Here is a 57,671-nt window from a genome sequence, read left to right as displayed (position 1 = left end):
TCACCGTCTAACTTCGTTAATACTACACCGTTGAAGTCTAGACGTTCGTTAAATTCTTTGGCAGTATTCACTGCATCCTGACCGGTCATGGAGTCCACTACGAATAAAATTTCGTTTGGATTAACGGCTTTCTTGATGGCAGCGATTTCGTTCATCATTTCCTCGTCAACAGCCAGACGACCGGCAGTATCGACGATTACCAAATCATAACCTTTAGCTTTGGCTTCCAAAATAGCATTTTGAGCAATAGATACCGGATCTTTACTATCCGGCTCTGAGTACATAGGTACCTCAATCTGTTCTGCCAATACACGTAACTGCTCGATTGCGGCAGGACGGTAGACGTCACAAGCAACCAACAAAGGTTTGCGGTTTTTCTTGCTCTTCAGCATACGCGCCAGTTTTCCGGAGAAAGTGGTTTTACCTGAACCTTGCAAACCGGACATCAAGATAACAGCAGGTTTGGAGTCGATGTTGATTTCAGCAGTTTCGCCGCCCATGAGTTCGGTCAGCTCATCATGCACAATCTTTACCATCAACTGGCTGGGTTTTACGGCTGTAAGCACGTTTTGTCCCAAGGCTTTTTCCTTTACGGTATCGGTGAAGTTTTTGGCAACCTTATAGTTTACGTCGGCGTCTAAAAGGGCCTTACGTACATCTTTCAGGGTTTCTGCAACGTTGATTTCGGTGATTTTACCTTCACCTTTCAGAATTTTAAACGACCTGTCAAGTCTTTCGCTTAAATTATCGAACATAGTATCTAATTACAATTACTAAATTACAAATTACTCTTATTGAGGCGCAAAAGTACAAAAAATCCTTGTAACTGCCTTCTTTTGTAGTCAGAATATTATTGAGTGATTATAGCCGGATAGGTGAAAAGGATGGTAGGCCCTACTGATGCATCGGATATTACCTGATAAGTACCCCCGAAATGCTTCAATAACAAACGGTTGATTTCATGACGTATAGATACTTCCTGACCCAAATTCTTCTTAGCTGCCAACGGACTGTTTACTACTTTAAAGCACAGTATTTCACCATTCTTATCTAAAGAGAAATGAATATTATGCTCTTCTTTTGCAACAGAAAATGGTCCCATGAATGTACTGATAATCATTTGCAACATTCGGTTGCAGTCAGTATGAATATTATAAAACTCCAGACTATTTTGAAAATCTATTTGAAGTTTTGGATTTTGCATACAAGCAGCACTAACAGCATCGTTACAAAGCTGGACAATATCATAATCAGATAACTGGTATTTCATCATATCGGCTTCCAGGCGGGAGAGGTCTAATACATTATTGACCAATAACATTAATTTTTCTGTGTTTTGCTGTATGATATTTGAATATTCAATACGAGCATTTTCACCGATTTCCGCATCAGAAGCCATCAGTTGGGAGAAACCCACAACGCTATTGAGTGGTACCCGAATGGCATGGCTCATATTAGAAAGAAAATGATTTTTAACTTCGTTTGCTTCTTCTGTTTTAAGTACGGCTTCTTTGGTCTCTTTTTCCGACAAGCGCAATGCTTTCCTTATTCGATTGATTCGCAAAGTGTAGGTAATACATAATACTAATATAAGACCTACCATCACTAATATGATGATTTGTATGTAACCCCTTAATTTGCTTTCTTCTAATAGGAGTTGATTCAGATGGTAGGTATCTTTTATCTCTTCAAGTTGTTGATTGGATACGGCGGTACTTAATGAATCTTGTAATTGGGTGACTCTTTCATAAAGTGGCAATGCTTCGGAGTATCTTCCCATTGCTTTCAATACATCGGCTTTGTAGGCTGTTTCTTTTGCAAAGTCCGATTCTCCAAAATCGTAGTTATTTACAAAATGTATGGCGCTGTCGGCTATTGATAAAGCTGTATTATACTCCTTTAATTTCAGGTAATACTCGATACCTACGTTCATATATGCTGCCAGATAGGGTAGGTAAGGTTGGGAGGTTATATAAGTTTCCGCTTTTTCATAATGCTCTTTTGCCTTTTTCAAATCATTGGTACCCATATACAGACGAGTGTAAAATATTTCAAGGAATAAACGTTGATCATAAATAGGCTTTTGAGTTAATGGATTCTTGCTTTCCATTTCGTACAGTACATGGTCTATCTTATCCAAATATGTTTTCAGATTAGTGTAATTCTTCTTTTGTTCGCTATAAGCAACAAGTTGGCATAAAATATTAATTTGGGCGCCGGGGTGGGGAAGTTGGGGCAATAAAGCGTAAAGCTTTTCTAAGATTTCCCCTTCTTCTTTCCAACGATTCGTTTCATGATAAATATTTGCTAAACACTGGTAGACGGCTACTTTTCCGTTTAAATCGTTGGTGCTATTAACCTTCTCAAGCATTTTCATTGCTTCATTGTAGGCGTATTCGTATTGTCGCTTATAGATGTAGATATTAATAAGTAACTTTTTCGAATTGAAATAAACCTTCCAATATTTACTCTTTTGAGCAATAGGATCTATCAGATTGACCCATTTGGCAATACTATCCAAGTCTCCTTCTTCGTTATAATAATAGATAACATGGAAATAAGCGGCATTACAAATATAGTGGCTGTTGTCTTGCAGCTTTGCTTCTTTATATAACTGTTCGGCGTATTCGAGTGGATGCGATGAGTTTTGAGTGTTGATAGCCAGTTCTTCTAATAATTGCAAACGTGTAGTGTCGTGCGGTGTAGCTTTTAGCTTGTTTAATAAACTATCAGTTACAGATGCATTGCCGGCAAATACATATAATACTTGCAGACTGGCGATGATTATATAAAGAACTCTTTTCATTTTTCTACCTCCTTTTCTGGGGTATTGGAATGAATGGGGTGGGTGAATAAAAAGCGACAACCACCTTTGTATTCAGTATCAATCCATATTTCACCTCCGAAATGTTCTACAATCAATTGACAGATGGATAACCCCAACCCGCTGCCTTGAGCATTTTCGTCTAATTTTTCAAAGCGGTTGAATATTTTACTTTGCTTTTCGGGAGCGATGCCACAGCCGGTGTCAGTTACAGAAAATAATGCCATGCCTTCTTTTACTTCCAAAGAAAGGGTGATACTCCCTTCTGAAGTAAATTTAGTTGCGTTGATTAGTAAATTGATCAACAATTGTTGTAAACGGGCTTCATCTGTATAAAGTTCTAATTGTTCGAGTGATGTTTGAAATGCGACGACGGCAGCTGTTTGCTTGATCTTTTCTACGGTATCAATCACATTCCGGCATAACGATACTGCTTCATGGGTACCCAAACTAAATTGCATTTTACCTCTTTCAAGACTGGATAAATCGACGACATCGTCAATCAACTTTAAGAGCAGGTCGGAATTTTGCTGGATAATATCATTGCATTGTTGTCGGATTTCTTTATCTATATTGCTATCAGTCAGTATGGCTGAGAAACCGGATAGAGCATTTAACGGAGTTCGTATTTCATGGCTCATATTTGACAGGAACAAACTTTTGGTTCGTATGGAGCTTTCTGCACTACTTTTTGCATCAATTAATTTAAGTTTGGAGGCGGCAAGCCGTTTGTTTTCTTTTCTTATAAGGATAACGAACAAGACGAATATTATTAAAATGAGGCTACCCCCTATAATCAAGTAGGTTAATATACGGTTCCATTGTTTTTGGTTTGCCATGTCGAGGCGGTCTACCTGATAAATGGTACGCAATAAATTAATTTGGGCGGTATAAGCATGTGCATTGATAGAATCACGACTTGTATTGATGGTCTGATAAATTTCGCATGCTTCTTTGTCACGTCCCAATTCTGTATAGATTTTAGCAATTGAATTTTTGATTCTCAGATTGTCGGTATATATATAGCTATTTCTGTTGGTGTTAGTCAGCTCCTTATATAGTCTAATTGCTAAATCGTAGTTTCCTGTTTCTTTGGCATATTCAGCTTGTATATATTTCAATGTAGAAGTATGAAGGTATGATGGCTTCTCTTTACTGGTGATCTCCGCATCAATAATATACTGGCGTGCTTTGTTAAAATCTCCGGTATAGATATTATAATAGGCCTGATAAGCATAAAGCAAGAAAGGGTTCAATTGGGTGTGTTCATATATACTATTCATCCTTTCCAAGTAAACTTGTGCTTCTTTCATTCGGTTCAACCTGATGAGGGTTGGTACCAACTGGATAAACACTCGTTCCTGTAATTTTTCAGATTCTGGTATTTGATATATGATATTAATTGCTTTCCAGTATTCTTCAGCGGCTTCGGACATCATTTCGGCATTGGTATATGTATCTCCCAATGCGATGTAAGATAGAGCGATTCCTGTTTTATAATCCATTTGCTGGGCTTGTGCCAGCATGGTATTGGCTTTTTTAAGAGCTTCCGTTATTCGTCCGTTAAACGAATTGGCATATATAGCCATTCCTTTCATAAGGAACATACGTTCGTAGTCCTTTTTCTTTTGGTAGTAGGTTACTACTTCATCTTCCCATTGAATAATGTTGCTTATGGATACATCTTGAGAATAGTTGAAATTGTCCTCCATTAGGGTTTCTATGAGACGAAGATGGTCATTGTTCATTGCTTTTTCTGAAGAAAAAGTCGATGAATATATTCCAAACAATAAGAATATCGACAGTATATGCGCTTTACTGATTTTCAATTCCTTTCCTTTTTTGTCTTTTCTGAAGAAACATGATAATTTGCTACAAATATAATCAAAAAGAGCAGAATAATGTTATTTATTCTGCTCTTTTTAGCGCTTTATTTATTTTTCTATGCTTTTAGCTGTTCATGCTCAACAGGAATTCGTCGTTGTCTTTGGTTTTTTCCAAACGGTCTTTTACGAAGTCCATAGCTTCCAATGGATTCATATCGGCAAGATATTTGCGGAGGATCCACATACGATCCAATGTCTGCTTGTCTAGCAGCAAGTCGTCGCGGCGAGTGCTGGAGGCAATGATATTGACGGCAGGGAAGATACGCTTATTGGACAAATTGCGGTCGAGTTGCAATTCCATGTTACCTGTACCCTTGAATTCTTCAAAGATAACCTCGTCCATTTTAGAACCGGTGTCAATTAATGCAGTAGCGAGGATGGTCAATGAACCTCCACCTTCTATATTACGTGCGGCACCGAAGAAGCGTTTGGGTTTGTGCAGTGCATTGGCATCCACACCACCGGAAAGTACTTTACCGGAAGCCGGAGAAACCGTATTGTATGCACGGGCAAGGCGTGTGATAGAATCAAGGAAGATAACAACGTCGTGTCCGCATTCTACCATTCGTTTTGCTTTTTCAAGAACGATACCGGCTATTTTTACATGGCGTTCGGCGGGTTCGTCGAAAGTAGAAGCAATAACTTCTGCATTAACGGTACGAGCCATGTCGGTTACTTCTTCAGGACGTTCGTCGATAAGTAACATAATCATGTAAACTTCCGGATGGTTGGCAGCAATGGCATTGGCAATATCTTTCATCAAGATTGTCTTACCGGTTTTGGGCTGTGCAACGATTAAGGCACGTTGACCTTTACCAATCGGGGCGAAAAGATCGACCACACGAGCAGACAAAGAATCGGAGTATCCGCCTTTGCAAAGCTTGAACTTTTCGTCGGGGAAGAGTGGAGTAAGGTGCTCAAACGGAACACGGTCGCGTACGAAAGCCGGGTCGCGTCCGTTGATTTTAGCTACTTTCACTAGCGGGAAATATTTTTCTCCCTCTTTAGGAGGACGAATGACACCTTCTACTACGTCACCGGTTTTCAGACCGAATAACTTGATCTGAGACTGAGATACATAGATATCGTCCGGAGAAGAAAGATAGTTGTAATCGGAAGAGCGGAGGAAACCATATCCGTCTTGCATGATTTCCAATACGCCGGTACCGGTGAGGATATCGTCGAACTCGTAAACCTTTTCACGTTCTACAGGCTTGCGCTCGGGAGCAGCAGAATAGTTCTCACCATTATTGTATGGCTGCGCAGGACGAGGTTGCTGGGCGGCAGGACGAGGCTGATAACCGGGACGATTATTATTGCTATTATTGTTACTATTATTGCTATTATTGTTACTATTATTGTTGTTGTTATTGCTTCCGTTATTGTTTCCGTTGTTGTTATTACTTCCGTTATTATTGTTGTAGGGAGCATTGTTTTCGCGCGGACGGAGGCGTGGGCGTTGTATCGGTTGTTCGGCAGGTGCAGGCGTTTCTGTTTTAGTTGCTTCGAATTTGCCAATAAGTTCGGAAGGCAATTCTACTTTTTCAGTCGGGAGGTCTTCAATGGGGATGAAGTCATCTTCCGGTTCTGTCAGTATGGGACTTTCGTCCATTACAACATTTTTATCTGCTTTCTTGATTACTGTTTTGGGCGTTGCAACTGATGTCTTAGACTCAAATTCCAATTCTGGCTCTTTTTCTTTACGAACTTCCGGAGTCTTTGGAGTTTCAGCTTCTTCCTTTTCATTTGTTGTTTTACGAGGACGTCCGGGTTTACGTTTGGACGAGGCTGATTTCTTTTCAGCGGGTGCTTCGGCAGCAACAGCGGGAGTTGCGGTGGTTGCAGGAGCGGCAGCGGCAGGAGCAGGAGTAGCGGGAGTTTGTGCCTTGGCAGGTTCTACTGCTTTGGGCTGTTCTTTTGCTACAGAGGTTTCTTCTGCTTTTGCTTTTGTCAGGTCACCGTTCTTGTTGGCGGTAAATACTTTGTCTACGCCTTCCTTCTTGACTGTTACTCGCGAACGTTTTTGTTTATCGACTTTGCGCTCTTCTTTTAGTTTATCGGCTGCTACTTTTTTAGTGGCGCCGGCGATGGCTTGTTCATCAAGTATCTTGTAAACAAGTTCTTCTTTCTTAAGTGAGTCTGTTTTTTTGATACCCAGTTCCTGGGCAATAGTTTGCAATTCCGACAGATTTTTGTCGTTCAATTGAATGATATTATACATACAGTATATGTGTGAATGGTTTAATATGTTTTGAGAAGGCATACATACAACGTTGCACTTATTGTTCGTAGCAACTTTTGCAAGTCTACCTTTTTGATTTATGTTTATTGGGATATTATTTATTGAACCGGAAATCTGTTTAACTGCCTTCGCCTCAGTAAGGAGTTGCAGAATGTTTCAACGGCGCAAAGGTAATAAATATTTTTGGTTTCATAAATAATTCGCCTTTTTTTAAATTTAAAACTTTATCTTTGCTGTATTATCAAGATAAAATTATGGATATACACGAAGTTTGTTTAGTCACTTTTTCGCCTACCCACACTTCTAAACAAGTTGGGGATGCAATTGTTCGCGGCATTGGTTGTTCAAAAGTGACAAATATTGATTTAACATTAAACGCTATTGAAAGATATGAAATTCCTCAGGACGCGTTGACTATTATTTCTGTTCCGGTTTATGGTGGTCATGTGGCTCCGTTGGCATTGGAGCGAATGAAGGATATTCATGCTAGCGGTTCTCCGGTGGTTTTGGTTGTTGTTTATGGAAACCGTGCATACGAAAAGGCGTTGATTGATTTGGATACTTTTGCTTCCGGTCTCGGATTTAAAGTGATTGCCGGCGCTACATTTGTAGGTGAGCATTCCTATAGCAGTGAAAAATACCCTGTTGCCGTAGGACGTCCGGATACAGAGGATTTACAGTTTGCAGAGCAGTTTGGCCAAAAAGTGCTTACTAAGGTTGCGAATGCTGCCGATATGGAGAAGCTGTACGGAGTTGATGTGACACGTATACAGCGCCCCAGTCAACCCTTTTTCCCTTTATTCCGGTTTATGCGCAAGGTTATTAAATTGCGTAAAAGTGGTGTGCCATTACCTCGTACTCCGAAGGCCGATACCGAACTTTGTACACATTGTGGAATATGTGTAAAGCATTGTCCTACGGGTGCTATTCTGAAAGGGGATGAATGTAGTACGGTTACAGAAAAGTGTATCAAGTGTTGCGCATGCGTGAAGAGTTGTCCGCAGAAAGCCCGCACTTACGATACTCCGTTTGCGGTGCTGTTGGCAGATTGCTTCAAAAGACAGAAGGAAGATAGGATTATTATTTAAATAAATGAAGAATTCTTCATTCTTCATTCTTCATTATAATTATTACTTTCTTTGTCTTTTCATCTACTCTGAAGCGATTGTCCGTTCGTTCTCCTACTAGCCAGATGATGTCTTCTCCGCAGCAAAGCACCCATTGTTGTTCTTTGCGGGGAAGGGAGAACTTACGGTCGGTCAGGTAGTCACTTACTTTCTTTTTTCCTTTCATTCCGAAAGGGACGAAGGTATCTCCTTGTTGCCATAGGCGTAAGGAGAGGGGGTGTTGCAGTTTGTCTGCATCGAAACAGGCTTTGTTTTTGTCGCGAGGAATAATGAAATCTTGAGTATACGCCTGTTCTGTTATATCTAAAATAGGTTTTGTTATTTCTTGAACTGGGCTAGTCAGTAATAAATCCCGGTCTTTTATAACGCGAAAGTTGGCACTGGTAAATACTTTTCCCGATTGTCCTTCTAATGCACGATATATATCCTTTACTTGAGCGGCATTGAATCCTAGCGGATATAAAATCTCGAACAAGATGGTTTCTGGTGCTGGTTCTTGTTGTAGAGCATGGATGCTTATTCCTTCTTTTGTTAGTACTCGTAGTTTGGCTTCTTCTATTCCTTTATTATAAATGATAGCTGCATCATTCAGATGTTGTGAGGTTTTCAGTATGCTCTCTTTGACGGAAGGATTGATATCCTGCATCATTGGGAGCAAGTTCAGGCGAATCTTATTACGAGTATATTCATCTTGGAGATTAGTGCTGTCTGTTACATAAACTTGCTTGATATCTTGCAGATAATCAATGATTTCCTTTCGGTCGAGGCAAAGCAAAGGGCGGACGATATTTCCATTTTTAGGTTGAATACCCCGCAATCCGTTGATACCGGTACCTCGGATAAGATTGAGTAATAAAGTTTCTACACTGTCGTCTTGATGATGTGCTACTGCAATTACATTTGCGCCACATTCATTTCGTATGTTCTCAAACCATCCGTATCGTAATTCTCTTGCAGCCATTTCAATCGAAATATGCCGTTCTTCGGCTTCTTTTTCGGTATCAAAGTGGATGATGTGCAGAGGTACCTGGAGGTCTTTGCAAAGTTGACGTACAAAAGATTCGTCTCGATCGGACTCTGCTCCCCGAAGGTGAAAGTTACAATGGGCAGCTTCGCAGGTATAGCCTAATGTCAGGAGTAGACGCAATAATGCAACCGAGTCAGCTCCTCCGCTCAGTGCCACGAGTATTTTATCTTCAGAAGAGAAGAGATTGTATTGATGAATGTATTGCGATATTTTCTGCATATTCATCTTGCAAAGATACAATAAGTTTTGTGATTACTTGTTCTTTACCAGGGCAACCACACCAAAATCTATTCATATTGGGAAAGAAAGGAAGGAAACGAGTTGACAACTGATTCAAATCTCGTCAGAAAAGAACCAATTGTCCGGCACCGGGGAAAGGAATGCTCTTCGGTACCGAACGCTTTGTTCCTAGGTGGCGAAGATCTTGTATCTTACAAGGTACTTATATCCGGAAAGTTACTATGAATGAAATATACCCACTCCGCTACAACTCCGCTATTCCTCCGCTTATGGGTATTCATAAGCGGAGGAATAGCGGAGTTGTAGCGGAGTGGGTATCCCCCTGTCGATATGAATGAACTTTGGTGCGGTTGCTCTGGTTCTTCTCTTGTCGGAAGGTATGCTGTGTTTTGAAATCTCTCTTATTTAAAAACATTCTAAATTATTTGTGGCTTGTGGATAGAAACGTTATCTTTGCACGCAATAACAAAAAAGACAGAAGACTATGCGTTTGTCCGAATTGAAGACCGGTGAGAAAGGTGTAATCGTAAAGGTGTTGGGACACGGCGGTTTCCGTAAGCGTATCGTGGAGATGGGGTTCATTAAAGGGAAGAATGTAGAGGTTTTATTGAATGCTCCGCTGAAAGATCCTATCAAATACAAAGTAATGGGATATGAAATTTCATTACGCAGGCAAGAAGCTGCGATGATAGAGGTCATCAGCGAGGAGGAAATAAAGCAGCAGAGTGCTCAACCCGGATTTCACAAAGGTTTTAGTGAAGACATTCATCTTGGTGAGGAGCATTTGAAGCGTCTTGCCCTAGGCAAACGCCGCACGATCAATGTAGCTTTAGTGGGAAATCCCAATTGTGGTAAAACCTCTCTTTTTAATATTGCTTCCGGTTCGCACGAACATGTTGGCAACTATAGCGGTGTTACGGTAGATGCCAAAGAAGGTTATTTTGACTTTCAAGGATATCACTTCCGCATCGTCGATCTTCCCGGAACGTATTCGCTTTCTGCTTATTCTCCCGAAGAAATCTATGTACGTCGCCATATCATTGATGAAACACCCGATATCGTTATCAATGTAGTTGACTCTTCCAATCTGGAGCGCAACCTGTATCTCACTACCCAATTGATCGACATGAACGTGCGCATGGTAATTGCACTTAATATGTATGACGAATTGGAAGCTAGTGGAAATACGTTGGATTATGTAAAGCTGGGACAACTTTTTGGTGTGCCTATGATGCCTACTGTCAGCAGAACTGGCAAGGGTATTGATGAGCTTTTTCATTTGATTATCAATATTTATGAGGGTGGTGACTTTCTGGATCAAAAAGGGAAAGTGCATGCCGAAGTTCTGAATGATTTGCGTAACTGGCATCAGGAATATGTTCCCGATCATGGTTTTGGCAGTCATAAAGAAGAAGGAGAACGTCCTCGTGGTTTCTATCGCCATATCCACATTAATCATGGACCGGAATTAGAGCGGAGCATCGAAGAAGTAAAACGGGTAATCAGTATTAATGAGAATATTCGTCATAAGTATTCCACTCGTTTCCTGACTATAAAATTACTGGAGAATGACAAAGAACTGGAAACGTTTGCTTTGGAATTACCCAATGGTAACGATATATTGGAAGTGCGTGACCACGAAAAACAACGCCTTCGAAACTCTATCAATGAAGATAGCGAACAAGCAATTACCGATGCAAAATATGGTTTCATAGCCGGTGCTTTGAAAGAGACGTTTGTTGACAACCATCAAGATACAGAGCATACTACACGGGTAATCGACTCCATTGTGACGCATCGTATTTGGGGGTATCCCATATTCTTCCTCTTTATGTATCTTATGTTTCAGGGTACTTTTGTACTCGGGGAATATCCTATGCAAGCCATTGAATGGTTGGTGGATGCAATAGGCAATCTGATACAAAACAATATGTCGGAAGGTCCTCTGAAAGATATGTTGGTAGATGGAATTGTAGGAGGAGTAGGAGGAGTTATTGTTTTCTTACCCAATATTCTCATTCTGTATTTCTGCATATCTTTAATGGAAGATTCGGGTTATATGGCTCGTGCAGCTTTCATAATGGATAAGATTATGCATAAAATGGGTTTGCATGGAAAATCATTTATCCCGTTGATTATGGGTTTTGGTTGTAATGTCCCTGCTATTATGGCTTCGCGTACTATCGAAAATCGTAAGAGCCGCCTTATTACGATGCTTGTTAATCCGTTAATGTCCTGTAGTGCTCGTTTGCCTATTTATTTGCTGCTTGTTGGAACTTTCTTTCCGAACAATGCCAGTTTGATTTTGTTGGCTATTTATGCGATAGGCATTATACTGGCTGTGGTGATGGCTCGGCTTTTCACTCGTTTTCTGGTGAAAGGTGATGATACTCCATTTGTAATGGAATTGCCTCCGTATCGTATGCCGACGGCCAAATCCATATTCCGTCATACATGGGAAAAAGGTGCGCAATATCTTCGCAAGATGGGAGGAATCATTATGCTGGCTTCTATTGTAATATGGGCGCTTGGTTATTATCCCGACCATAACGCTTACGAAACGGTTGCCGAACAACAGGAAAATTCTTATATCGGGCAGATAGGTAAAGCTATTGAACCGGTTATCGAGCCGTTAGGTTTTGATTGGAAGCTGGGTATTGGGCTGCTTTCGGGTGTTGGTGCCAAGGAATTGGTGGTAAGTACATTGGGAGTGCTTTATACTAATGATGCCGATATTGATACGGTTAGTCTTGCTGAGCGTATTCCGATTTCGCCATTAGTGGCATTCTGTTATATGGTATTTGTGCTGATATACTTCCCTTGTATGGCAACGTTGGTAGCTATTAAGCAAGAATCGGGTAGCTGGAAGTGGGCATTGTTTACGGCGGCATATACTACTTTGCTTGCATGGGTAATGTCTTATGGTATTTATCAGATAGGAGGAATGTTTCTATGAGTAATTGGCAAGAATGGGTAGTTGGTCTGCTGCTATTGTTGTGTGCAGTTCGTATTGGCCAGAATGTTTACACTTTTTTTCGCAGAGCAAAAGATAAAAATAACCCCTGTGCAAATTGTGCAACTGGCTGTGAATTAAAACAATTGTACGATAAGAAGCGCGCTGAGTGCAGTGGGACACGAAAAGAAACAAAGAAAAATTGTTGTGGATAGTTGGTAGTTACAAAAAATGTACTACCTTTGCATCCGCAAACGAGAATAAAGCGTTCTTGAAAGAACGGTTCCTTGGATGAGTGGCTTAGTCAGCGGTCTGCAAAACCGTGTACGGCGGTTCGAATCCGCCAGGAACCTCCAAAAGCAAGAAAGGATTAGAAAGTAAATTTCTAATCCTTCTGTTTTTTAAGTACTTACGTCCTCTGTGGTGGAAGGATTGGAAGAAGAAATTTCATAGTTTTCAGCTTTTGTTTTACAATTGTTTTACAGTAAAACAGCCAAAAATTGTAATGAAAGCTACGATTAAGATTGAGTTGCGCAAGGATTACGCAACCAAAGAAGGCAAACAGATGGTTTGTCTGCGTTACACTGCTTACCGTCGTTCTACTTTAATCAGTATGAACATAGCAGTTTATCCCAAACATTGGAACAAAGTATCGAATACGGTACGTGGTTCTGAACCTCGTTGTTACTACTACAACAAAGCCATCAGTGAAGTGTATCAGAAGGCAGACACGATAGTAATGGAAAACTTCTTTACTCCGTTGCCTATTCCTCAATTCTTGGAACGCCTGAAAGATAAACATCACGGCAATACCGATTTCTATGTTTTCATAGAAAACGAGATTGAGCAGCTAAAACAATCCCGTGCAACAGGAACGATTTCCAATTATTATAAGCTAATCAATACCATGAAGGAATGGAAACCTACCCTTTCTTTCAGTGAGATAACTTTGGACTTCATTCAGCAGTTCCATAACCATGAACTTGAAGTAGGCAATATTCTTTCTACCGTCTACAAGAAGCACTCTAACTTGAAATTCCTGATTGGAATTGCTGTCGATAAGGAGAAGTTGGCAAAGAATCCCTATGAGAAGTTTGAAATCAAAAAGAATATCAAGGCACAGAATAACGATGTACTGACGGAAGAAGAGCTTAAAAAGCTACAAGCTGCCTATGATAAGAAGGATTACAGTAAGGGAAAGCAGGAAGTCTTGAGAGAGTTTCTGTTTAGCTGCTATACCAGCCTATCTTTTGCCGAGTTCTCCGTGCTTACTTATTCCGACATCAAACCGATAACGGTCGATACAGGCGAAACCTACCTTATCCTGTGTAATGAACGTACTAAGACTAGTGTAACCTATAAAATTCCTATCGTATCTCCTGTTGTGGTAGCTCTACTTGGGAATGGTGAGCCGTGCCAAAAGATTTTCTTGCCTATCTCCAATCAACCAACTAACCGTTATTTGAAAGATATTATGGCAGATTTGAAGATTGATAAGACAATGACCTTCCATCGAGCACGGCACAGCTTCCGAACGATAGCAGCGAAAAAGGGTATTCGTGATGGAATAGCCGAGAGAATTATGGGACATGCAGAAGGTAACGACATCAAGGATATTTATACCCATCTGCATGATGAGGATATTGTGAAGGAAGTACGAGATAAGTGGATTGTGTAGATGGGCACATTTTCCACACTTTCCGCATTTTGATGGTTAATGTATTGCTCTTGAATTGATTGAAGGTGTAAATAAAATGTCAATAGGATAAAAAAAACTGGCTAAAAGAAAAACAATCTTTCTCTTTTAGCCAGCACATATATTTTATTATTGATTGAAAAATGTTTAATTTGCTTGCTTTACTCTTTCTGTTACATGAGTTTTTATGAAGAAAAATATTTTTATATTAGAAATCCTCACTATGCTCGCATAAAGAGAATTGCAACTTATAACCGACAAAAGTCCCATAGAAATCAATGAAACAATTTGCTTCCTTGCTTTTAGAAATCCATTGTGCCCCAACTCTATTATATTTAGCATTATTTTCATTCAAGCCATATTGGGGCTTGCCATATAATCTAGTCAGACCTGCTTGGATTATATCCAATTCCGTTGCATCAAATACTGTTGCTTTCTCATTTGTAGCTTTGACCAATTTCATTGCTTCTATGGCATGTACCTTTCCATTCAAACCAATGACTCTTACATAATTCATAGTTACATTAAATACACTATGATAATAGGTATCTGTAACTTTGTAAATAGAGTAGCCATTTGAACTGTTTTCAAAACTCAATTTGTTAGATATTTCAGAAATTGGCATTCCAATAGTTATTCCCTTAAAGGAAGGCTTAGCCTCTAACTGTTGAATACCTTGAGCGTAAACAATGAATACACTCATTAAAAACACAAAAAATAGAATTGTTTTTTTCATAACCTATATTTATTTTGCGGTAAATTCCCATCTTTGATAAAGATCATTCCATTTATAATAACCAACCATGTTGCCATAAGAGTCATATATTTCATATTGTTTGTATAAATCATTCCACTTCTTGGTATATTTCATGTTGCCATATGAATCGTATTCCTCATTTTGATTATAGAGATTATTCTTTTTCTCATAACCTTGTTGATTCCCATATTGGTCTTTGATTTCTTTTCTGTTATATAAATCATTGTATTGCTCTGTTTTTAATAGATTACCATTTGCATCGTAATACTCAAGGCGATTATACAAAGAATTATATTTGGCATATCCAGTGAGGTTGCCATAAGAATTATAAAATTCAGTTCTGTCATACAATTCGTTATACTTTTGCGTATAATTCTGTCCCCATGATAAGATAGGTACTAATAGGAAAATAATTGTGATAATTGTTTTCATAATATGTGCATTTTAAAATATAAACCATGAATAAGATAATGTTTCTTTCTCTTTTATAGCGAACAATACATGATTAGCTTGAGGAAAACCACTTTTTGAGGCTTTCTTTAAATATTTTTTTCCTTTACGCTTCTGCCCTGACAAATAATGTGATACTCCCAAATTATAATATAATTGGCTGTTGTAATATCCTGTATTTAAGGCTGCATTTGCATAATTTATAAAATAGCCGATTTGTTTATTTTTTAAATATCCATACGCGGTCTGTGAATACCTCTCAAAGTTCTCTTGGTCTTGTTTTTCTTTCAAGACTTTTGCTGCTGCTCGTAATAACATCTCATCATGTGACATTGGAACATAAGTGTTAATGAATGTAGCAGTGGCAGGCGTGTCATAGCGGTTCTGTGCGACAATAAATGTCGGAAGTACGAATAGTAATAAACATAACTTTTTAATCATACTACTTGCTCTTTAAAACTCTTCCCAGCTCCATGAAGAGAATTATAAAATAAGAAGCGTGGAACTGCAATGCCACGTCTTAACTTGAAGGTCGTAGGAAACCTATAGATGCAGATGTAACAATAGCAGCCCACGCTATAGCGTGAGAACCACTATGCAACCCTTGCATCTAATTTGAAAATTTCCTACGTTTTCAAGTTACAAGATAAGCATAACGCTTCTTTATTTCTCTATATCAGAAAGAGTTTCCTCTATCTAAGTTGCAAACGTAACAAAATAATCTGGAATATTCAAGCTTACTTCTCTTTTTGTTAACAAGAGAAAATACTCTTATATTTTAAAGCCTTTTCGATGAACACATTCATGTAATTTTGTTACAGGTAATTTCAGCTCTTCATACTTTAACTTAAACCACTCCGCAATCGGTATCTTGTCCACGACAAGTCCCACGCGTTTTTTATCTTCGGATATACAGAGATGAATTTTAGAATTTTCTGTTTTGAATTTCTGCTTGTACTCCTCGCTGTGTAGCCATCCAGTAAATGAAAGTACTGTACCCTTGAATAAGATCGCTATTTGTTCAGCAGTCAGCCCAATAGCCCTACACAAACTTTCGGTTTTTAACAACTCTCTTGCCGTAGGAAACCAAGCAAGTACTTTGGAGAGGGTGTTTTTCAAATTGTTATTTTCTTTTTTCAAATTCTGTTCTCTCTGTTCGTTGGATTCCTTAATAGTTCTCAGTTCTAGGCTTAATCTCATTTTCTGGTTCTCAATCTCGTCAAACGCTCCTTTTTTGGCAACTGAAAAACCTTCCTTGATAGCTTTGTTCTCGTCCCACAACTCTTGAAGCGCAACACGTAGTTGCCTATTCTCCATTTCCATTTTAGCCACTTTAGGAGTACCTAACAAAGAACTTACCCCGTCCATCAGCTTAGAACCCACATCGGCAGCAGAGTTCTTAAGCTTTTCTTTGCTAACATCCGCTTGAGCTTTCGATAATTCAGCTTTGGCTGCTTCCTGTTGTTTAAGTAGAACGGATATATTACTCTGAATACTTTCCGTTTGGTTTAACAGTTCTCTGTAATACTGAGAGGTTGTAATGTGTTTCGCTTCTGACCCCTCTATGCCTCGCTGAAGCCCAAATTTTGCCATTTGTTCCGCATAGGTGTTTTGATATTCTTTGAGTTTAATTCGGCTCATAACATCGTCAGCACATAGTCGAGTATTGTCGGAACTCTTGGTTCGGTACTTCTTCTTACCCTGCCTGTCCTCTGACTTTTTCCTTCTCCGTTCACCCGTAACGATGGGTACCATCGTTGCGTGGATATGGGGAGTGGTTTCATCAAGATGCAGCACTGCCGAAACGATATTGTCTGCCCCGTAGGTCTTCTTCAACCAATCAAGGTTATCCTTGCACCACTCATCCAATTTACCAGCCTGTTCTATCTGTCTCATATCATCGGGGCTACCTGTAAGCAATATCCGGACCGCCCGTACTTGGTTCTTGCCAATCTTGCGTTCAAGTCCCGCCGTGTCTAAACGGTGCTGTATCGCCTGTGTCCGGTTCTGCACCCCATCAGGGAAAGTTATCATTTCCCGGTTCAGGTGTGTACGCTCCACATCGGCATTCTTCGGAGCAATGGTTCGTTCAATGTGTGCCGACATTCCGCTATCTGAAGCCGAAGCCTTTTCCATATGTAATACTGCGTATCCCATAAAAATTCAATTTTATTATTTAACTTTTTAATTGTCTCTTACGGCATACTTGCCGTTCTTGGGTGTCCAGAGGGTTGTAAACCCTTTGGCTTATTGGGGGATTTTTAGCGTTACGGAGTAATGCGGCTCGAAAAATCCCCTAATAAGCTATGGTATTTCTGACTAAATACCTGCGGAGTGCGTGCGGCTGGTTACATTCGGAAACCTCTGTTTTTTTTCTTAGGCGGTTGCGGTGCTTGCTTTGCCTGCTGGGTTAAGTCAGTAGACTGTATGCACTTCTTACCACAAAGAAAGTCGTTCAAGTCCTTGTACTCGGAGTAGTGGTGTGAAGCATCACGTACACGCATACCGTACTCTTTGATGATTTCCTGCAATGCCGTTACTCCTGCTTTATCATTATCAAGAAAGCAATGAATATGTTCGTAGTCCGCTAATGGGTACATCGCTTTCGATAGATTGCTGGTCGAGTTCAGGATGATATAATCCTGCCAGTCCAAACAGGGGTATTGCGGATTGCTCTTTGTTCGAAGTGTGAGGAAAGAAAGATAGTCTACAAATCCCTCGAAAAGAAAACAGGTGCTTTGGGGTTCTCCCTGCTGTCGGATATGAGTAATGTCTTTGGGGGCTGCGCATCCTTTGAAAAATGGATTGCGTACCTCATACCCTCCCGACTGATTGGGAAATCCCACCGCAAAGTAGGGTTTCCCGTTACTGACAAAGTGAAGTTCCTTGCATTCTCTTTTCGCCAGTTCCATATTTATCCCACGCTCCTGTAAATAACGAAGTAATGCAGGATGGGTAAGCGGAACGGCTTCCAAATTCTGAAAGCTCGGCTCGATGGTCTGCTGTGGAAAAGAGAAAGCAGTAGGGCGAATGTATGGTGCTTTCTCTTCGATGCGATGTAATAGGTCGGACACATTATATATATGGTACAGTTCTGCCGCCAGTGCAATAATGTTGCCGCCTTTACCTATCCCGAAATCATACCATTCGTTACGGTCGAGATTGATTTTGAACGAAGGTTCTTTTTCCTCACGGAACGGGGAGTTATACCAAAGGCTGTTACCTTGCTTTTTTACAGGATGATAGCCTAAACTTTGCAGATAATCTGCTAATTTGATGTTCTTTACTTCTTCTATATTCATTTCTTACTCTTTTCGCCAAAGGTTGTTTCGTACCTGCATAAAGTGTGGCGAGTTCACTTTATGCGCACGTTTATACATTTGAAAATCAATTAAATGAAAGTCAAAGTGTGGAAAGTATGGATAGTGCAGGCTTATACCATCTTCTTGTATGCTCCATGACTGACATTCTCAAAGAGCTTTCCTTTCTTATCTGCTAGAAAACGCTTGAAAGCATCTGCCGAAATATTCAGCTTTTGGGCTATCTTAATTCCTTCGCCTGTGGTAAACTCCATAGGTAAAGCATTATACAGATTACTTTTGTCGGTTGGTAGCTGTTCCAATGATGCCGAAGAATTGGTAATCTCTTGTACTCTCTTTGCTGAATTACGGAAATACTCAACGATTGCGATTGCTCCTTCTACGCTTGTTTGGTCTATCTCCATCCGCTCCGCTTCATCACAAGCCCATCTAGCTAATTGTAAAATCAGGCTGAAACGGATAATGTATATATCCAATTTGCTATATACCCCGACCAGAATATCATCAGATTCTGTGTTGCATAAGTCTGTATTCATGTGTTGCCACTTGTAGAGCAGGCTGCGAGCTTCCGTGCTAAAGGCAAGTTTGGACGGAATGAGTTCCCCATTCTCTCCTGTAGTACATTGAATATCGGTCAGCTTCCTGATAATAGACTCCCAAAGTGGTGCGATGTGCGTAGATAGTTCACACTCATTCCAATACTCCTTCTTTAAGTTGGGTGGAAAAACAAATAGGATACGGTCGATAAAGCCGTTCTCCGTTCTTTCTCCTTTTGCCAGTTCTTTGAGCAATCCTTTCTGTATAGTGCCAATCACGGAAATGAAGGAGTGTTTGATGAAAGCAGAACTTTTATTTCCCTGCCTATCCAGTATAATCGGTTTACCACTAAACACGGATAACCAAAACTGTTCTTCTGAACCACTGTTATAGCGGTTGAAATTCTTTAACCATGACATCAGTTCGTCCACATATAAACAGATACCCCGTTTGTTATCTTGATGAATCGTGATAAGCCGTTCGGGGGTAATATCCGATACGATGAATTTTTTCAATACAGGTTCAACTGGCAGTTCCTTTTCTTCTTTACTGCCTTTTTCTTTTCTGCTTGCAAACAGCAGGCGATCGTACTCCTTTCGTTCCTTCTGATATTTCACGGATGAGTTCATATCCAATTCAAACAAAGGCTGCATGGCAAAACTAAGCGGATGGCTCTTGTTTACTCCTGAACGTCCGATGATTGCCATATATAAGATGGCACGTTCGTCCCACCCCTCTTTTACCTTTGCAACGAAATTGTTGCCAATACCAACGGAAAGGGTAAAGCAGATAGCAGAAGCAATGTAGTCTGTCGGATAATTCAGGCAGGCTTTTGTTTCGCTTATTATTTCCCGTATCGGTTTAGGGAAAACAGAGATAGGAAAACTATCTTCTTGTTGTTCAGGCATATTATCAGGGGGTATCATATCAATTCATTTACAAGGTAACGCCCCAGCTGGGGAGCGTTACTTTACTTTCTCGTGTGGTGGATGAAAAAGAAACTTGCATATTCAACTTTTTGTTTAGCAATTGGCTTTACTTGTTATTATACTCTTTAATAGAACTCTCAAAAATCCGATTATCGGCAGTCGCTTTTAGTACGCCTGCTGCAACAAGATCTGAAATCTTTTTGTGAGAACGTCCCATCATTCTCGCTACTTGGTTAATACTATAAGTCTTTTCAACACTTGCTTCAGGCGGTTGCGGCAACTTCTTATCCAATACTCTTTCCATTATCTTTTCGATAACGGCTTCTGTAGTTACAATTACTGTTTCCATCTTTTCTTTTCTGATTAGAATTTTCGTTTATATTATTAGAACTAAATTTTATTTCTTATCTTTGTGGCTGCAAATATAGAAAGAATATATTTAAAGCTAAACTAATTGTTTAGTATTTAACTTTTAAATACAATCTTATGGTTCATCTTGAAAGAATAAAAGAGTTGTGCGAAAAGAAAAACGTAACAATGAAACAGGCTGCCATCGAACTGGGTATGACGGAGCAGAGTTTGCACAAAATCATCAAAGCGAACTCTACCAAGATAGATACGCTGCTGACTATGGCTCAATACTTTGCTGTAGAGCCTGCCTATTTCTTTGATAACTACTCTACTGATACTACTAATGGTATATGTATCAATAAGGAAGAGTTGGAAGGATTACTGAAAAAGGTAATAGCCTATTCAATTCATGGCTTTGGAATGGTAAAACTCGAATGGGATGCCAAAGAACAAAAGTTTAATTCTTACTTTGATGTACTAAAGAAACAGTATAGTCCTGATGCTGCGGATTTGAAATACATTTCCTCTTTATTAGAATCGGAGATTACGATAACAGATAAAACCACCCCGAAAGATGTGGCAAGGGTATTGATGTCTAAAGATGAGTTCGACTTTACATCTACCTACTACTATGGCATCCGAAAGATGGAAGTACAGGAAGAACTACAGAAACTTATGTCTTTTTTGGATAAGCACAATATTCCTGTTACTGATTCTATCAGGAAGGATATTGATGAACTGAAAGGTAGGGTTAAGTATTATGAAGGGAAAAGTATTATAGGGAACAATAAAATCTAACCATAGGCTACAATTGTTTTATAAGTATGGAACAGATATTTAATAAGGAACAGCAGGAAAAAGCGCAATTCATTTTGAATCATCCTTTGGCTAAGCTATCGGATTTGCGCTCTAATGAAATAAAAGATTTGGCAGTGGTGTGGTGTTACTATTCAGGTAAGATTGAAGGTAATACCTATACTTACGTGGAAACAGAAGCATTGCTCAAAGATGGTATTACTTCCGAAAAGAAGTATGAAGATGCCAAGATGCTGAAAAACCTATATAATACTTTTATTTCCGAAGTGGAGTATATCAATAAAGGGAAGAATCAAGAAGTGATAGATGAGCGTACTTTGTTCAGAGTACATCAATCTATATCTACTGGCTTGGTTTCCGATGAAGAATCAGGCTATTTAAGAACAAGAGCCGTCCGTATCAGTGGTACGGAATACATTCCCCCGAAGGACTTACACGATATTCGGGCTAAGTTGAATGAAATACTTTATCAGCAGGAGCAATATACCAATCCATTGGAACGGGCTGTTTATCTCCATTGTAACATAGCTAAGTTGCAACCTTTCATTGATGGCAACAAACGTACTTCCCGAATGGTGGAAAGCATCGCTTTGATGAATGCTGACATTATCCCTGTCTATTCCTCCAAAGATGCCGATATACTGAACTACAGAAAAGGGCTGATTGCCTTTTATGAAACGGGCAATTATTCTCCTTATGCCGATTACTTTCTGAATAAGCAAGTGGAACGAATTAAAGAAATAGAGTAACCATGAATGAAGATATGAAGGAATTACTGAATGAAATAGATGTTCTCAAAGAGCAACTATCCTCTTTGCGCCCACTTCCCGAAGAAGCCTTGAAAAAGATTCAAGATGCTTTGGACATTGAATATACCTATGAAAGTAACCGTATAGAAGGGAATACGCTTACCTTGCAGGAAACTGCCCTTGTTGTAAACGAAGGTGTTACGATTTCAGGAAAGTCAATGCGTGAGCACTTGGAAGCTATCAATCATACCGAAGCCATCAATTATATTAAGGATATTGCCAAACAGGACATAGAGATAAGCGAGCGTACCATCAAAGAGATACACGCCCTTATTCTTCATGGAATAGATCGTGAGAATGCCGGAAGGTATCGTACGGTTCCCGTTATGATTTCAGGTAGTACGCATATGCCCCCACAACCTTATCTGATAGAGAAGCAGATGGAAGATTTCATGCTCCGTTTTCGACAAATGGAAGAAGAAAAGGTGCATCCTGTACTCGTAGCTGCTTACTTGCATGATGAACTAGTGCGTATTCATCCATTCATTGACGGCAATGGTCGTACTTCCCGACTGTTGATGAACTTATACCTTCTTCGCAATGGTTACGTTATTATTACCCTGAAAGGTAGTAATGATGCTAAAATTAACTATTACAAGGCATTGGAAAAGTCACACACGGATGATTTGGCGGAAGACTTTCAAAAGTTGGTTGTTGAAGCAGAGATGGTTGCCTTGCAGAAGTATTTGTCTATAATGGCTTAAGAAGCATAAGCTTTCACGAGGACTTTGATAAAAAATATAGAATCTGTAATGGTGACATAGTGAATTATCTATTGCTTACTTAAAGTAAGCACTTCTTGGATGATCGTTTTCAAGAAAAGACAAGCCCACTTAGCAAATAAATGATATTAGTACTAGCATGATTTCATTGTAGTTTGTATATTTGCATTCTAAAATGTATTAATTGTGACTCAGCCAAAGAAAAAAAAACATAAGAAGCCAAAGAAAAAAATCATTCTTGAGGAAAAAGATGTATATTTATATCAGGATGATTTAAATGGATGTGAGGAATATATAAATTCAAATTTCTCTGAACCTACTCAGGCTTTATATAGATGGACTAAAGCACCGACAAAGCCAAGTGATCTTGTCCCACAGTATTATTTGAAAAAAGAAGAGGATGATGCCTTGGGGTTAGAACCAACTGTAGAAGAACGAGTTGAACGGAATACGGTTTCAATGTATACTAGTGAGGAAGCATCTAGAATTGCATATAACGGTGTTCTGAATAGGCTTGATAAAAAAGATAAGCAAGAATTGAATGATTCGTCATCTGGACATAAAGCTGAATTTATAGATCGGTGTGGTCTTTATGTCTCAAGATTTAATTTAACAGCAGAGGATGCGCTTGTTGGAAAAGAGAACAAAAGGGGGCATGTCAATGTTATCCTAAAAAGAAAATTTGATTTTGATAAGTGTCTAGATCAAGACTTTGGAACAAAAAAAATATTAGAAGATGAAGTATGAATGGAAAATTGTAGATAGCAAAAGCTTTTTGGGATTCCGAAAAGTTGGAGATTTGCAGTGCTATGGTACTCCATTTCTTTCTTTGTATTATGACATAAATGAAAAAATGTTACTTTTGTCTTTGGCTGCTTACAAAAGAGATAATTATTCTTCATGGCTCTTTTTTTATGTTAGTAAAGATGATGTAATATCTTATCTAAATTCTTATTTAAGTCTTAGAGAATGGATGAAGATTTGTGAAGAAGAAGTATGTTATCTTAAAAAGGAATATAGTAATACAAAAATAGAATGGTATGAATCTATTGAGATTCCACAAAACCTTTTATCAGATGATGATTTCTTTGAAGAAGATTTTTGTAAAGATAAGCATAGGATAAGGAATTTCTTGGCTTCAGATCAATATGTAATCAGAAATAGTAATATACCAATTATATAGATGGAAGTACTTGATGCTAAAAAAGAAGGAGAATTATTGATTTTAAATATAAATAGTTCTGAAGCTAAAATTTCTTTTTTTAAAGAGGTTGAAGAGAATGAAGATGTAACGTTACAGTTATCTCCCACATTATTTATCAATTTAGATGAAAGAAGTTTTGCTATAAAGATAAAAGCTGTATTCTATAATAGCTCTGAGGATACTGCAATTAGCTCTCCTATTGCGGTTGTTATATCTTTTGCAGCTAAGGATTTTGAATCTATCTTTAGTCTAACAAAGGAAAGTATACAAATAATGCAGATGCAAGTAGTTTTAAAAATGTTAGATACTACTATTGGGACTATTAGAGGAGTCCTATATGAGCAGACTAAGGGAACAACTCTTTCAGATTTCTCACTTCCAATTATTACAATGCAAAATTTTATCAAGGAGCTAAAAATAAAAGTTATAAGAAAGAAGGAAAATTAAGAGAATACTGATTATATGCTTCTAATTTAAGCACCTTTTATTGTATACAGAGTAATTTAAACAAAATATTTGTTTTACAATTGTTTTACAGTAACGAAGCTAAAGAGATTCTAATCGTTTGGAAATAAAGGAATTGTCTTGGTGGTTTAAAATCCGCCAGGAACCTCCAATAGTAAAAAAGGATTAGAAAGTAAATTTCTAATCCTTTTTGCTTTTAGGTACATTTGTCTTTTGTGGCAGAAGAAGTATTATTTGAAAAACTCCCAATTTTATTATGGCACTAATGTAAGATTATTAAACTCTAATTCATATATTTGCGCAGTGATAAAATAAAAAATGGACAATGACGATTCTATAGCCTGCAAAGATGAAAAAGCACCTTTTAGTTCTGTTACTATTATTCTGCATTTATCCCGGGTTAGCCAATGCGCAACAAAGGAATCCAGATAAACACATTGTTGTTCTGAGTGCCATAAATTTCGAAGACAGTGGTACAAAACAGACCTTTCAATATATAAAAGACAACTTTGGGAAGAAGGGATATACGGTTGACGGTATCGCTTTGCAAACACCGGGTGCTATTTCGGTCGATGATTTCGAAGAGAAAAGAGAAAAGCTGCGCACTACCTATCCTATACCCCCTGATGTTGTTGTATGTTTGGGAGATCCGGCTTGGCTGGTTACTAAACCCCTGTTCGATAAAGAATGGAAAGGAGCCCCGACTATCATTTGCTACGCCAGAGATGTTATGTATAAGAATGAGAAGTCTTTGATACCACGCTACAGAACAGACAAGGACACGTTAATTTCCACCGGTCAAATGACCAAAGGATATAACATCACATATATCGAATATCCTCTTCTTATAAAGAAAACAATCGAAGCGATGCAAGAACTTCAACCTGCATTAAATAAGATCGCTTTTATTCATGATCAACGTTATGCTGGCGTTAGAAACCGGGATGCGGTACGGGAAGCAGTCGAAAAATATTTTCCTGAAATGCAATTTGAATCTCTATCTACCGGAACGCTTACTACAGAACAACTATTGGATGTCTTATCTTCTTTAGATACTAGTACAGGTCTTATCTATAACTCTTGGTATAGGATGAAGGAAGATGACGATAACAATTACCTGAGTGATAATGTACAAAAAATGACCAACAGTTTTTCTGTTCCTCCTGTTTACATCATTCAGGACTTTCCTATGGAGTCCGGTAATTTTGCCGGAGGTTATTATATATCCTCAGAATCTTATCAAGAAACTGTAGAACGTACCCTTCAAGAGGTTTTGAATGGGAAGGCTCCAAAAGATATTTCCCCACCTCAGATCAATACGGCAAAATTATATTTAAACTATCAACATTTATTGCAACATAACATCAACCCTAACTTATATCCTGGAAATGCAACCTATTTCCAAGCTCCTCCTTCATTTTTCGAGAAATACAAAGTACATATTATCAGTACTGCTATAATTCTTGCTTTACTAACTATGATACTGGTTCTCCGTGTACGCTATATTGTTCAGAGGCAAAAGTTGAAAACGGCTCTTAAAGCACAGGAATTGAGTAATAGATATCAGCTTGTATTAAAAGCCAGTCGCATGTTGACTTGGACATGGGATCTTCAAACCCAGGTACTCGAATGTAATAATCTATATATGACGGAAAGGTTAGTCTGGAATAAAGAACTAAACGATTCATTTAACGTCACAGCCGAAGAAGCATATGCAGGTGTACATCCGGATGAAGTCGATAAGTTTAAAGATGATATCCAGAAGCTAATCCACGGCGAAATAGAAGCCATAGATGAGGAAGTACGTTTCTTGTCGAATAAGGGAGACGGTAGTTATGTCTGGATTGAGGTGTTTGCTACAATCGGTGCCAGAGATCCCCATGGAACCCCTGTTCTTCTGACCGGTGGAACAGTGCTTATCAATCAACGCAAAAAAATGGAACTGGAGTTGAGGGACAAGGAAAAGGCGGAAGAGGCTAATCGGTTGAAATCGGCTTTCATTGCCAATATGAGCCATGAGATCCGTACTCCATTAAATGCAATTGTTGGCTTTTCCAGTTTGATTGCTCAGATGTCCCCTAACGAGGAAACAGAGGAGTTTTGTCAGCTTATTGAGACAAACAATGAACTGTTGCTACAATTAGTGAATGATATCTTGGACCTATCCACAATAGAAGCCAATCAAATGGAGTTTAATTATACAGAATTTAATGTGTCCACCCTTTTCCATAATATAGAACAAATGTTCAAGCTTCGGCTTAAGCAAGGGGTGGCTTTGTATTGTGAAGTTCCGGAACAACCTTTTGTGATTTATTCCGAAAAGAACCGGCTGACCCAAGTAATAACGAATTTCTTGACAAACGCCTGTAAATTTACAATGCAAGGTTCCATTCATGTAGGATATAAACCTGTGAATGAGGGGCTCTATTTCTATGTTAAAGATACCGGAAAAGGCATCTCTGCCGAGAATATGTCCCGCGTATTCGAACGTTTTGCCAAATGCGATTCCTTCACCCAAGGGACTGGGTTAGGTTTGTCGATCAGTCAAACGATCATCGAACACCTGCACGGAAAGATTGGTGTGGAATCCGAGTTAGGTGAAGGAAGTACGTTCTGGTTTACAATCCCTCTTGTTGAATCAGCACAGTAGTGTGAGCCGGAAACTCCTTCGAGCTTGGATCAAAGTTTACCATCCTGGATTTTGCTTCCATTGACCACCTGTCATCTCCTCGCTTAACATGCGGGGTTGAATGGGCAAGAGATAATCACGGTCCACCTTAAATTTCCATCCATCTTTATATTCGGCTGTACTTAGCGGGACAATGTAACGAAGCGCATCACCCGGTTTACCACTTAAGGCAAGATTATTTCCGGAAGCCTTGTCATAAACTAATTTACCACCATACGCAGGATGATTTTCCAGATTGCTGCCGATAAAGAGGGCGCCTTTCGACCATTTCCCTACAATCAGTTCGTCAGCAGCAGCCCAACGGAAGATATCTTCCTTCCGTCGTCCTTCACACGCTTTTTCAATGCGGCGTTCCCGGCGTACCGCCTGAATATATTTATTCAGGGTACGGAAAGCATAATCGGCTTCTGTATTATATTCGCGGTCAAAATCTACAGCCGGCATTCCTACACGGTCGCGCAAAGGTTGTAAAGCTTCGATGATTTTTAGTGCATTGGTAGCACCATCTAATTCAGCCAAAGCCTCGGCATAATTTAGCAGAATATCTGCATAACGGAACTGAATAGCAGGTGTAGCACCTTTATCCAAGCCATCCAGACTGCCGGTATAATCAATTTGAACATGTTTCAACAAAGAATAGCCAGTCATATTCTGGTTATAAGCAGAGCTACCAATTAGCGGCGGAACTTGATAGTAAGGCGCCTTATCATCTGGACGAAGTTGTTGCCCTGGCATACAAACAGTTTGTCCCAAACGTGGGTCACGCAAAGTGGGTTGTAGTTCGTTACCGAAAATCTTCTTTGCTTCGATACGTTGTTCGCCGATGAATGGCTTGCCGTCAATGGTTAGATAATCATCGACTAAAGAAGCATCAACACCCACACCACCGCCACCTTGGTTTAAGTAACGGTCCACGTTGTTACCTATCTGGTCGCCATCATACTGTTTGAACCAAAGTACTTCAGGATTACTCGATAAATTAGTTGTTTGGAAGAGCTGGCGATAGTCATTCTGCTTTTCACCGGTATTATAGATTTTCCATACACCGCGATCCATCACTTCTTTGGCGGCAACGGCAGCTTGCGTCAGATAGTTTTGAATCTTTTCATCGGTCACGGTTGGATCGAAGAATTTGTCGTTCTTAGCTTTGTGATATCTTTCCCAAGTTCCTTCAAAAAGTGCTACTTCACTTTTCAAGGCACATGCTACATCCTTGTGTATACGCATTTCGGCACAACTATTTTCAGTAGTGAGGTACATTACTGCTTTATCTAAATCGGCCAAAATACTATCAGCAATAACTGTACGATTGGCACGTGGTAATTTCATTGCCTCCATATTAGGGTCCAGCGGAGTATTTACCCACGTCAGTTGTCCGTAGTTTACAAACATCTGATAGTAATACCATGCACGAAAATAATAAGTTTCACCTACATAGTGGTTAAAGAGAGTAGTACCTTTTTCGGTACAATTATTTAAATTGTTCAGTAAGAAATTTAAGTTGCGAATTTGCGTATAGTTTTCTAACTTGACAGCACTGCTGAGGCTTGTTTCACCTGCTAAAAGGGTGCTTACTGAACTGGATGTCATATTATCGCTATGGGTATCTGCTCCGGCGATGAATCTTCCACCACCGGTATCAAAATCTTGAAGACGCAAACCATCTTCATAGAACTGATCCAAATATATTCTTATTTCTCCGATTGTTTGAAACGGGTTTTCAGCAGAAAGTACGCCTTCGGGCATTTTATTCAGGTCAAAACAGGCAGTAAGGTTGAATAAAACTACTATACCTAATACTATATTTATTTTCTTCATTTGATTATCTAATTATAAGTCAACAACTAAACCGAAAGATATCACTTTGTTAACAGGATAGTTTTTCCCTGCTTCATCCCAAGTGGAACTATTTTTGGTGAAGACGGCTTCAGGATCGAACATACCTTTTAGTGGGGTGAATGTCAACAGGTTTTCACCTGAAAAGTATACCTGTGTTTTGTGTAAGCCTATCTTTTTCATCCATGCAGCCGGTAGATTATAGCTGATAGTCAGATTCTTCAGACGGCAATAAGCGGCATTTTGAAGATACCTGTCGCTGGTGGTTTTTGTCTTGTTTGAAAAAGGGATTACACCATTAAGTGTATGAATATAGGGTTTCGGATAGTAAGCGTCCTTGTTTGTTTCGCTCCAGTAATCCAAATGTTCTTTGAAAACAGTTACTTGCGCATAAGAATCACTTCCCCAGAAGTAAGTTCCATTGGGATTCCAATCGCGTTTGCCCACACCTTGGAACATAGCGCTAATCGTCAGACCCTTCCAACTGATTGAGCCATTGACGGTATATTGATATCGGGGGGTGGTATTACCTATTACAGTCATGTCACCCATATCATCAAGTGTATTGAGCCCGTTGTCAATCTTATTATTACCGTCCAGGTTGCGGTATTTCACGTCACCCGGAGTCCAGGCTTTGCCACTAATAAAAGTCAGATCATAAGCTTGGTTATATTCGTCGGCTTCTTCTTGGGTCTGTATTAAACCATCGGCACGGAATCCCCAAATTTCACCGACTTTCTTACCTTTATACCAGTTTTCTTTGGGATTTGTATTACCACCTTCATAGGCTGTAACCACGGCAGTTGCATCCGAAAGTGATCCGCCGATGGTATATTCGATATCTTTTCCAATTCTTCCATAATAGTTCAATACCAATTCCCAACCACGATTACGCATGCTGGCATTATTGGTATCGGGGGCTTTCGCACCAAAGAAGTCGGGAAAGTCTACAGCAGGACCTAGCATGTCTTTTGTATCACGTTGATATACGTCGAACGAACCTGTCAGTGCATTACTGAAGAATCCGAAGTCCAGACCAATGTTTCTACTTTCTACTTTTTCCCAAGTGGTATTTGGATTCACGACTCTTGGTGCTTTAGAATAGGTGTGACGACCATCAGCGAATATATATTTTCCCAAACCCTGATCGTTCAAGTCTATTGTGGCAGCAAATGTGTAAAGTTCGGCACCTGCCTGATTACCAAGCAAACCGTAAGAAGCGCGAAGTTTCAAGTTAGAAACGACATTAGTTATCGGCATCATGAATTTCTCACGAACAATATTCCACCCCAACGATGCCGATGGGAAGAATCCCCAACGGTTGTTTTTAGCGAAACGGGAAGAGCCATCATAACGTCCGTTAACCTCCACAAGATAACGTCCGTCATAGTCATAATTGATACGACCGAAGAAGCCGCGGGTAGCCCAGCCATTACGGGTATCCACTACAGTTTTGTCACCCTCACCCATTCCCAAGTTAGGATTCGAAGTAGAATAGAGCCCGGTGGTTGAGTTCTTCATATAACTATATGAGTTGTCTTCTTCCTGATAACCTCCCATTAATGTGAAGTTATGAGTATCTGCCAACGTAAAAAGGTAATTTGTGTATAAGTTGATGGACTGATAACGGGTACGTCCGTAACTGCGGGTAAATTTACCATCAGGATACACACCTATCTCAGCACGTACTCCCTTTGAAGTACTAACTCCGTCTGCTCCATAGATAAGGGGACTCATATTCAATGCCTCATATTCGTCGTTTATCATTTCATAAGTGTAGTCGAAGAAGATAAACCAGTTCTTTAAAGGTTGAATCTCTAAGCCGGTAATCAAGTTGAAGCGATCACGTTGGCTATTGGTATATGTGCCACTCTGCAAATAAGGAATCAAACTTAATTCTGTAAAATTACCGTTCGGGTCTACAGGCGATACCGTTGGACGGAAACGTGCTAATGAATGATAGAAACCTTCGCTAAGCCCACCGTCCCCAAAGGGAGTGTTGTTATCTGAATGCATGAATTTGGTATTTGCCTTCAACTTTAACCAATCCGTGATTTGAGAAGTTATATTCGAAGCGAAATTATAACGGCTGAAATCCATATTGGCATAACGGAGAGCACCTTCTTCCGAATAATAACCTCCGGAAACATAGTATTGTGCTTTTTTACCACCACCACTTAAACTGACGTTATGATTCTGCTTGAATGCCCAATCTTTATAATGAAGGTCGAAATAATTTGTATTGCCAACTCCTAACTCTGAATTTTCAAAAGCAGGGTTCATATTTGCGTCTTTAGGAAGTTCAAACCAAGGGTCTACACTACTCGGATCTTTCACGTATTGTTGCAATAATGCCATTTTCTCATCGCTATACAAGCGGGGAGTACCTGTATTGGTACATCCGGCATTCCAAAACTTGGCAAATTCATAAGAGTTGACCATGTCCGGCAATATGGTAGGTGCGCTCCACCCCACATTTCCCTGATAGTTGATGCGCATTTTGCCATCTTCACCTTTCTTGGTAGTCACCAAGATAACACCGTAAGCAGCACGTGCACCGTAGATGGCGCAAGCGGCAGCATCCTTTAATACAGAAATACTTTCAATATCATTGGGATTCACATCCGAAAGACTCATTTCCACACCATCCACTAAAATGTAAGGATTGGCATTGTTGTTTAAGTTACCTTGTCCACGTAAAGTCAATGTTCCGGTAGAACCCGGACGTCCGGCGCTTGAGTTAGTGACCATCAGCCCTGGTACTATACCTTGTAAACTCTGTGTGGCATCAGCTATCGGTCGACGTTCAAATGCATTTCCTTTTACGGAGTAAACAGCACCGGTTAGGTTTACTTTCTTTTGTACGCCATAACCTACAACGACAACTTCGTTCAAAATTTCGGATTCTTCGACTAATGCTACGTTGAAATTTGTTTTACCTTTAACGGAAAGTGTCTGTGTGGCATATCCAATATAGGATATAACTAAATTTGCAGCGACCGGAACATTATTAAGTACAAACTGACCATCTATATCAGTAATTATACCGGTGGTTGTTCCCTCAATTAAAACGCTGACACCCACAATAGGTTCCTGGCTGTTTTTATCGATAACCTTACCTGTAACAGACAAAGATTGTGCTACAACTATCGGCGAATAAAGAAACATAATCGATATCAATCCCAAAAGGAAAGAAAACGGTTTTCTCTGTTTCATAAAAAATATTTTAAGGGTTAACTTAATTTAAAATTAGGGGATAAAGATAAATGAAATATAACCTTCTTATATCTTATTTTGCCTAATTAACCTCTTTTATCATCTACGATATGCTATCTTTGTTGCAAATAAAAATATGTCAAAAGAAAGATCCTATAATAATACAGTAATGAAAGATAAGACACAAAAAGACTACGTGATAACTGTCCGGATAATATTTCTTATTTTCTGCTGTACATTTGGTAGTAATTGTTCAGTCTTCCCATTAGGGTTTGAACAATTATTAAATATTTATAATGTAGCAGATGTTCCTAATCCTCGTAATGAAAGTGTTTTCAACTGGGTTAGTAATCCGAATCAAATACTTGATCAAAGCTGTGTGGAAAAAGTGAATAAGATGTTGGCTCAGTTGGAGGATTCATTAAGTATTGAAGTAGCTGTTGTTGCGCTTCCGTCCATTGGTGAAAATACTCCGACCGAGTTTGCCCACAAACTTTTTGAGCATTGGGGAGTAGGTAAGAAGGCAGACGATAACGGATTACTGATTCTCTTAGTGCTCGATCAGAGAACAGTCACTTTTGAAACCGGATATGGTTTGGAAGGAGTGTTGCCCGATGCATTATGTTTTCGTATTCAGCAAAAAGCAATGGTGCCTTGGTTTAAAGAGGGAAACTTTGATGAAGGAATGGTGCAAGGAGTTCAGGCTGTAACGTTGACACTTTATGGAAGTGATTATGAGTCTGCTTCTCAAGATACTTGGGGTATTCATTGGGAGAGGATTGGCGAGACATTTAGGGATTTCCTAACAGATATACCATTTATACTGTATCTTATATTTTGGATAGTCTTGATTCTACTGAATGTAATTGTTGGCTTCGTCATGGCAAATGGAGCTCGCCCTAAAAACAACTCAGCGGCGGCGGCAATCCATGTCCTGACACATTATAAACCTTTTGGGTGTGGATGTCTCATTCTCTTTTTCCCTATTTGGCCTGCTCTTTTTATAGTATCGTTATGGTATAAATACTGCCAGTACCGACGTGTTATTTTGCAAAGTGAAACTTGCGATTCCTGCAAAGCTGTGGCTTTACAACTTTTGTCCGATGAGCTTGCAGAGCCATTGTTATCAACTTCTGAACGTATGGAAAACCAACTGAAATCTGCCATCCATCGTATCTATCGGTGTAGCTCTTGCGAATGGACATTGCGATATAATTCTACCGTAACAAGTGAGTATAGGATGTGTAATCAGTGCCATACTATTGCTCGTAAGCAGGTCGGTTCGTGGAAAACAATTAAAGAGCCGACATATTCCGACAATGGTTTGGAAGTTGCAGATTACGTTTGCCAGATGTGTGGTGATAAAAAGCAAGCTAAACAAACGATTCCACGTAAAGTACGAAGCAGTAGCAGCAGTAGTGGCGGGCATAGTCATAGCAGTGGCGGCAGTCGTAGCGGTAGCTTTGGCGGTGGACGTAGTGGAGGCGGTGGAGCGACAAGTAGTTTTTAAGAATAATTGCTTATTGAATTCATATTCTTCGTATTGACAGAATAAATGAAATTATTATCTTTGTAAGGTAATGCAGTGTAGGGATTTTCTTTATTAATGCATATAATTAAGATTAAGTAAGATGAAACAAGTAAAAATTATGATTTTATGCCTCTTTGCTTTAGTGAGCATGGCAGGTATGGCACAAGAAGCCGATGATACAGGCTATATTGTGAAAGTAGGAGAGATGGCTCCCGATTTTACAGTGAAATTGACCGATGGTAAGAGCGTCACCCTTTCAGAACTTCGTGGTAAGGTAGTGATGTTGCAATTTACGGCAAGCTGGTGTGGTGTTTGCCGCAAGGAGATGCCATTCATTGAGAAAGATATTTGGTTGAAAAACAAATCAAATCCGGATTTCATGTTGATAGGTATTGACCGTGACGAGCCATTAGATAAAGTAATAGCTTTTGGTAAATCGACCGGGGTGACTTATCCGTTAGGGCTGGATCCCGGTGCCGATATTTTTGCCAAGTATGCTTTGCGCAAGGCTGGTATAACTCGTAATGTGTTAATTGATAGAGACGGACGCATTGTATTTTTGACCCGCTTATATAACCCTGAAGAGTTTTCCGGATTAGTGGCGAAGATAGACCAATTGCTTGCAAAATAAATTAGAAATGCCCCAAAAATTAATTATAAAACTTTTGGGGCATTTCTATTGAAGCAGTATCTCCGTTTATTGAAGAGTCAATTTAGCGAGATAGTCATAATGTTTTCCCTCTTTTACTAATTCTGCTTTAAATCCATTTTCTGTGGCATAAAGGCTCAGGGTTTGGAAGTCGATATATAACCAGTCGAATGAATCTCCTTTGATGTCTTTGTACTGCATCTGGAAATCAACTTCACCGTAATAATCACCGGCAAGGTCTATGACGATACTTCCATCCTCTTCTTCAAACAAATAGCTTAAGTCGCTAGAGTCCATTAGGATGCAGCCCCCCGGACAGAGCAGTTGCTTCATTTTCTTGAAGAAAGTCGGTAGATTCTCCAATTTTCCAATAATTCCGGAACCGTTCATCAACATCAAAATGGTATCGTAGGTGTCGTAAAATCGTTCGTCAAAGAGATTGGTTTGAGAAACGTTTCGTACGCCTCGTTGTTCCATTACTTCTACAGAGAGTGGGGATATATCAATAGCATGTACCTCTTTTCTCGCCTCTTGAAGAGCGAGAGTATGACAACCACTTCCGGCACCGACATCCAATATTTTACCTGTTGCCATGCTGAGAGCTGTACGTTCAAGCAAAGGCATCTGCTTTTCTGCACGGAACAACTCTTTAACAGGGATCTCATCTTCGTCAAATTGCGAAGAGAAAACCCGTAAGCGGTCGGCTCTATGACGTTTAAAATAGTCGGCTATAGCAGCCCCCATCGGATCTTTGTCAGCGGACAATAAATTGGTACTAATCATTATTTTTTATGTCTATTGGCACGTTTCCGACGGATTTCCGCCTTCATTTTGGCTGCACCGGAACCATGCTGCCCGGTGATGTAAGTTTTCTTTTTGGCTTTGGTCTTTACTTTGTCTTCTTCTTTAGGCTTGTCTTTTTTGCCTTTGAAAACAATGCCGCCCATCATAGCTTCTTCTATACTCATTTTATTCAGTTGAAAGTTATTATTTTACCGGGAGAACCTCTATCCAATAATCATCCGGATCATTGATGAAATACAACCCCATGGCTTTATTTTCGAAACATACCCACCCATTTTCTTTGTGATATTGGCGTATGGCATCATAGTCACCGGCTACACGGAAGCAGAGGTGGCTTTCATTTTCTCCCAATTCGTAAGCTTGGGAATGATCTCTTAGACAAGTCAGTTCCAATAAGAAACCTGTGCTTCCGTCCGTAAGATAAACCAAGGTGAAAGAGCCGTCAGTCGACTCTTTCCTATGGTGTTCTTTCAGTCCCAATGCTTTTTCGTAGAATGCAATGCTACGTTCCAGATTGGTGACATTGATATTGAAATGATCAAATTTACTTTTTATTTCCACTTTACTGGTTATTAATTGTTAGTACACTTTATTTTACCATTGCTTTCAGGATTTCGCCTACGTATGTACGCGGCATACCTTCCATAGCAGCAGGTGAAGGGAGCTTTTTGCATTCCAGAATGACAGAAGGTTCGTTCTGACCTGTAGGGTAGAAGCGTATGGTATATTTTTCTGCTTTTTCTATTTGTTCATACGGTTGGTCTGGTGATAAGATGCTAAATATTACTGGCTTACCACTAACTTTACCTAATGAACCACCAGCGTTTGCGGTCATCATGGTCATATTGAACGGTTCTTCACCAATCACGATAACCAGTTTTCCTGCACCTGTTTGGATGGCATCAGCAGAGAGCTGTGCCGGAGCTACTTGCTTGTAACCTTGTGCCTGATTGACAGCAGCCGGTGTAGTTGTAGCTGGCTCAACCTTAGTTGCCGGAGTGAGCGGAGTAGCCGGAATAACAACCGTTGCTGCTGGTGCTTGTTGTGCCGGAGCTGATACTTGAACCTTCGGAGATTCTACAGTTACTTGTTGCTTCGGAGTGATTACGATAGGACCGGAAGCGACTACTGTTTTTTCTACTTTCTTTTCTTCTTTTTTCTCTTCTACGGGAGCTTTTGCAGTGCTTGCGCTAAGTGCTTCGGCAACTCCTTGAGATAAATCGTCTACAAAATCAACTGTTTTTCTACGCCATTTAGCAAGACCACGTACTAGTTTATCTTGCGCTTTGTTTAGCGCATACTTGTCTACAATCCATTCTTCGGCAGTATATTTTTCTTTTCCTTCACGATAGCTGAAACGTACTTTTTCAACTTCAAAAGTACACTTCTCAGGTTGGCAGTTAACTGTGAGTTGATAAGTTATTTTAGTGCGGTCTAATGACAATGCGCTCGAACTGAAAACGATCCATTCGTCACCCGTACCAACAATTTGTCCTTTCTCTTTGTCGGAGTAAACTACACGGCTATTGTTTTCATTCTTTTTCAGACGTGCTTCCATCCAGCCCAGTACACGTTGGTAGATTTCATCCTGTGACATTCCCGGGATGCTGAATTCTTTGGTAAATACTACTTTACCATCTACTTCGGGGACGGCCCCGACCAAATACTCACTATCATCTTTATCTTTATCTTGTGCTTGCAGCATAGCGGGCAGGCAGAAACAAAAAAGAGCAAATAGAAGTTGTGTCAATTTTTTCATAATAGTATGCCTTATTAAATGATTAATTATTGATTGTCAATGTTGAAACTTTGCCCCCGGTGTGTAATGGAGAGGAAGCGGCACCCTTTGCTTTCAGCAAATTGCCGGAAAGCGTCGCCTCCCTGATAATCCTCACTGAAGTGCATCGGTACAAAGATAGCGGTTTTTATCCGTTCTACGAATTGTTCTGCTCCGCGCATGTAGTCTTTTCCGATACGGCTATCTACGGGAAACATAGCTAGGTCTACCGAAGGAGCTATTTGTTGCAGTGTTTTTACTTCTGCAAGGAAGTCGCCTTCAGCTTTACGTATTTCTTCGGGAGTAGACTCTTCGCTCCAATGCCAATTATTCAGGTCACCGGCATGGAACAGGCGTTTGCCTTGTAAATCGATAAGGAAAGAGATACCCACGTCGGTAGAGCCGAATGCTTCGATTCGAATATTCTCATCTTCATAGATATCACCTTTGTTGATGAATAGGGCATCTTCTGCCGAAGCGCGACGATGCTTTAGGATATCTTTGGAGAAAATGTACCGAATATCGGGGCGAAGGGCTTTCCAAGAAAGAATTTCGCGGTTAAAGTGGTCGGGGTGGAAATGAGAGCACAGCACGTAGAGTATGCCCGGTTTTTCCAAGAGATAGTCATGGACGATACCTTTATTATAAACCTCTTCCGAAGAGTCTTTATAGTAATCGATAATGACCGTCACACCGTCCGCTTCAATCGCGAAACCGCTATGATATATATAATCAAGTTTCATATACAGATTAAATTATAGCGCAATATTACGAAAAACGCTACACAAACTTCCGTTTAAGCTGTTATTTTATGTCAAAGGTTTACATTGGAACCTCGATAAAGAGTATATGAGAGTCTTTAAATGTTTCCAATTCAAAACTGTGCGTTTCGTATACTCCTAAGCCGTCACGGCGTGAAAGCACGGTATCGTCCACTTTAACTTCACCCTCTATGAGGAAAATGTAGACACCTCCATGTGACTGATGCAGATGATATTCAATCTTCTTACCCGCTTCTATTTCACCGATGGAGAACCAGGTCTGTTGCTGTAGCCGAGCCGGTGCGTCATTATCGGGGGACACTATTAGCGACATCTTATTTTTATGCAGGAATGGGCGGATATCATAATCCTTATATACAGGAGGGGTACCCAGTTTTTCCGGCATTATCCAGATTTGCAGGAATTCTGCAGATTCTGTTTCACTGCCATTCATTTCGCTGTGGTAAATACCTGTACCGGCACTCATTGTTTGGATGTCTCCTACGGTAATAACGCGGCTATTCTGATGGCTGTCTCCATGCTTTAGTTTTCCCTTTAGAGGTATGGAGATGATTTCCATATTCTTATGTGGATGAGTTCCGAAGCCTTTGCCCGGTGCTATACGGTCGTCATTGAGCACGCGCAAAGCACCGAAATTCATGCGGCGTGGATTATAATATTCATCAAAACTGAATGTATGATGGCTGTCCAGCCAGTCATAAAGGGAACGTCCCCGACTTTCTGCTTTGTCTAATACCTTTTTCATGATTCAATATTCCTTTATTAATAGTTTATCTTTGAATAACAGTTCTATAGCAGTAAAGTTTAATTTTTAATGCTTTACTTCATTATCTAAAGGTTTGTGGTTCATGAAGTCTTTGATGTTTTGCAAAGTAGTTGACGCAATATTAGCCAACGCTTCACGAGTGAAGAATGCCTGGTGCGAAGTGACGATTACGTTATTGAATGATAGTAGGCGGGCCAGTGTATCATCATCAATAATCTTATCGGACTGGTCTTCATAAAAATACTCACTTTCTTCTTCGTATACATCCAGTCCTGCTGAGCCGATTTTCTTGTTTTTTAAACCTTCTATCAGTGCATTGGTATGAATCAGTTGTCCACGTCCGGTATTGATAATCATCACGCCGTCTTTCATTTTACTGATGGAATAGTCATTAATGAGATATTTGGTCTGTTCCGTCAACGGGCAGTGCAGGGAAATGATGTCCGAACTGTGATAAAGCTCGTCTAAAGAAGTATAAACAACCTGGTTCTCACGAGCAAAATTATAGTCGGGGTAGAGGTCATAAGCCAGAATGTTCATACCGAATCCCCGTAAGATATTGATAAGCTTTTTGGCGATTTTTCCGGTGCCGATGATACCTGCCGTTTTACCATGCATATCAAAACCTAATAATCCGTGGAGTGAGAAATTGCCGTCACGGGTACGCCAGGTGGCACGTGGAATTTTCCGGTTTAGCGACAACATGAGGGCAACGGTATATTCTGCCACAGCGTAGGGGGAGTAAGCAGGAACACGAACTACGGTTATGCCGTTTTCGGTTGCTGCTTGCAAGTCTACATTATTATACCCTGCACATCGTAATGCCAGAAGTTTGACGCCATTGGCTGCCATGAGTCGGATTACTTCGGCATCAGCCGTGTCGTTTACGAAAATACAGACTGCATGTACGCCTTGAGTTAATATAACGTTATGCTTGTTGAGATGACCTTTATAATAACGAAGTTCAAAATCGAATTCCTTATTCTTTTCATTGAATGATGCCTCGTCATAAGGCTTGCTTCCAAAAAATGCGATGGTGTATGATGCCATAATTCTATAATTTTAGAGTAATACTCAATAAGAAAAAACAAGCGCAAGGTTTATAAAGTTCACTTCGAAAGAGAAGATAAGTTTTTTTGTGGCTAAGATTATTGTTCTTCCTGCCTAACATTAGTTTGTTTGCTACCTAAGTTTATATCTTTCCACCATGGGGTACTTTTCTTTCCACCACGGTGGAATGAAACTTTCCTCGTGATGGAACGAAACTTTCTCCATGGTGGAAAGAATAAGCTTTAGTTATCTTTTTCCTTAATCGTGGCGAGGAAAATCTTTAAAAGTAGCGAGGAAATTGCTTAGTATAAGTTGTCATATATAGAAGTTGTGGTGTTAGTTTGTTTCACTAGAAACAATTGAAATTTTCAATTAATGTATTCTCGCCTTGCTATTTTCTGCACAAAATGCTTTTTTGTGTGCTGTATTGTTGTAACTTTGCGCCCGAAAACAATTAAAAAAGATTTAGATGAGAAAAATTTCGTTGATTGGCATTGTGATGCTGATCGTTTCAATTCCAACTTTTGCGGGAGGTCTCTTGACGAATACAAATCAACATGCTGCTTTTCTTCGCATGTTGTCTCGTGGTGCTACTACTGAGATAGATGGTGCTCTGTCTAATCCAGCAGGTTTGGCTTTTTTGCCGAATGATGGTTTCCATGTCTCTGTGAGTATTCAGAGTGCATTCCAAACGAGAAATATTGATGCCAGCTTTATGACATATAATGGATTAACCATGGGTGAAGATGGAAAACCGGTTATTGTAGATGGGAAACCGATACCTACCGCATCTCCAAATCCGTTTAATAAATATTATAAGGGAAAAGCTGCTGCGCCTGTTATTCCCAGTGTATTTGCTGCCTATAAGAAAGGTGATTGGACTATCTCGGGTTTCTTTGGTATCACCGGTGGTGGTGGAAAGGCTTCGTTTGATGATGGTCTGCCTATGTTCGAATCGATAGCTATGGCAGGTATCTTCCAAGGTAGTATTCCGAAATATCTGACCGGGCAAAGCCCTGCTCTCGCTACTCCCGGCATGTACGACATTAACAGCGCTATGGATGGTAAACAATATATCTATGCTTTGCAGTTAGGACTGACTTATAAAATAAATGATTGGCTTGCTGCTTTTGCAGGTGGACGCATGAACTATTTTAGCGGTGGTTATGTAGGCTTTTTGGATGCCAAATTGAAACAGAACTTTGGTGGTGGCGAATTGATGCATTTAGCATTGGATTGCGATCAGACCGGTTGGGGATTTACTCCTGTTATCGGTGTGGATGCCAAGTTAGGCAAATTGAATATTGGTGCTAAATATGAGTTCAAGACGAACCTGAATATTGAAAACAATACAAAGAATATTGAATCAACAGCGGAAACAAGCGCATTGGATCCTTTCAAGCATGGTGTGAATACTCCTAATGACATCCCTTCTATGCTTTCTGTGGCGGCTGCATACGAGTTTCTTCCAGTATTGCGTGCATCAGTAGAATATCACTTCTATGATGACAAAAATGCGGGAATGGCCGGTAACAAGCAGAAATACTTGACAAAAGGAACGAACGAATATTTGATGGGTATCGAATGGGATGTAATCAAAAGACTGACATTAAGCTGTGGTGGTCAGATTACAGATTACGGATTGTCGGACGACTTTCAGAGTGATACCAGCTTTTCTTGTGATTCCTATACACTGGGTTTCGGAGCAAAGGTGATGTTAAGTGAAAGAGCCAATCTGAATGTCGGTTATATGTGGACCAACTATGAAGATTATACTAAAACTTCTAAAAACTATAATGGTACCGGATTGCCTGGTACGAATGTATATAGCCGTACCAACAAGGTATTCGGTGTAAGTCTTGATTATAGATTCTAAATTCACAATCCTTTTATAAAGGAGAAAGCCGTCTCAAACATTGTGTTGAGGCGGCTTTTTCTATTTTAATTACGACCTATTGAATTTAGAACGAATACTGAACCAATAAATTAAAACGGTTGGCATGATTCGTTGAGTTGTCGAAGTTTGTACGCCAGCCGCGCAAGTATTCAGCACCTACCTGCATGTTCGGAGTTACGTTCCAGAACATATTGGTTACCAGATATTGTCCATAGCGATAAGTGCTTGGTTCGTTATTAGGATAACCGTTGTCCGAATAAAGACGTGACATACTATAAGTGGTGGAGAAGAATATTTTAGAACAGAGGTTATACTGCAATCCTGCATACCAGCCTAACATAGGCAATGCCTGCATCTTACCGTCTTTCTCAGGATTGGGTACGATGTCTACATTCAGATTACTGATATCATTCAGATATTGACCGATACCTTTTCCATAATTAACCTGACCGAATACCTGCCATTTCTTACCCATATTGAAAGTTGTAGAGGCTTGTACACCATATCCTGTAACGCTGGATGCTTTATCGCTTTCGGTGCTGGTATAAGTCATGCTGCGAACGATACCTCCGACGCGCAGGTGACTGCTGTTGTTCCAGCCATATTGTGCATACGCTGTAAAGTCCGGCATGCGTTGCTGGGCAATGTTGAGTTGGTTGTTGGTTGTACCGTCTACGACAGGTGCTTCGATAGAAGCGTTGAAACGGAAGTTCTTTAATCCTTTGTAGGTGTATGCCAATTGTGTGGCACGATAGAATGTGGCACCGTTAGGACCTTGGAAGTCGATGGTAGAAGGAAGGGCACCTAAGTCCATGAAACCACCATAATTGTATCCCACTGTGATGTTGCGGAATGACATGTAGGCATTGCGCAGTTGGAAAGTTTTGTTTCCGCCCCGGAAGTTACCGGCAGTATAGACAACAAAATCACCTAGCAGTCTGGTGTGTCCAACCAGTTTTAAGAAGATAGTGGCTGTGCTGGCATCCATCTGGAACTGGTTTTTGATTTTACTACTGTTTGGAATGTAAGCAGGAATAAAGTCGATATTATCTACAATACCGCCAAAGTCATATTCGCCGGTGGCACGTACATAACCGCCGATACCTAAAGCGAATTTTCCTTGCTTGTCCATCAACAAGAAGCGAGGGGCTTTCGGGTCATGAATGTAAGACAATTGCGATTCATTCATGATACGGATGATTTCGTCACCAGCTTTGTCGATGGTGACCATGACAATGCCGTTAGAAGACTCGTCATCAATAACTACATTCTTTTGAGCGTAAGCTGTAGTTGATAGACCGATGCCGCACATCAGCATCATTGTTTTTAAGATTGTTTTCATTTAAGTTAGGTTTTGGTGAATGTGCTTTCAACAACTTAAATGAAAAAAGGTTTAAGTGGGTATGTTAATAGGAAGGAGGTTATTCCGGCAGTATTTCTGTGTTGAATGAAGATCGCTTACAAAATTACCCTTACCCATATTTGCGAAATAACCTCCTAAAAAAGATGTGTTAAGTTAATTATTTTTTCATAACAGCATTCCATAGTGCTCTGCGGAGCGTACCTATATTGTCATCGGCATCATAATCCCAAGCCATCATACCTTTCATTCCGAGTTGTAACAACCATTGCCCTTTAGCTGCAATACTACGTGGGTTGTCGTAACCACAGTAAAATACGCCATTCTTGGTAACGTATGGAACTTCTCCTTCTCCATCCCAGTTGTCAATAACATAACCGTCATTTTTACTCAGATTGAGAAGATCCCTGTAATTGATGCTGCCACCGGAATTGAAGTTCGCTCTTCCATAGAAAGGAATGCCTAGCACTAATTTGCCAGCAGATACACCGGCGTTCAAATATTCATCTACAGAGCGTTTGCAGTCCCAATATGCACTCGGTTTGTTTAGTGCCGATTGGTGCTGCGGTGCACTTGCCAAATCATAGGTCATGATATTGACGAAATCTACATAAGGGTCTACAGCTTTTACATCGATGTATTTGTAGCCTTCTCCCTGAGGCTGTTTATCCATGCAGTAACCTGCATAGGTCAGCAAGATGGAATGACCCAAAGTTTCCCGTAACTCTTTCATTAATAGAGTAAAGTTATCTACATCAACCAATTCATCGTAGGCATTGCTTCCAAAGCTCATACCGGGAAATTCCCAGTCGATGTCGATACCATCAATGCCTTCGCTTCTTACAAAGTCCTTACAGTCTTGTGCAAATTGCTTACGCATTGCCGGATTTTTGGCCAAAGCCGAGAAACCTCCATCCTGACCATTGTCCGAGTTGGAAACGCTATTGGTAAAAGATAGTAATATCTTTACGTGAGGGTACTTACTCTTGATGCCTTTTACTTTGTCAAAGCGTGCTTTGTCACCTTGTAAACTGAATTTTTGATAAACTCCCTCTTTGATGTAAAGTTCGGCAAAAGCATAGTTGATGTGAGTCAGATATTTGGCATCGGGTATGGAGGTACCATAATAAGTGACATAGCCCAAAGCAATGCGTCCGTCTATCTGCTCTGCCATTTCTGTATCACCGCTTTCATCTCCCGGGGCTTGAAGCCCGGGAGTGTAGTCGTCATTATGACATGCGGTAAATAGTAAGACAGTAGTAATGACGAGGAATATTATTTTTTTCATAGGCTCTTATTCGGAATCGGTTTCGGATTTGAAGTAAGCATACCAGCCACTATCATCCCAATCGACACCACCACTGTATGTACTCGGATGATAGATAGTAATATAATTATTATCCAAGGTTAATAGCCAGAATTTATTACTGCCGGCCTTTTGTCCATTGTCGTCAAACTCGCCTCCGATAGTGGGGATAGAGGTTATCAGTTCTCCAAGTACACCTTCTTCAGGATTGTCGTGCGTGAAAGAGAAAGTCCCTTCGGCTTTTAAATTGCCTTTGGCATCATAGGTAGTCATTTTGTTTCCATTGAATTCGAACACCATTGACTGATCTCCTGCTTCTGCGGCAGTAACATTAGCCCACCACATAAAATTAGATTCCGGAGTATAACCAGCACTTGTATATTTCCAACCGCCATGTGCACCCATGTTGCAGACAGAACCCCAACTGACTTCGCGGAACTTCCATGTTTTCTTTGCAGATTTATCACTTTTGTCGACTGCATTAGTGAAATAAGTAGACCACTCGTCGAATACATTCGTAACACTAATATTCACAGGATCGGTCTGGACAATCTTATTCGCTGATATTCCTACATAGTAAATCTGGAAATCTCCATTTGATTCATAAATCAGTGTATCATGATCGGTGACTATCGTCTTTTCATTGGCACCCCACTGTAAGTGCCAGCTGCCGCCGATGTCCGGACGCGAATTTTTAAGAACGACATATTGGTCTCCCTTCACTACTCCGTCCTGATTGGAGAATGGTTGAGTAACGGATATGGCGGATTGTAAAGCCTCTTTGGTGATAGGACTTCCGGCATCAGTGACATATTTATCGCGTAAATCTTCATCTTCAATAGGGTCACATGCAGTCACAATGAAGGCTGAAGTGAGCATTGCTATTAATATTTTTGTAGCTTTCATATTGGCTTAAATTATTAGTTAATACTTCTTACATATTATTCCAATCAGAGAACTGGGCAGATGCATCCCAACCCGGATTTTGTTCGAGTACTCCATTGGATATGTCGATTTCATCTTGAGGAATAGGCCAATAACCTTGTGTGGCTTGTAAACGTTTCTTGTAGTCGAATTTAACCATCGGAACTACAGTTGCAGCATTGATTACGTTAAATCCGGTTTGTTTGTTAAGTAAATTTCCAGCCTCTTCAAGTGAAGAACCCGACCAGCGCAAGATGTCCCACCAGCGGATAGATTCGAATGCTAATTCCCAGCGGCGTTCCTCTTTGATAGCATCTAAAGAGTAGGCTATCGGAGCGAGATGTGAACGGGCGCGTACTTTATTCAGGCCGGAGGCATCTTGTTTGAGTTCGGATTGCATAAGAAGTACATCGGCAAAACGAATGTGAATCAGGTCGGCAATCTGAAGTAATTGCTGGGAAGTCTGTGAGGATATTCCCGGAAACATTTGCTTGCCGAAAGGTTCGATATTTCCATTGTTATAAGAGTTGATATTGATGTATTTCTTTTGGAAATATCCGGTTTGCTCAAAATAACGATAAGATACGGTATATTCCGGTTCTCCTTTATCCAGACTGCAATCCATTAGGATATTGCCATCTGTATTGGGGTCGAGAGCTTTATAAGACCAAATAGAACCGGTCAGACGTGGATCTTCCTTATAGCCATCTGTATAGGTTTGCTTGGAAGCCCACTCTTTCCATTCGTTGACCATTCCCGGTGATACCGGACCTGCTCCCCAACCTGTTCCGAATGGGTAACTTGATTTGTTGGAGTAATTGTCGGCAGAGGGTGAATAGAATTGTGCACAAGTGTTAGAGAACCAAGTATAAGTCCAATTTGATTTCAAATTATGTTTGTTGGCGAATAAGGTTTCATCGGAACTATTCCCTTCCCATTTCAGTTTATGATCGATTACATATTGATAGCGGAAATTTTGATCGTTATCTTCGGTTGCTTCATTCGTGTATGCCCAGATATTACGCTGGTCGGAGACTAGTTTGTGCCCTGAGTTGTTTACGCAATCGTCTATCCATGTTATCACTTCTTCTTTTGTGGTACCATTGGGCAATGTTGATTTTTCATAACGTCCGGTGTAGTATAAGAATACACGTGCCATCATAGCCTCTGCTGCATATTTGGTTGTATGGCCTGCCAACTCCGAACCTTTTGAATAAATTTTGTCCGGCATCATCTCTATGGCATTTTTTAAGTCCGAAGCTATTAACGTATATACTTCGTCTACAGAAGCGCGAGGAAGATTGGTACTTTCCAAAGTTGTACGCAAAGGTACTCCTCCAAATACTTGCGCCAGTTCGTAGTAGGCCATGGCGCGTAAGAAATGGGCTTCGCCGAATAACCGTTTATGTTCGGTTTCGCTGGACCATGATTTTACGTTATCCATGGTATTGATGGCGTTATTGGCGCGGTTGATGAGAGTATAACAACGGTCCCAGATTCCGGAAAAAGTATTCAGGTTTCCGCTGTACATTAGGAAATTGGTAGCGCAGTTGTTGGAGTAGGAGAGGTTACCTCCCAAACAGTCATCACTTGCCAATTGAGCTATGTAATATTCGGAAGATGATTCCGGACTTTCAAATAACAAATGGGCGTATATTGCTGTAACCATTTCTTGTGCATCCTTCTCTGTTTCGGGGAAGTTGGCAGTTGTTTTCTCGGTCAATAGTTCAGAGTCCAGGAAGCTATCACATCCCGAAAAGAGAACTAGTACTGCTGATGCTATGAATAATATCTTTTTCATAAATTCTTCGATTGATTAAAATTTTATATTTAAGCCTATCATGTATGTACGAGCACTTGGGTAGTATCCTAAGTCGATTCCCGATGCCCAGCCATAGTCGTCGCCTCCATAACCTATTTCAGGGTCCATACCTGAATATCCGGTGAAGGTGAAGAGATTCTGTGCCGTTAAGTACAGGCGCAATTGCTGTAGAGGTATTTTCTTGAAGGCTTTTTTGAAATCAAACCCTATGGTGATATTCTTGATTTTCAGGTAGTCGCCATCTTCAATGTAGATATCAGAAACTCTGTTCCAGTTGGAACTGGATGCACTGGAAAGTCTGGGGAACTTGTTGGAAGTTCCTTCACCGTGCCAGCGTTGGAAGACTTCTGCTGTATAATTGTTCAATGGCGAGGAAGAGAAGTCGCGATAACATTTAAGAATTTGTTGGCCAAATGCACCGTAAGTAGTAATAGCAAAATCTATTGCTTTCCAACTTGCATTCAGTCCTAATCCCATTGTTAAGTCCGGATTAGGATTACCTATCATGGTGCGGTCATTGGCATCGAGACTTCCGTTATGGTCGGTGTCTGCCCAGATAACATCGCCTGGTTGAGTCTTGTTGCCATTCAGTTTAGGACCTTTATAGTTATCGATTTGCTCCTGATTTTGGAAGATTCCGTTACTCTTGTAACCGTAGAAATAACCGATCGGTTTACCTACTTCTGCACGGAAGCATTCTTCTGCACCTTCCCACAAGACGCTACCACTGCCATGAATAATACCGTCTTTATTGGCAATCTTAGTTACTTCATTCTTGTTGTGGGCAAGAGTTAAATTAGCTCCATACTGGAAATCTTTCCCAATATTATCGTTCCAATGAAATCCTACTTCGATACCTGTATTTTTTACATTACCGCCATTAACAGATACGGCATTGGCACCAAAAGAAGAAAGTACAGGGGCGGTTACCAACCAGTCTCTTGTATTCTTATTATACCAGTCGAATTCAAAGCCTAAGCGGTTATTGAAGAACCGGGCATCCAGACCAATATTTAATTGTTCCTGAGTTTCCCAAGTCAAATCAGGGTTAGTTAACCGGTAAGCATAAGAACCGGTACTAATCATATCCATTGAATCGCCGAATGGATAGCCTCCATATCCGTTATTAGAAGTAATCAGTGACAGATACTGGAAAGTAGAAACATTACAGTTACCGTTTTGTCCCCATGAAGCGCGAAGTTTCAAAAAGTCCATCCACTTTATGCTGTTCATAAATGATTCATTACTGATAACCCAGCCTGCTGATACTGATGGGAAATATCCCCAACGATGTCCGCGTGCAAAAGTAGAAGAACCATCACCGCGCATAATTACAGAAGCTAGGTATTTTTCTTTATAGTTATAATTGATACGTCCGAAGAAAGAGGCGATGGAGCCTTGACCGTTGGGACTACCTTTTAATGATTCGGTGCTGTTAGAAGTCAGAGGAACATTGGATAAGTATGCGTGTTTAAAGTCATAGAAGTTGGAACCGATAGCTGCTCCACTCATTTCTTCTCCCATACCCCATTTCTCAATGCTTTGGCCTATTAATACGTCAATATTATGATTGCCGATATTGAATATATAGTTTGCTGTGTTGTCCCATGACCAACGGTTGTATAGCGACATGGATTGAGTGACTTTATCTTCTGCATTATTTAAAGAAGCACTCAGATAGTCAAATCTCGGCAGATAAGAACGATAACTTGAAGCTCCCATGATATAGCCGAACTGACTCTTGATACGCAAATTTTTGATGGGTTGCAGTTGGGCATAAAAACTGCTTTGCATGTAGTGTGATTTACTTATATTCTGATTCATGTAATAATCCAGATAAGCAATCGGGTTTTTGTTAGCTCCGTTGGAAATATCCCACTTATAATTATCATTCTGTTGATCTGCATAAAGATAATAGTTGCCTTCAGAATTGTAAGCATGCATTAGGGGGCTCATGATTAGCATATTATGTACACCATTCCAATAAATGCCACCAGTACCGAAAGAACCTTCAGTTTGAGAGTATTTATAGTTGATTGTTTCGCCAATCTTTAAGAAATCGAGATTTCCCTTTTTGATGACTACATGATCTGAATTTACGCGGAAATTATAGCGGTTCATGGTAGGAAATGCATCCGGAACTCCCATTGTGGCTTCTTGGTTGGTATAGGCAAGACCTATTGCGTATGTTGATCGTTCTGTTCCGCCGGTAATGTTAATGGCGTGATTTTGAACTAAAGCATCCTCATTCAATGTTTCTTTTAACCAGTTTGTGCCTTTCCATGTACCGTTTTGGATGCTTTGTAGATCTTTGGCGGGAATGAATGTGGCCCAATTATACGGGCTTAGGCCATCCATTACTCGGCCTTCATCCTGCATGGTCATATATTCCTGAGCATTAAGGATTGTAGGAATCTTATAAAGATTTTGTACGCCGACATAACCATCGTATGATATTTGTGAAACTCCAGCTTTACCTCTTTTCGTAGTAATCAGGATAACACCATTAGCTGCCCGTGCTCCATAAATAGCGGCTGATGCGGCATCTTTCAAAACATCCAATGACTCAATATCGCTAGGATTTAGTCCGTCGATACTACCATTAGCAACTCCATCTACTACATAAAGAGGAGAGAAGCTACCTGTAGTACCTATACCACGGATGTTTACTTTGAACCCGGAACCTAAAAAACCATTATTTTGAGTGATGTTAACACCGGGTGACTGGCTTTGAAGAGCTCCTAAGGCGTCAATTGTGTTTAGTTTAGCGATATCTTCTCCTTTCACTTGTACGGTAGCGCCGGTAACTAACTTTTTCTTTTGTACACCGTAACCGATAACAACTACTTCTTCGAGTATTTCAGAGTCTTCTGTGAGGGTTATTTTCATATTGGCATCAGCTTTGACTTCCAGAGTTTTATAACCAATATAAGAAATAACCAGGGTGGCGCCTTTTTTAATGTTTAGTGAGAACTTTCCATTTAAGTCGGTAATGACTCCATTAGTAGTGCCCTTTTCTAAGATACTTGCTCCAATGATAGGTTCTCCGTCTTGATCGACAACTATACCACGGGCAGTTTGAGCTTGCATTTGTTCCGATATCCCTAATAAAATATCTGAACTGGCTTCGATTGCCAAGACATTGTTGCTTCCTATAAATAAGGAAGTGATGGCAATTGCTGTGAGGATTTTGTTGTTTAACATTCCTCGTTTACGATTTTCATTCATAAATAGATGTTTTTTTTGTTTAAGCTGATGAAACTTAAAATGAATTAGATTGAACAAAGGATGACATTTTTATTATGTCTAAGAAAATATGATGTAAGTCATAGGCATGTATTGTTTTTTAAGGTTAATACTATAATTAAGGTATATTTTTGCTGCTATTAAAGATGTGTTCCAGTGTATTCGGATTACTACTATCAAATATAAACCTTATTTTCATCATTTAAAATAACAAAAGCATACTATTAAAACATGTTATGTATAGTTTTATATGCTTAAGGAATTTGTGTGAATAAAAAAATGTTTGAGAATAAAGTAGCTTGCATATCTTCAACTTTATATTAAAATGTATTAATGATTTGTTGATTAGTAAGTTATGTGTGTTTGGTTTAATTATATGTAGTATATGTTTACTAAATTAGTATTGATTATTAGTGTTTGTTAACTATATCTGAGGTTTGCATGGATCATCTTGATGATATTGAAAAATAAAATAGCTCTCCAGATATAGTTAAAAAAATAATATTTGCCTTTTACGAAGTTTAATTTATTGTTAGCGAATAAAATTCTACTTTTAAAATATTCTGTTTATCTTTGCGCCGAATTAGAAAAGTATGATGCCGTGAATAGCGGTCGTGTATTCTAGAACACCACGTAAAAAACAGGAATATGAAGCAAAAAGTATCTGTACCTTTTATGCTGCTGGGCATTTTATTTAATGTCTGCCTGATTGCAGCAAATCTTCTTGAAACTAAAGTTATCCAGGTTTTCGGTATTACCGTGACTGCTGGGTTGATTGTATTTCCTATCTCTTATATCATTAACGATTGTATAGCCGAAGTATGGGGCTTTCGCAAGGCACGATTGATTATTTGGAGTGGTTTTGCCATGAATTTCTTTGTGGTGATGTTGGGCTTGATTGCTGTAGCTTTACCTGCTGCACCTTTTTGGGAGGGTGCTGACCATTTTAATTTTGTCTTTGGTATGGCGCCACGTATTGTTGCTGCCAGTCTGATGGCATTTTTGGTAGGTTCATTCTTGAATGCATACGTGATGAGTCGTATGAAGGTAGCTAGTGGCGGACGAAATTTCTCGGCACGTGCTATCTGGTCTACGGTAGTTGGGGAGACAGCAGACTCATTGATATTCTTTCCAGTAGCATTCGGCGGAATTATTGCATGGAAGGAGTTGATGATTATGATGTGCATCCAAGTTCTGTTGAAGTCTTTGTATGAGGTGCTGATACTGCCCATAACGATACGGGTAGTAAAGGCTATTAAGAAGATTGATGGAAGTGATGTTTATGATGAAGGAATCTCGTATAATGTTTTGAAAATCAAAGATATTTAATTGTATGAATAAAGATGCGGCTTTGGTTGTGTTCAGCGGTGGGCAGGATTCAACAACTTGCCTCTATTGGGCAAAACGCGAATTTAAGAAGGTGTATGCACTGAGTTTCTTGTATGGTCAGAAACATCGGAAGGAAGTAGAATTGGCGAGAGAGATTGCTGTTAAGGCAGGGGTGGAATTTGAGGTGATGGATGTTTCATTCATCGGCAAGCTGGGACAAAATTCGTTGACCGATACCAGTATTGTTATGGATCAGGAAAAGCCGGAAGATAGCGTACCCAATACTTTTGTTCCGGGGCGTAACCTTTTCTTTTTGAGTATTGCTGCTGTTTATGCTCGCGAACATGGCATTAATCATATTGTTACGGGAGTATCTCAAACTGATTTTAGTGGTTATCCCGATTGCAGGGATGCTTTTATCAAATCACTCAATGTGACGCTAAATCTGGCAATGGATGAACAGTTCGTTCTTCATACTCCATTGATGTGGATTGATAAGGCACAAACGTGGGCATTGGCGGATGAACTGGGAATACTCGAACTTGTACGCAATGAAACGCTTACTTGTTACAATGGTATTCAAGGAGATGGTTGTGGACATTGCCCTGCCTGTACACTTCGCCGGGAAGGGTTGGAGAAATATTTAGCAAGTAAAGTTTAACTTTAATAATTATCTTATTATGACTGAATTAAAAGAGCAACTTTCTTTATTAGGAAGAACCACTGAATATAAACAAGATTATGCTCCCGAAGTATTGGAGGCTTTTGACAACAAACATCCTGAAAACGATTATTGGGTACGTTTTAATTGTCCTGAGTTTACCAGTCTGTGCCCGATTACCGGACAACCGGATTTTGCGGAAATACGTATTTGTTATATTCCTGACATCAAGATGGTGGAGAGTAAGAGTTTGAAACTCTATCTTTTCAGTTTCCGCAATCACGGAGCTTTCCATGAAGATTGTGTAAACATTATCATGAAAGACTTGATTCGTTTGATGAATCCTAAATATATTGAAATAATTGGTATCTTTACGCCGCGTGGAGGTATATCCATTTATCCGTATGCCAACTATGGCCGTCCCGGTACGAAGTTCGAACAGATGGCGGAACACCGTTTGATGAACAGAGAATAGGCGATGGTATTTAGTGCATGAGGATAAGAATAAAATCATTCATCAACACACATTTATTATGCGTAAAATTTTAGTATGCATCTTTCTTCTGTTAGCTGTTTTATCAGTGAAAGCACAAAGGGTTAGCGGCATTAGTATTGACGGAGGAAATAATCCGATTCTTGTTTTTATTGGCGATACTCAGATGTGCTTACCTACCACTAGCTGCTTCGTGGCTAATCTGAAGCCGGGTTATTATCAGATTGAGGTTTATGCCAGTCGCATTGCCCGGCAAGGAGAACGTACATGGAAAGGTCAGAGACTTTACAATCAGCGGGTTTATTTCAAGGGATCGGGTGTGCAAGATATTAATGTGGATACTAATGGAAATCATCGTCCCGGGGGAAGGCCCAATCAAGGTGGTGGAAGCTTTGATTATGAGGAAGATGACAATGTAATGAGTACAAGACTATTCGATTCTTTCTTTAAAACAGTGCAAAATGAGAGTTCTGCTGCCGACCGTATAAAAGTGATTAATTCAGTAATAGGTACTTCTGATTTTACTTGTGCCCAATGCTTGCGGCTGACGGGGCTTTTTTCTTATGACAATGATAAGATGATTATAATGAGAAAGATGTATCCGTATCTTGTGGATAAACAAGCATTTTTTAGTCTTGTTGGTGCGCTGAAATATTCCGAAAGCAAGGACGCTATGAATAAATTTGTGAAAGAATACAATGCTTCTGCCCAATAATAATGAATAAGTAAATAGACCGATCTTATATTTGGAAGAAAGCCTTCTTGCCCATGTTGGGGTAAGAAGGTTTTTCATTTAATATACCTATCAATAGCTATTGCAACATACCTGTTTATTGGAAAATCGTGACTGATAATTACCTATAATAAGCGATTGTGTACCCGGTTGCTAATTATGACCTTTGCATCCGGTATTAGTAATCATATTAACAGTCATTGAAAGTTGAAAACAACTACATTAAAATTAGCTATTTTGTTGCTGTGCTTCATTTCTGTTTCTGCCTATGCACAGGAGAAAGGAATGATTTCGGGTAGAGTACTTTCTACAGAGAAAGAAACAGTAGATTTTGCAACCGTTTATTTGAAAGGCACCAGCTATGGAGGAACCACGAATCACGAAGGTATCTACCATCTGAATGCTCCTGCCGGAAATTATACTTTGATCGTATCAGCTGTGGGATATAAAACGGTAGAAAAAGCAGTAGTGCTTACTGCCGGAAGCCGGGTGAAACAGAACTTGACAATCACTCCTGAAACCCAACAACTGGACGAAGTAACCATCGTTTCTACAGGAGTAAGCCGGGTAAAACGCTCACCCTTCAATGCTGTGGCAGTAGATACGAAAGAACTACAGAATACTACTAAGAACCTGAGCGACGCCCTGACCAAAGCACCTGGCATGAAGCTCCGTGAGTCGGGTGGGGTAGGATCGGACATGCAACTGATGTTGGACGGATTTAGTGGCAAGCACGTCAAGGTATTTATTGATGGTGTGCCGCAAGAAGGTGTGGGAAGCTCTTTCGGGCTGAACAACATTCCCGTGAACTTTGCCGACCGCATCGAGGTATATAAAGGAGTAGTACCTGTGGGCTTCGGCACCGATGCTATCGGTGGGGTTATCAACATTGTGACCAACAAGAAGCGCCGTCGCTGGTTCCTTGATGCTTCTTACTCGTACGGTTCGTTCAATACACATAAGTCGTATGTAAACTTCGGACAGACCTTCAAGAACGGTTTTACATACGAGATCAATGCTTTCCAAAACTACTCGGACAATGACTATCATATCTATGCTCCTGTAGAAAACTTCGAGACCGGACAGATAAACCGTAACAAGAAGGAGCGTGTGAAGCGTTTCAACGATACGTTCCACAACGAAGCCATCATCGGAAAGGTGGGCATACTGGACAAATCGTGGGCAGACCGCCTGATGCTGGGCTTTACCTATTCTAATATGTATCAGGATATACAGACGGGTGTTCGCCAAACCATTGTCTACGGACAGAAACATCGCAAGGGACATTCACTGATGCCCTCCTTAGAATATGGCAAGCGTAACCTTTTTACCAAAGGATTGGACGTAGTGCTGACTGCCAACTATAACAAGAACTTGACAACCAACGTCGATACCGCAACTTACAAATATAACTGGTTGGGAGATAAGAAACTGATGAACTCCCCCGGTGAACAATCTTACCAGCACTCCGAAGCGAATAACAACAATTGGAATGGTACTTTCACCGCCAACTACCGTCTTGGACGGATGCATACTTTCACCTTCAACCATGTATTGAATGCTTTCAGTCGTTCCAATACTTCGTTGCTTGCCAAGGAAGCCGTGTCCGATGCCATTGCCAAAGAGACTCGCAAGAATATTTCCGGCTTGTCCTACCGACTGATGCCGTCCGAACACTGGAATCTTTCAGTGTTCGGCAAGTATTACAATCAGTATGTGGCTGGTCCTATAGCAACGAATACCAATCAGGATAACTATGAGCGTACCACTCGTAGCGTAAGTTCTATGGGTTATGGCGCTGCCGGAACTTACTTTATCCTGCCCGGCCTGCAAGCCAAGTTGTCCTACGAAAAGGCATTCCGCCTGCCCACTATCGAAGAGATGTTCGGCGACGAAGACTTGGAAATGGGTGACATCGGCATCAAGCCTGAAAATAGCGATAATGCGAACTTCAATCTGAGCTATACCCGTAGCTTCGGCAAGCACTCCATCTATGTAGAAGGCGGATTGGTGTATCGTAATACAAAAGACTACATCCAGCGCAACATCGCCGACCTGAGCGGAGGCAAATATGCCGCCACTTACATCAACTACGGTAAGGTATTGACCAAAGGTTTCAACATCTCGGCACGTTACAGCTTTGCCCGTTGGGTCAGCGTGGGTGGTAATTTCACGCAGATGAATGTGCGCGACAATATGAAGAAGTCCATTTCCAGCAATGCCGATAATCTAGGTTACGGTGAGCGCATGCCGAACCTGCCGTATATGTTTGCCGATTCTGACGTGACCTTCTACTGGCGCAACTTGGGGCAGAAAGGCAATACGCTGACGGTGACTTACGATAATCAATATCTGCATGGCTTCTCTTATTACTCGGACTTCTTGGGTTCGAATAAAGGCGATTATGAAGTCCCCAGCCAGTTCTCACACAATCTGGCACTCTCTTATAGCTTGAAGAACGGACGTTACAACGTATCCTTTGAGTGCCGCAACTTTACGGACGAGAAGCTATACGATAACTTCAGCCTTCAGAAAGCCGGACGGGCATTCTATGGTAAAGTAAGGGTATATTTCGGAAATTGAGATAAATGATGATTTAGTTTTAATATAAAAGGTAAAAACAACATGAAAAAGAATTTCTTCTTAACAGGAATGATAGCCACTGCTTTGGCAGGATTGGCAATGACCGCTTGTACTGACTCTGACGATGTAACCGGTGGTGGTAATAATAAAAATAAAGGTGAGTTTGTGGTTGCCGCAACGTATAAAGGCAACAATGGCGATGCTAATGTTTTAATGACCGCCGAGGTATTGGACGGTGGAAGTGTATCTCCCGTTAGCAACGGTTTGCTGAATGACGGAGCTACTCAGTGGGTGTTCTATAAGGACCAATACCTCTATGCCTTGACTTATAATCAGGGAAATGCTTCTACTACCCGTTCCTATATCCTCAACTCGAATAACGAAGTAGTAGCTCGTGACTATGAATTTGCTTCCAAGAGATTTACTACTTTCGGTATCTTCGACCAGTACATCATCACCTCTTCTACCGGCGACGGAAGTACGGATTATGTCGATGCCAACGGCTATCTGCCCAAATCCTTCCTGCTTTCTTACTTCGATGTAACAGCAGAGACTTATGTTAATAACGATACCAAAGATAAAAGCTATATAGCAGAAAACTACTTGGGTAACGGCGAATATGTAACTTTGGCAGGTATCTTGGAAAACAACAACAAGCTCTTCAGTGTGCCTGTACCGATGGGATTGAGCCAGTATGGTTCTTCGGTAGACGGTGGCAAATATATCTTGCCGGGCAATAAAGACTTGGTGAAGACCGAAGACGGCGGCTCTAACAGCAGCAGCTACAAGAAAGGCGAATTGCAGTGGACACAGTACCCCAATGAGTGCTGGGTAGCCATCTATGACGATGCTACGTTCAAAACCAAGAAGCTTATCAAGACAGATAAAATCAGCTACGCCTGCGGTCGCAACAAATCTCAGTATTACCAGACCATCTGGGCTGCGGACAACGGTGATGTATACGTATTCTCTCCGAGCTATGCCAAAACCATGAAAGATGCCCGTCAGCAAACCAATCTGCCTGCCGGAGTAGTGCGCATTCCTAGTGGAAAGACTGAATTCGATGATTATTACTGCAACCTCGAAGAGCAGTCCGGTGGAAAATCTTTCGTACGTTGCTGGCACCTCTCTGACGATTACTTCCTGATGTTGATGTACGATCGTCCTCTCACCGAGACTGGCTTTACTGCCAATCAGCTTGCTATTTTCAAAGCAAGTACCAAGAAGCTGACGTACGTAACAGGTCTGCCCTCTACTGATTTGATTTCGGGTTATGGCAATGCTCCTTATTCTGACAATGGTGTAGCTTACATGGCAGTGACCACTACTGAGGGTTATCCTGCTATTTACAAAATAGATCCGGCAACTGCACAAGCTACGAAAGGCTTGATAGTAGAAGGCGAACAAATCAACGGTATCGGTAAACTGAGTTCTAACCGTTAAAACTTGCTTCCCCGCAGCCCTCTCTTTTTGAAGAAGAGCTGTGGGGAGATTTCATAAATTGATTAAGATGAAAAGACTCTTTCATAAAATACACTTATGGTTGTCAGTACCTTTTGGATTACTGATTTCAATTATCTGCTTTTCGGGTGCCGTCTTAGTGTTTGAAAATGAAATTATGGAGTGGTGCCAGCCTGAACTTTATTATGTAAAGAAGGTAGGGAACGCCCCGCTTCCAATGGAGACACTGTTGGCGGAGGTGTCAGATGCTTTGCCGGACAGTGTTTCGGTGACAAGTGTAAGTGTTGCTTCCAATCCCGAACGTGCTTATCAGATTGCTATTTCTTCGGGACGCCGTGCTTCTATTTATGTAGATCAGTATACGGGTGAGATAAAAGGCAAATATGAACGGTCAGCGTTTT

General features: G+C 40.3%; 47 protein-coding genes, 1 tRNA gene and 1 pseudogene (1 of these 49 running past the window's edge). 23 read left to right on the top strand and 26 right to left on the bottom strand.

Annotated features, from left to right (window positions below; genetic code table 11):
• The 4 genes from ffh to rho all read right to left on the bottom strand — a co-directional run.
• Positions 1–755 carry the 5' portion of a signal recognition particle protein gene (ffh, locus tag Q1W14_RS20475; protein ID WP_300704562.1) on the bottom strand. 568 nt of this gene lie to the left of the window's left edge, so the window shows 755 of its 1,323 coding nt (coding positions 1–755); its start codon is at positions 753–755; the stop codon falls past the left edge of the window.
• Between the two features lie 95 nt (positions 756–850).
• Positions 851–2,806, bottom strand: coding sequence for a HAMP domain-containing sensor histidine kinase (locus tag Q1W14_RS20470; protein WP_300704560.1), 1,956 nt, complete (start codon positions 2,804–2,806; stop codon positions 851–853).
• Positions 2,803–4,572 (bottom strand): HAMP domain-containing sensor histidine kinase, encoded by a 1,770-nt coding sequence (locus tag Q1W14_RS20465; RefSeq protein ID WP_300704558.1) that lies wholly within the window; start codon positions 4,570–4,572, stop codon positions 2,803–2,805. The genes Q1W14_RS20470 and Q1W14_RS20465 overlap by 4 nt, the downstream gene beginning before the upstream one ends.
• 202 nt (positions 4,573–4,774) lie before the next feature.
• Entirely contained in the window at positions 4,775–6,931 is a 2,157-nt protein-coding gene (gene rho, locus Q1W14_RS20460) for a transcription termination factor Rho (protein WP_300704556.1), read from the bottom strand.
• A 275-nt stretch (positions 6,932–7,206) separates the two neighbouring features.
• On the opposite strand from rho, the gene Q1W14_RS20455 reads away from it, so the two are divergent.
• On the top strand, positions 7,207–8,040 hold the full coding sequence (locus tag Q1W14_RS20455; RefSeq protein WP_300704555.1) for a 4Fe-4S binding protein: 834 nt from the start codon (positions 7,207–7,209) through the stop codon (positions 8,038–8,040).
• Between the two features lie 16 nt (positions 8,041–8,056).
• Here Q1W14_RS20455 and tilS read toward each other — a convergent pair whose 3' ends face one another.
• Positions 8,057–9,331 (bottom strand): tRNA lysidine(34) synthetase TilS, encoded by a 1,275-nt coding sequence (gene tilS, locus Q1W14_RS20450; protein WP_300704553.1) that lies wholly within the window; start codon positions 9,329–9,331, stop codon positions 8,057–8,059.
• A 499-nt stretch (positions 9,332–9,830) separates the two neighbouring features.
• Between tilS and feoB the strand changes: the two genes are divergently transcribed.
• From feoB to Q1W14_RS20430, 4 genes are all read left to right on the top strand, one after another.
• The gene (gene feoB / locus Q1W14_RS20445) at positions 9,831–12,302 is read left to right on the top strand and encodes a ferrous iron transport protein B (protein WP_300704551.1); all 2,472 of its coding nucleotides are present in this window, start codon (positions 9,831–9,833) and stop codon (positions 12,300–12,302) included.
• Positions 12,299–12,514, top strand: a complete 216-nt coding sequence (locus Q1W14_RS20440) for a hypothetical protein (protein WP_300704549.1) — start codon at positions 12,299–12,301, stop codon at positions 12,512–12,514. Before feoB ends, Q1W14_RS20440 begins: the two co-directional genes overlap by 4 nt.
• A gap of 66 nt (positions 12,515–12,580) precedes the next feature.
• A tRNA-Cys gene (locus tag Q1W14_RS20435) sits at positions 12,581–12,655 on the top strand.
• A gap of 149 nt (positions 12,656–12,804) precedes the next feature.
• Positions 12,805–13,977: a site-specific integrase gene (locus Q1W14_RS20430; protein WP_300704548.1), complete on the top strand. Its 1,173-nt coding sequence runs from the start codon at positions 12,805–12,807 to the stop codon at positions 13,975–13,977.
• A gap of 226 nt (positions 13,978–14,203) precedes the next feature.
• Here Q1W14_RS20430 and Q1W14_RS20425 read toward each other — a convergent pair whose 3' ends face one another.
• The 7 genes from Q1W14_RS20425 to Q1W14_RS20395 form a co-directional block, all read right to left on the bottom strand.
• Complete coding sequence (locus Q1W14_RS20425; RefSeq protein ID WP_300704546.1) at positions 14,204–14,731, bottom strand: hypothetical protein; 528 nt, start codon at positions 14,729–14,731, stop codon at positions 14,204–14,206.
• Positions 14,732–14,740: 9 nt separating this feature from the next.
• The gene (locus Q1W14_RS20420; protein WP_300704545.1) at positions 14,741–15,184 is read right to left on the bottom strand and encodes a hypothetical protein; all 444 of its coding nucleotides are present in this window, start codon (positions 15,182–15,184) and stop codon (positions 14,741–14,743) included.
• 12 nt (positions 15,185–15,196) lie between these two features.
• On the bottom strand, positions 15,197–15,643 hold the full coding sequence (locus Q1W14_RS20415; protein ID WP_300704543.1) for a hypothetical protein: 447 nt from the start codon (positions 15,641–15,643) through the stop codon (positions 15,197–15,199).
• A gap of 330 nt (positions 15,644–15,973) precedes the next feature.
• Positions 15,974–17,359: a MobV family relaxase gene (mobV, locus tag Q1W14_RS20410; protein WP_300704541.1), complete on the bottom strand. Its 1,386-nt coding sequence runs from the start codon at positions 17,357–17,359 to the stop codon at positions 15,974–15,976.
• 191 nt (positions 17,360–17,550) lie between these two features.
• A complete protein-coding gene (locus Q1W14_RS20405) occupies positions 17,551–18,504 on the bottom strand; it encodes a toprim domain-containing protein (protein ID WP_300704539.1) in 954 nt (317 codons plus the stop codon).
• 131 nt (positions 18,505–18,635) lie between these two features.
• On the bottom strand, positions 18,636–19,985 hold the full coding sequence (locus Q1W14_RS20400; RefSeq protein WP_300704537.1) for a DUF3987 domain-containing protein: 1,350 nt from the start codon (positions 19,983–19,985) through the stop codon (positions 18,636–18,638).
• Between the two features lie 109 nt (positions 19,986–20,094).
• Positions 20,095–20,337 carry a hypothetical protein gene (locus Q1W14_RS20395; RefSeq protein ID WP_195649494.1) on the bottom strand — a complete coding sequence of 81 codons (243 nt, stop codon included), beginning with the start codon at positions 20,335–20,337 and terminating at the stop codon, positions 20,095–20,097.
• Positions 20,338–20,474: 137 nt separating this feature from the next.
• Between Q1W14_RS20395 and Q1W14_RS20390 the strand changes: the two genes are divergently transcribed.
• The 7 genes from Q1W14_RS20390 to Q1W14_RS20360 all read left to right on the top strand — a co-directional run bounded on the left by Q1W14_RS20390 (position 20,475) and on the right by Q1W14_RS20360 (position 27,005).
• A complete protein-coding gene (locus Q1W14_RS20390; protein WP_300704534.1) occupies positions 20,475–21,137 on the top strand; it encodes a helix-turn-helix transcriptional regulator in 663 nt (220 codons plus the stop codon).
• A 26-nt stretch (positions 21,138–21,163) separates the two neighbouring features.
• Entirely contained in the window at positions 21,164–21,904 is a 741-nt protein-coding gene (locus tag Q1W14_RS20385) for a Fic family protein (protein ID WP_300704532.1), read from the top strand.
• 2 nt (positions 21,905–21,906) lie between these two features.
• Positions 21,907–22,668, top strand: coding sequence for a Fic family protein (locus Q1W14_RS20380; RefSeq protein ID WP_300704530.1), 762 nt, complete (start codon positions 21,907–21,909; stop codon positions 22,666–22,668).
• A 204-nt stretch (positions 22,669–22,872) separates the two neighbouring features.
• Entirely contained in the window at positions 22,873–23,433 is a 561-nt protein-coding gene (locus Q1W14_RS20375; RefSeq protein WP_300704529.1) for a hypothetical protein, read from the top strand.
• Positions 23,423–23,869: a hypothetical protein gene (locus tag Q1W14_RS20370; RefSeq protein ID WP_300704527.1), complete on the top strand. Its 447-nt coding sequence runs from the start codon at positions 23,423–23,425 to the stop codon at positions 23,867–23,869. The genes Q1W14_RS20375 and Q1W14_RS20370 overlap by 11 nt, the downstream gene beginning before the upstream one ends.
• A complete protein-coding gene (locus Q1W14_RS20365; protein WP_300704525.1) occupies positions 23,870–24,337 on the top strand; it encodes a hypothetical protein in 468 nt (155 codons plus the stop codon).
• A gap of 367 nt (positions 24,338–24,704) precedes the next feature.
• Positions 24,705–27,005, top strand: a complete 2,301-nt coding sequence (locus Q1W14_RS20360; RefSeq protein ID WP_300704523.1) for an ATP-binding protein — start codon at positions 24,705–24,707, stop codon at positions 27,003–27,005.
• A 36-nt stretch (positions 27,006–27,041) separates the two neighbouring features.
• Here the strand turns inward: Q1W14_RS20360 and Q1W14_RS20355 are convergent, their stop codons facing one another.
• Complete coding sequence (locus tag Q1W14_RS20355) at positions 27,042–28,862, bottom strand: RagB/SusD family nutrient uptake outer membrane protein (RefSeq protein ID WP_300704521.1); 1,821 nt, start codon at positions 28,860–28,862, stop codon at positions 27,042–27,044.
• 12 nt (positions 28,863–28,874) lie between these two features.
• Positions 28,875–32,096, bottom strand: a complete 3,222-nt coding sequence (locus Q1W14_RS20350) for a TonB-dependent receptor (RefSeq protein WP_300704519.1) — start codon at positions 32,094–32,096, stop codon at positions 28,875–28,877.
• A gap of 136 nt (positions 32,097–32,232) precedes the next feature.
• On the opposite strand from Q1W14_RS20350, the pseudogene Q1W14_RS22030 reads away from it, so the two are divergent.
• The 3 genes and pseudogenes from Q1W14_RS22030 to Q1W14_RS20340 form a co-directional block, all read left to right on the top strand.
• Positions 32,233–32,793, top strand: a pseudogene (locus tag Q1W14_RS22030) (TPM domain-containing protein); the annotation flags it as partial.
• 622 nt (positions 32,794–33,415) lie between these two features.
• On the top strand, positions 33,416–33,643 hold the full coding sequence (locus Q1W14_RS22025) for a DUF2613 family protein (protein ID WP_366945770.1): 228 nt from the start codon (positions 33,416–33,418) through the stop codon (positions 33,641–33,643).
• Positions 33,644–33,727: 84 nt separating this feature from the next.
• Positions 33,728–34,258, top strand: coding sequence for a TlpA disulfide reductase family protein (locus tag Q1W14_RS20340; RefSeq protein ID WP_300704517.1), 531 nt, complete (start codon positions 33,728–33,730; stop codon positions 34,256–34,258).
• 66 nt (positions 34,259–34,324) lie between these two features.
• Here the strand turns inward: Q1W14_RS20340 and Q1W14_RS20335 are convergent, their stop codons facing one another.
• From Q1W14_RS20335 to Q1W14_RS20305, 7 genes are all read right to left on the bottom strand, one after another.
• Positions 34,325–35,056, bottom strand: a complete 732-nt coding sequence (locus tag Q1W14_RS20335; RefSeq protein ID WP_300704645.1) for a class I SAM-dependent methyltransferase — start codon at positions 35,054–35,056, stop codon at positions 34,325–34,327.
• Between the two features lie 2 nt (positions 35,057–35,058).
• Positions 35,059–35,244: a hypothetical protein gene (locus Q1W14_RS20330; protein WP_300704515.1), complete on the bottom strand. Its 186-nt coding sequence runs from the start codon at positions 35,242–35,244 to the stop codon at positions 35,059–35,061.
• Between the two features lie 19 nt (positions 35,245–35,263).
• A complete protein-coding gene (locus Q1W14_RS20325; RefSeq protein WP_300704513.1) occupies positions 35,264–35,641 on the bottom strand; it encodes a VOC family protein in 378 nt (125 codons plus the stop codon).
• A gap of 28 nt (positions 35,642–35,669) precedes the next feature.
• Positions 35,670–36,839, bottom strand: a complete 1,170-nt coding sequence (locus Q1W14_RS20320; RefSeq protein WP_300704511.1) for a DUF4468 domain-containing protein — start codon at positions 36,837–36,839, stop codon at positions 35,670–35,672.
• A 26-nt stretch (positions 36,840–36,865) separates the two neighbouring features.
• A complete protein-coding gene (locus Q1W14_RS20315; RefSeq protein WP_300704509.1) occupies positions 36,866–37,600 on the bottom strand; it encodes an MBL fold metallo-hydrolase in 735 nt (244 codons plus the stop codon).
• 79 nt (positions 37,601–37,679) lie between these two features.
• Positions 37,680–38,384, bottom strand: a complete 705-nt coding sequence (locus tag Q1W14_RS20310) for a pirin family protein (RefSeq protein WP_300704507.1) — start codon at positions 38,382–38,384, stop codon at positions 37,680–37,682.
• A gap of 66 nt (positions 38,385–38,450) precedes the next feature.
• The gene (locus Q1W14_RS20305; RefSeq protein WP_300704505.1) at positions 38,451–39,455 is read right to left on the bottom strand and encodes a 2-hydroxyacid dehydrogenase; all 1,005 of its coding nucleotides are present in this window, start codon (positions 39,453–39,455) and stop codon (positions 38,451–38,453) included.
• A 469-nt stretch (positions 39,456–39,924) separates the two neighbouring features.
• Between Q1W14_RS20305 and Q1W14_RS20300 the strand changes: the two genes are divergently transcribed.
• Positions 39,925–41,331 carry an outer membrane beta-barrel protein gene (locus Q1W14_RS20300; RefSeq protein WP_300704503.1) on the top strand — a complete coding sequence of 469 codons (1,407 nt, stop codon included), beginning with the start codon at positions 39,925–39,927 and terminating at the stop codon, positions 41,329–41,331.
• Between the two features lie 85 nt (positions 41,332–41,416).
• On the opposite strand, the gene Q1W14_RS20295 is transcribed toward Q1W14_RS20300, so the two are convergent.
• From Q1W14_RS20295 to Q1W14_RS20275, 5 genes are all read right to left on the bottom strand, one after another.
• Positions 41,417–42,694, bottom strand: coding sequence for a DcaP family trimeric outer membrane transporter (locus tag Q1W14_RS20295; protein ID WP_300704501.1), 1,278 nt, complete (start codon positions 42,692–42,694; stop codon positions 41,417–41,419).
• Between the two features lie 178 nt (positions 42,695–42,872).
• Complete coding sequence (locus Q1W14_RS20290; RefSeq protein WP_300704500.1) at positions 42,873–44,000, bottom strand: glycosyl hydrolase family 18 protein; 1,128 nt, start codon at positions 43,998–44,000, stop codon at positions 42,873–42,875.
• Positions 44,001–44,006: 6 nt separating this feature from the next.
• Positions 44,007–44,924 (bottom strand): hypothetical protein, encoded by a 918-nt coding sequence (locus Q1W14_RS20285; RefSeq protein ID WP_300704499.1) that lies wholly within the window; start codon positions 44,922–44,924, stop codon positions 44,007–44,009.
• 28 nt (positions 44,925–44,952) lie between these two features.
• A complete protein-coding gene (locus Q1W14_RS20280) occupies positions 44,953–46,743 on the bottom strand; it encodes a RagB/SusD family nutrient uptake outer membrane protein (RefSeq protein WP_300704498.1) in 1,791 nt (596 codons plus the stop codon).
• 15 nt (positions 46,744–46,758) lie between these two features.
• Positions 46,759–49,992, bottom strand: a complete 3,234-nt coding sequence (locus Q1W14_RS20275; protein ID WP_300704497.1) for a TonB-dependent receptor — start codon at positions 49,990–49,992, stop codon at positions 46,759–46,761.
• 666 nt (positions 49,993–50,658) lie between these two features.
• Here Q1W14_RS20275 and Q1W14_RS20270 point away from each other — a divergent pair.
• From Q1W14_RS20270 to Q1W14_RS20240, 7 genes are all read left to right on the top strand, one after another.
• Positions 50,659–51,339: a queuosine precursor transporter gene (locus Q1W14_RS20270; protein WP_300704496.1), complete on the top strand. Its 681-nt coding sequence runs from the start codon at positions 50,659–50,661 to the stop codon at positions 51,337–51,339.
• A gap of 4 nt (positions 51,340–51,343) precedes the next feature.
• Complete coding sequence (gene queC, locus Q1W14_RS20265) at positions 51,344–52,000, top strand: 7-cyano-7-deazaguanine synthase QueC (RefSeq protein WP_300704495.1); 657 nt, start codon at positions 51,344–51,346, stop codon at positions 51,998–52,000.
• A 19-nt stretch (positions 52,001–52,019) separates the two neighbouring features.
• Complete coding sequence (queF, locus tag Q1W14_RS20260) at positions 52,020–52,475, top strand: preQ(1) synthase (RefSeq protein ID WP_300704494.1); 456 nt, start codon at positions 52,020–52,022, stop codon at positions 52,473–52,475.
• A gap of 58 nt (positions 52,476–52,533) precedes the next feature.
• Complete coding sequence (locus tag Q1W14_RS20255) at positions 52,534–53,208, top strand: DUF4476 domain-containing protein (protein WP_300704493.1); 675 nt, start codon at positions 52,534–52,536, stop codon at positions 53,206–53,208.
• Positions 53,209–53,511: 303 nt separating this feature from the next.
• A complete protein-coding gene (locus tag Q1W14_RS20250; protein ID WP_300704643.1) occupies positions 53,512–55,809 on the top strand; it encodes a TonB-dependent receptor in 2,298 nt (765 codons plus the stop codon).
• A gap of 42 nt (positions 55,810–55,851) precedes the next feature.
• On the top strand, positions 55,852–57,252 hold the full coding sequence (locus Q1W14_RS20245; RefSeq protein WP_300704492.1) for a DUF4374 domain-containing protein: 1,401 nt from the start codon (positions 55,852–55,854) through the stop codon (positions 57,250–57,252).
• 67 nt (positions 57,253–57,319) lie between these two features.
• Positions 57,320–57,671: PepSY-associated TM helix domain-containing protein (locus tag Q1W14_RS20240; RefSeq protein ID WP_300704491.1), on the top strand; the 352-nt coding region annotated here is incomplete at its 3' end.

Origin of the sequence: Bacteroides sp. (genome assembly GCF_030151085.1) — a bacterium.
GTDB lineage: Bacteria > Bacteroidota > Bacteroidia > Bacteroidales > Bacteroidaceae > Bacteroides.
This window is presented reverse-complemented; position numbering and strand designations above follow the sequence as displayed.

Coding starts and splice junctions, on each gene's coding strand:
- Q1W14_RS20390 (WP_300704534.1), top strand. CDS start 20,475: ATGGTTCATCTTGAAAGAATAAAAGAGTTGTGCGAAAAGAAAAACGTA.
- Q1W14_RS20295 (WP_300704501.1), bottom strand. CDS start 42,694: ATGAAAACAATCTTAAAAACAATGATGCTGATGTGCGGCATCGGTCTA.
- tilS (WP_300704553.1), bottom strand. CDS start 9,331: ATGAATATGCAGAAAATATCGCAATACATTCATCAATACAATCTCTTC.
- Q1W14_RS20300 (WP_300704503.1), top strand. CDS start 39,925: ATGAGAAAAATTTCGTTGATTGGCATTGTGATGCTGATCGTTTCAATT.
- Q1W14_RS20310 (WP_300704507.1), bottom strand. CDS start 38,384: ATGAAAAAGGTATTAGACAAAGCAGAAAGTCGGGGACGTTCCCTTTAT.
- Q1W14_RS20350 (WP_300704519.1), bottom strand. CDS start 32,096: ATGAAACAGAGAAAACCGTTTTCTTTCCTTTTGGGATTGATATCGATT.
- Q1W14_RS20400 (WP_300704537.1), bottom strand. CDS start 19,985: ATGATACCCCCTGATAATATGCCTGAACAACAAGAAGATAGTTTTCCT.
- Q1W14_RS20465 (WP_300704558.1), bottom strand. CDS start 4,572: ATGAACAATGACCATCTTCGTCTCATAGAAACCCTAATGGAGGACAAT.
- Q1W14_RS20430 (WP_300704548.1), top strand. CDS start 12,805: ATGAAAGCTACGATTAAGATTGAGTTGCGCAAGGATTACGCAACCAAA.
- rho (WP_300704556.1), bottom strand. CDS start 6,931: ATGTATAATATCATTCAATTGAACGACAAAAATCTGTCGGAATTGCAA.
- Q1W14_RS20470 (WP_300704560.1), bottom strand. CDS start 2,806: ATGAAAAGAGTTCTTTATATAATCATCGCCAGTCTGCAAGTATTATAT.
- Q1W14_RS20320 (WP_300704511.1), bottom strand. CDS start 36,839: ATGAAAAAATTGACACAACTTCTATTTGCTCTTTTTTGTTTCTGCCTG.
- Q1W14_RS20455 (WP_300704555.1), top strand. CDS start 7,207: ATGGATATACACGAAGTTTGTTTAGTCACTTTTTCGCCTACCCACACT.
- Q1W14_RS20355 (WP_300704521.1), bottom strand. CDS start 28,862: ATGAAGAAAATAAATATAGTATTAGGTATAGTAGTTTTATTCAACCTT.
- queF (WP_300704494.1), top strand. CDS start 52,020: ATGACTGAATTAAAAGAGCAACTTTCTTTATTAGGAAGAACCACTGAA.
- Q1W14_RS20405 (WP_300704539.1), bottom strand. CDS start 18,504: ATGAATATAGAAGAAGTAAAGAACATCAAATTAGCAGATTATCTGCAA.
- Q1W14_RS20415 (WP_300704543.1), bottom strand. CDS start 15,643: ATGATTAAAAAGTTATGTTTATTACTATTCGTACTTCCGACATTTATT.
- Q1W14_RS20440 (WP_300704549.1), top strand. CDS start 12,299: ATGAGTAATTGGCAAGAATGGGTAGTTGGTCTGCTGCTATTGTTGTGT.
- Q1W14_RS20340 (WP_300704517.1), top strand. CDS start 33,728: ATGAAACAAGTAAAAATTATGATTTTATGCCTCTTTGCTTTAGTGAGC.
- Q1W14_RS20275 (WP_300704497.1), bottom strand. CDS start 49,992: ATGAATGAAAATCGTAAACGAGGAATGTTAAACAACAAAATCCTCACA.
- Q1W14_RS20385 (WP_300704532.1), top strand. CDS start 21,164: ATGGAACAGATATTTAATAAGGAACAGCAGGAAAAAGCGCAATTCATT.
- Q1W14_RS20380 (WP_300704530.1), top strand. CDS start 21,907: ATGAATGAAGATATGAAGGAATTACTGAATGAAATAGATGTTCTCAAA.
- Q1W14_RS22025 (WP_366945770.1), top strand. CDS start 33,416: ATGGTTTGGAAGTTGCAGATTACGTTTGCCAGATGTGTGGTGATAAAA.
- Q1W14_RS20330 (WP_300704515.1), bottom strand. CDS start 35,244: ATGAGTATAGAAGAAGCTATGATGGGCGGCATTGTTTTCAAAGGCAAA.
- mobV (WP_300704541.1), bottom strand. CDS start 17,359: ATGGGATACGCAGTATTACATATGGAAAAGGCTTCGGCTTCAGATAGC.
- Q1W14_RS20280 (WP_300704498.1), bottom strand. CDS start 46,743: ATGAAAAAGATATTATTCATAGCATCAGCAGTACTAGTTCTCTTTTCG.
- Q1W14_RS20370 (WP_300704527.1), top strand. CDS start 23,423: ATGAAGTATGAATGGAAAATTGTAGATAGCAAAAGCTTTTTGGGATTC.
- Q1W14_RS20245 (WP_300704492.1), top strand. CDS start 55,852: ATGAAAAAGAATTTCTTCTTAACAGGAATGATAGCCACTGCTTTGGCA.
- Q1W14_RS20270 (WP_300704496.1), top strand. CDS start 50,659: ATGAAGCAAAAAGTATCTGTACCTTTTATGCTGCTGGGCATTTTATTT.
- Q1W14_RS20360 (WP_300704523.1), top strand. CDS start 24,705: ATGAAAAAGCACCTTTTAGTTCTGTTACTATTATTCTGCATTTATCCC.
- Q1W14_RS20395 (WP_195649494.1), bottom strand. CDS start 20,337: ATGGAAACAGTAATTGTAACTACAGAAGCCGTTATCGAAAAGATAATG.
- Q1W14_RS20365 (WP_300704525.1), top strand. CDS start 23,870: ATGGAAGTACTTGATGCTAAAAAAGAAGGAGAATTATTGATTTTAAAT.
- Q1W14_RS20255 (WP_300704493.1), top strand. CDS start 52,534: ATGCGTAAAATTTTAGTATGCATCTTTCTTCTGTTAGCTGTTTTATCA.
- Q1W14_RS20315 (WP_300704509.1), bottom strand. CDS start 37,600: ATGAAACTTGATTATATATATCATAGCGGTTTCGCGATTGAAGCGGAC.
- feoB (WP_300704551.1), top strand. CDS start 9,831: ATGCGTTTGTCCGAATTGAAGACCGGTGAGAAAGGTGTAATCGTAAAG.
- Q1W14_RS20305 (WP_300704505.1), bottom strand. CDS start 39,455: ATGGCATCATACACCATCGCATTTTTTGGAAGCAAGCCTTATGACGAG.
- Q1W14_RS20250 (WP_300704643.1), top strand. CDS start 53,512: ATGATTTCGGGTAGAGTACTTTCTACAGAGAAAGAAACAGTAGATTTT.
- Q1W14_RS20285 (WP_300704499.1), bottom strand. CDS start 44,924: ATGAAAGCTACAAAAATATTAATAGCAATGCTCACTTCAGCCTTCATT.
- Q1W14_RS20425 (WP_300704546.1), bottom strand. CDS start 14,731: ATGAAAAAAACAATTCTATTTTTTGTGTTTTTAATGAGTGTATTCATT.
- Q1W14_RS20290 (WP_300704500.1), bottom strand. CDS start 44,000: ATGAAAAAAATAATATTCCTCGTCATTACTACTGTCTTACTATTTACC.
- Q1W14_RS20420 (WP_300704545.1), bottom strand. CDS start 15,184: ATGAAAACAATTATCACAATTATTTTCCTATTAGTACCTATCTTATCA.
- queC (WP_300704495.1), top strand. CDS start 51,344: ATGAATAAAGATGCGGCTTTGGTTGTGTTCAGCGGTGGGCAGGATTCA.